We start from the raw sequence: 57,671 nt of genomic DNA, 5'->3' as shown, positions 1-57,671 counted from the left end.
GCGGGCCCCCGCCGGTACACGGACCTCCACGCCGATCTGCCGGGCGTCAGCACGGATGTGCTCGCCTCCCGGCTCAAGGACATGGAGCGCGACGGGCTGGCGGCCCGGCGCCGGCTGCCCGCCCCGGTCTCCGCGTACGTGTACGAACTCACGGAGCGTGGAGCGGCGTTGCTCCCCCTGGTCGGAGCCCTTGCCGAATGGGGCGCGCCCGCCCTCGACGGGCCCCGGCCGACGGACGCGGTCCGGGCCCACTGGTTCGCCGTCCCGCTGCTGCACCGCCTGGAGACGGTGGGTGTGACGGACACGGTCGAAGTCCGCCTTCCGGAGGGCGAGTTCCATCTGCGCCTCGCGCCGGACGGGTCCGGGCCCTCCGGTTACGGAGACGGCCCGGCGCCCGCGGGGAGCCCGGTCACCCGGCTGGAGCTCGACGGCGCAACCTGTCTCGCCGTCAGCCGGGGGGACCTCGGCATCGAGGAGGGCGTACGGGACGGCCGGATCGGTGTCTCCGGCACCGGGGCCCTGGCGGTCGCGTTGGCGAGCCCACGGGCGCCGGGGCCCCGGGGCCCCGGCGCACTCGTCGACGCGTCCTGCGGCCCGTCGCGGGGCGGAGGGGATCCGGGGAACGGCCGGGCGCGATGATGGACCGGTGCGACTGGAACCGATCACCTGGGAACGGCTGACCGAGGCCGTCGCCGACCGGATCACGGAGATCCGGGCCGACGACGGAAGCCCCTGGCTGCGCATCGCCGTCGACGGCGCCCCCGCCGCCGGCACGGCGAGCGCGGCCGGGTCCCTCGCCGAGGCGCTGCGGCTGCGCGGGCGCTCGGTGCAGTTGGTGGGCACGAGCGGGTTCCTGCGGCCGGCGTCGCTGCGGTTCGAGCACGGACGCGAGGACCCCGACAGCTACTACGACGGCTGGTTCGACACCGGGGCGCTCTGGCGCGAGGTGTTCGGGCCACTGGAGCCGGGCGGTTCGGGGCGGGTGCTTCCGGACCTCTGGGACCCGGCCGCCGACCGCGCGACGCGCAGCCCGCACGCCGAACTGCCGCCCGGCGGCGTGCTGGTGGTCCACGGCCCGCTGCTCCTCGGGCACTGGTTCCCCTTCGACCTGACCGTCCATCTGCGCCTCTCGTCCGGCGCACTGCGCCGCCGCACCGACGCCGGCGAGCAGTGGACGCTCCCCGCCTTCGAGCGGTACGAGCGCGAGGTCTCGCCGTCCGAATCCGCCGACGTGGTGGTCCGCGCCGACGATCCGCGCCACCCCGCGTGGAGCGCGCCGTGGGGGCGCCGCGACGAGAACGGTGGGGCCCGGTAGGGCACGTGGCGGCCGGAGGCCTGCGCGTGGCGCGGGGAGGGTTCGGGTGTCGGCGCGGTGCGGCGGGCGCCGCACGTGCCCGGCGCGGCCTTCGCGGTCCGTCCGGGTTCGGCCGTGTCGAAGGCCCGGTGGGTGCGCACAGGTTCTCCCCGAGCTCCCGGGGGTACGGGCCGGGCCGGCCGTCCCACGGGGCGCGAGCAGGTACGCCAGGGGCTCGGCCGTGCTCAGGGGCCCCGCGGAGCACGTGCCGGCCGGCGCCGTCCCGGTGTCCCGGAGCGGACCCGGGACTCCGGGCTTCCCGTAAACCCCAGCGGGCGCACGACGACAGCAACGGCACCTCGCTGCGATGGCGGATCGCCCTATTGCACCCGGTATGAGGGCGGCCCTCCGCCTCGCGCGGCACCGCATCCGACGCCGCGCGCTGATCCACCGGTGATGACGGGACGGCCCTTACGGCCGCGTTCCCCCGCTCCCGGTCGGGCGGCCCCCGCACACGGAGACCGCGCGGGCTCCCGCACGGCATCCCGCCGATGCCGCGGCGGCCGGGGACGCGCCGGCGAGCAGGGCGGCCAGGAACGCGCCCGTGAAGGCGTCGCCCGCGCCCGTGGAGTCGATCGCCGTCGCCGGGACGGGGGCGATCCGGGCCGTCACCGCGCCCGACTCCGCGACCAGCGCGCCGCCCGCGCCGAGCGTGACGACGGCCAGCGGGACATGGCGGCTCAGCTTGGCCGCGGCGTCGGCGGTGTCGGGGAGCCCGGTCAGGAGCCGGGCCTCGTCCGCGTTCGGGAGCAGCACCGCGGCGCCCGCCGTCGCCGCGAGGAAACGGTCCACGCCCAGAGCGGCGATGAACCCGGCCGACGCCGGGTCGACGCTCACCGGAACGCCCCGGTCGAGCGCGTCCGCGAGCGCCAGCCCGGCCAGCTCACGGCTGGGCTCGGAGAAGAGGAGGTACCCGGAGAGATGGAGCCGGGAAACCCCGTCGAGCAGCCCCGGCGACCAGTCGGCGGGGCACAGCCGCAGGGCCGCTCCGCTGTCGGTCAGGAACGTTCGCTCGGCCCCCGCGTCGACCAGTGCGACGACCGTGGCCGTCGGCGCCTCCTCGTCCCGGACCAGCAACGGGCGTACTCCGGCTTCCCGCAGCAGTGCGCCGTGCCAGTCCGCGGTTCCGGCGCCGACCCGGCCGAGCAGGCGTACATCGGCACAACCCGAAAACGCCGCCCAGCAGGCGGCATTGGCTCCCGCTCCGCCCGGCAGCGTCCGTATCTCCGCCGGAGTGTCCGTCCCGTGCGCGAGTGCCTCGGCGTGCCGGGCCACCACGTCCGTGGCCACGTCGCCGACGACCAGCAGCGCCCCGGCCGCATCCGGTCCCGCCGCCTCCTCGCGCCCCGCGGGTGCCCTCACAGCGCCGCCGCGATCCGTGCCGCCAGCCGTACGTTGCCGCGTACCGCCGCCAGATTCGCCTCCAGGGACGCGCCGCCCGTGCGTTTCATCAGGAAGTCCAGCAGGAAGGGAGTGACCGCCTGGCCGCCGATGCCCCGCTCCCGGCACTCGTCCAGGGCCTCCGCGAGCACGCGGTCGTGCAGGTCGGGGTTCAGCTGCTCGTCCTCCGCGACCGGCCGGCCCACGATCAGCGCCGTCTCCGGCCCGCCGAGCGCGTCCTGTGCCCGCATCACGTCCGCCACCTCCTCGGGCGTGCGGACCGTCCAGTCGACCGGCAGTCCGGAGGAGGACAGATAGAACCCGGGGAAGTGGCCGGTGCCGTAACCGAGGACAGCGACCCCGAGGGTCTCCAGCCGCTGAAGCGTCGCCGGGACGTCGAGGATCGACTTGACCCCCGCGCAGACGACGGTGATCCCGGTCCTGGCGAGCAGCCGCAGATCCGCAGACTCGTCCTGGGTGACCGTCCACTCCCGGTGGACCCCGCCGAGCCCGCCGGTCGCGAAGACCCGGATCCCGGCGCGTGCCGCGAGGAACGCCGTGGCGGACACGGTGGTCGCCCCGCTGGCCCCGGCGGCGAGGGCGGGCGCGAGGTCACGATGTCCGAACTTGCGCATCCCGGGGTCCGTCGCGATGCGCTCCAACCCGGCCTTGTCCAGGCCGACATGGGGCCGTCCGTCCAGTACGGCGATGGTCGCCGGCACCGCGCCGGCACCTCTGACCAGCGTCTCCAACTCCTCCGCGACGGCCAGATTGCGCGGTCGCGGCAGTCCGTGGGCGATGATCGTGGACTCCAGGGCGACAACGGGCCGGCGCGCGTCGAGCGCCTCCCGCACCTCTTCGGACAGCATCAGCGTGGTCTCGGGCATGTCCACATCCCTGGCACGGCAGCGTTGTGCCCAAACGTTTCGCCAGTCGATGCTGCGCGGTCCCCGCCGCATCAGGGATCCCGGCCCGCCACACCGACGCCGCTGATCCCTCCTGCCCCACCCCCACCGGAGGCACCGTCGCCCGAGGGGCCCTGGCCGGCCACCGCCACCCGGTCGACGACCCGCCGGCCACCCGCGCGGGCCCCGGAGCCGCGGTGCGGAACACGGGCGCTCGGGTTCCGCGGGCCCGAGCCGTGCTCCGTGCCGCCGGCCGTCAGCCGCAGTTCCGCGGCTTCGGCAGCTGAGGCAGCCGGTCCGCACGCACGACCTGGATCACCGACCGCGCGCCCGGCCCCTTCGTCAGGTCCTTGTTGTACGCGACGGCCAGCGCGCCCGCTCTGGCCTGGGCGTAGCCGTACTGCGGTGTGATCCGGGTGTACGCCGAGGTCCGCAGGTCCAGGGCGTAGGCGGCCTCCGGCGTGCGCCATGTGATCAGTTCCCCGCTGATCCGCAGCTGGTCGAGCCCTTCGGCCGCGGGGGCACCGGAGAGCCGCGCCACCGGTGACGACTGCCCCTGCCGCCAGACCACCAGCCGCGGCTCACCCGCGTCCTGCTCGTCCTCGATCCACGCCCAGGTGGTGCCGTCGGACGCCGGAGACCGCAGATCGCGCAGCGAGGCGAGGGGGCCGGGCAGCCCGGCCGGGCGCAGGGTGGCGAAGGACAGCGCGGACAGCCTCGTCGACCGGCCGTCCGCACTCGCCTCCCGCCAGGCCAGCAGCCCGCCCGCGGCGAACGGGGCGTCGATCACGCCGGAGTGCAGGGCGCGCGGCGCCGGTGCGCGGTCCCCGGAGCCCGGCGGGCGGATCGGGCTGGTGTAGATCGTGGCCCGGCCCTTGCCCGTGCCCTGCGCCCAGAAGACCGAACCGTCCCGCACGACGGGCTGGGGGAGCGGGCCCGGGAGGGTGGACCGTGCCAGCCTGCGCATCCCGCCCTCGGCGTCCTGCACGTACAGCGACCACGGGCTGTCGAGCGTGCGCCCCTCCAGCACCGCGAACGCGGTCCACCGCCCGTCCGCGGACACGTCGGCCGCCAGGAGCTGGTGCTCGACGGGATCGGTGAACGTCAGCAGCGTGCGCGGTGCCTCGGAGTCCTCGACCAGGGCCGCCCGGCGGCTCCGCCCGTCGGAGAGCTGGACCACGGTCCACCGGGCCCGCGGACCGACCTCGGTGAGGACCGCGCGCTGGCCCGTAGGAGCGCGGAACTCCCCGGCCGCGAGCGCGGACCGCCAGCTCTCGGGCAGGGGTGCCTCGCAGGCCGCCCGGACGACCGTGGCGTTCGGCGCTCCCGTCCGAGCGGGGCCGGACGGGAGCGCGTTGGCCGATCCCGACGAGGACGGCGTGGCTCCCGAGGACGCGGATGCGGAGGGGACCGGGGCGGCGGTGGGATCCGTCGGGCCGGACCTGTGGGCCGGTGAACAGCCGAGCCCGGCCAGTACGAGCAGGGCCGAGCCCAGCAGCGCCGGGACGGACGGCGTCCCCGCCCGGGCCCGCCGTCCGTCCTCTCCCGCCGGCCGGTGCGGCGAGGCCCCGCCCGCCGGACGGGGCCCGCCGTTCCGGGGTTCCCGTCCGGAGCTACCAGACGTAGCCACGGCCGCCCATGATCGTCGTGATGGAGTCCGCGGAGATCTTGGCGGACTTGGGGACGCCGCCGGCCCACGAGATCACGCTGGTGCTCACCCCGCCGACCGGGTCCAGATAGCGGACCTGCTGCGCGTCCGTGTCGCTGTTGTAGCCGTCGATGGCGACCCAGTGGAAGATCTCGATGTTCGGGTGGCCGGCCAGGTGCGGACCGCCCGGAACCTCCCAGGCGTTGCCGGCGATCGCGTAGTCGTAGTCGGTGTTGTGGACGATGTGCTCCCGGAAGTCCGCCACGTCGGCCGAGGTCGGGCTGTACGGCAGCGACCTGGGCACGTAGTTGGCGCCGGGGAGGCGGTGGTTGAGGGCGTCGACCATCGGATAGCCGGTCGGCTCCGGTACGTCGATGCCGACTCCGTACCAGGCCGTGCCGCTGGAGTCGGTCTCCAGGAGGTTCGCCGCGCTCTGCTGGGAGCGCCCGCCGACCTCGTCGTGCGCGGACTGCGTGATGACCAGGGCTGCCGGGCCGCACCAGTACGAGGTCTGCTGGGACTGGTGCAGCCCGCCCGAGACGACGTAACCGGCGCGCTTCGCGCGGGCGGCGGGGCGCTGGAACCATGCGGAGGCCTCCGCCTCCTTCCGGGCGGTGACCCGCCGCTGCTCGGCGGTGAGCCGCTGGGGTCCCAGGGTGTCGAGGGCCTGTTTGTAGAAGGCGCCGGGCGCCCGCCGGGACCCGGAACCGGGCAGCGGGCCGGGGAACGGATCGGTGTCGTGCCCCACCGCGGGGCGGGTTCCGGCCGGCCCCGCGGCGGCGGCCGGTCCGGTCGCCGTGAGGGCGGAGAGGAGGCACGCGGCCGTCATGAGGGCGAGACAACGCCCTGTGCGCACTGCTGACATCGGTGGTCGCTCCTGTACGAGGTGGAACTCGGGCAAGCGCTGCCGTGGGTGTCGCACGCCTTTGCGCGTGGGCAGCTGGGGGCGTACCACGACGGTGCCCCCTGCCCCTGTGCCGCCCGGGGCGGCTCGCCGGGTGCCGCGGATCTTTCGCCCGCTAAGGTGAGCCGCCATGACGACCTTTGATCACTCAGTTGCCGGGCCTTCTTCTCCTTCGTTCGTCGTGCACATCCCGGACGCGGAGCTGGTGCCCGAGCCCCTCGACCCGGCGCAGATCGTCTCGGGGGACCCGGTGGTGACGGGCAAGGTGCTGTGGGAGTCCGAGGACGGGAAGCAGGTGCGCGGCCTCTGGCAGATCACCCCCGGCGTGGTCACCGACACGGAGGCCGACGAGCTGTTCGTCGTCGTGAGCGGGCGCGCCACGGTCGAGGTCGAGGGCGGCGCCACGCTGGAGATCGGGCCGGGCGACGCCTGCGTGCTGCGGGAGGGCGACCGTACGACGTGGACGGTGCACGAGACGCTGCGCAAGGCGTACCACATCAGCCGGTGACGCGTCGGCCGTCCGTCGGTCAGTCCTCGGCCGCCGCGCCGCCCCGGGTGAGGGCGCGGCGGACGGCGAGCGCCGCGAGCGGCAGCAGCAGACACGCTCCGACGAGGTTGAGCACGCCGTAGCCTCCCTGCGCCACGATCAGCCCGGCCATCACACCGCCGATGCCCGCCGCCGCGTTCATGGTCAGGTCGGACAGGCCCTGGACCGCGGCCCGGGCGGGTCCCGGCACGGAGTCGGTGAGGAGCGCCGAGCCGGAGACCAGGCCCGCGGACCAGCCGAGGCCGAGCAGGAACAGCCCCGCCGCGGTACGGCCGTGGCTCGCCCCCGCCGTACCGGCGAGCAACGCGGCGCACGACAGCAGCCCCACGGCGAGGCCGATCACCGAGAGCCGGCCGAAGCGGTCGGACAGCACGCCCATCACCGGGGAGAAGGCGTACATGCCGGCGATGTGGCCGCTGATGACCAGGCCGATCAGCTCGATTCCGGCGCCGTGGTGGCTCAGCGCGAGCGGGGTCATCGACATGATCGACACCATCGCGGTGTGCGACGCCGCGACCGTGACGAGCGCCAGCCTGGCCCCGGCCGACTCCCGTACGGCACGGACACCCGCCCGCAGCGACCGCTTCTCCTTGTCCCCCTCCTCCGACGGCGCGAGAGCCCGGGCCGTGAGCAGCGGATCCGGCCGCAGCAGCACGGCGACGACCACCGCGGCGATCAGGAAGACCCCGGCGGCCCAGACGAAGGGCCCCGCGGCCTCGGGTATCCCGGCGCCGGAGACACTCCGGCCCGCCGGTGCCGCGATGTTCGGTCCGACGACCGCGCCGATCGTGGTCGCCCACACCACCATGGAGATGGCCCGGGCACGTCTCGCCGGCTCGGCGAGGTCCGCGGCGGCGAACCGTGCCTGGAGGTTCGCCGAGGAGGCGGCACCGAAGGCGGCCATGCCCAGCAGAAGGAGCGGGAAGTTCCCGATCACCGACGCCAGCACCACCACACCCGCACCCGCGGACCCGATCACATAGGCCAGTACGAGCCCGGGACGCCGCCCGCGAGCGGTCATCAGCGCGGCGAGGGGCACGGAGAGCAGCGCCGTCCCGGCGACTGTGGCGGTGGGGGCGAGACCCGACAGGGCCTCCGACCCGCTCACCTGCTGGGCCAGTACGGCGGCCAGTGCGATGCCGGTCGCGACACCGAGCCCGCCTAGGATCTGGCTCACGATGAGCACGGGAGTGATCCGGCGGCGCAGGGCGGGCAGATCGACGGAGCCGGCGGTCATGGACACATCGTGCGAGGTACTGGCCACTGCCGCAGTGTGCCAGTGACATCCGCTCGACGGCACCCCGGCCGTCGGTGTTCGGCGCCTGCCGCCGCGGGCGGTCCTGCCGCCGGGGCGGTCAGAAGAGCGGCTGCGGCAGCACCCCCTCCAGCGCCAGCAGCTTCCGCTTGGTCTCGAGACCGCCGCCGAACCCGCCCAGGCCGCCGTCGCTCTCCACCACCCGGTGGCACGGCACCACCAGGGGCAGCGGGTTCGACCCCATCGCCGCGCCCACCGCCTGGGCGGCGCCGGGCCGGCCCACCCGGTCGGCGAGGTCCCCGTACCCCACGACCGACCCGTACGGCACCGTCTCCGCGAGCTCGCGGAGCACCTGGCGGTTGAAGCCGGACGTCAGCGACCAGTCCAGCGGCAGCCCGAACTCCGTGCGCCGCCCCGCGAAGTACTCCGCGAGCCGGCGTATCGGCTCCGCCAGCCGGCCCGAGCCTGTCGCGTCCTCGACGGCCCCGCGGCCCAGTCGGGCAGCGAGCTGCTCCGGGGCCCGCTCGCGCACCGCCCCGCGGGCGTGGAAGACGACGCTCACCAGCCCGTCCTCGGTGGCGGCGAGCAGCAGCGGCCCGATGTCCGAGTCCACGACGGTCCACTCGAAGCTCTTCATGCGGACCACCGTACGGCCGGCCACCGACAGCCGCCCCGGCCTGTGGAAAACCCCGCGCCGGAGACTCCGCGGCGCGGCCGGGGCTCGGGGCGAGCCCGGTCCGGCACACGGAGCCCAGCGGGCGGCGCCCGGTCCGGCGCGGTCGTGCGGGCGATCAACGTTCAACGGGCTCGCGAGCCGATCACTTACGGTCGCAGGATGGACACAAGATGAACGGAACCCTCGCGCTGCGGCTGCCGCTCCACGGTTTCCCCGCGGATAAAACTCCCTCCCGATGTTTGCTTGCCGAGGCGCTCGCCATACGCTCGGCGCGGACGGCCTTCTCGACGGGACGCACGAGGACACCTGGCGACACACGGGGCGAAGGGCATAGCGCGATGCAGGGCACAGTGGACGGTTTCAGCCATGGGCTCGTCACGCCCGCGGCCGCCTACCTCATGGCGTGCCTCGGCGGTGTGCTCGGGCTCCGCTGCACGACCAGGGCGCTGCGGAGCGGGGGCTCCGTACGTCCCGGCTGGCTGGCGCTCGGCGCCGTCTCCATCGGTTCCGGGATCTGGACGATGCACTTCGTGGCGATGACGGGCTTCGCCGTCGACGAGGTGCCGATCGGCTACGACCCCGTGATCACCTTCGCCAGTCTCGGGGTCGCCGTCGTGATGACCGCCATCGGGATCTTCGTCGTGGGCCACCGCGGCGCGAACACGATGGCCCTGGTCACCGGAGGCATGATCACGGGCCTCGGCATCGCGACCATGCACTACCTGGGCATGGCCGGCATGCAGCTCAGGGGGCGACTCGAGTACGACACCCCGACCGTGGCCCTGTCGGTGGTGATCGCCGTCGTGGCGGCGACCGCCGCGCTGTGGGCGGCGGTGTCCGTCCACGGCTTCCTGCCGAGCCTCGGAGCCGGCCTGGTGATGGGCGTGGCGGTGAGCGGCATGCACTACACCGGCATGGCGGCCGTCACCGTCCATGTGCACGGCGCCGCTTCGCCGGCCGGAGGCGGTGACGTATCGGGGATGCTCCTCGCCCCGATGCTGGTCGGCCCTGCGGTGTTCCTGGTCCTGGCTGCGGTGATCGTCATGTCCGACCCGGCGCTCCTCACCGGCGTCCCGGAGGTACGGCACACCCCGGCCACGGGGCGCGCGACCGCCGTGGGCGTGCCCGCGCAGCGGCGGTCCTCCTACGGCGAGCCGGCGAACTGGTCGGCGCCCTCCGGCGAAGCCCGCCGCGGCTTCCAGCGCGCCCGCCGGCCCTGACCGGACGGTCCGGAGAGCGCGCCGGCGGCCCGGACCGGTCCGCTCCGGTGCCGCCCGCCGCGCACGGCGGCGCCCACGCCGGCGCTCCGTCCGTACGCGGCCCGGGCCGGTTGTCAGTGGGGGGTCGTACGGTTGATGGCATGCGGCCCGTTACCGAGATCGAACGCACGATGGCGCCCTTCGAGGTCGTCAGCCCCTACAAGCCCAGCGGTGACCAGCCCGCGGCCATCGCCGAGCTCGACCGGCGGGTCCGTGCGGGCGAGAAGGACGTCGTCCTGCTGGGCGCGACCGGCACCGGCAAGTCGGCCACCACGGCCTGGATGATCGAGAAGCTCCAGCGCCCGACCCTCGTGATGGCGCCCAACAAGACGCTGGCCGCCCAGCTGGCGAACGAGTTCCGCGAGCTGCTGCCGAACAACGCGGTCGAGTACTTCGTCTCGTACTACGACTACTACCAGCCCGAGGCGTACGTCCCGCAGTCGGACACCTACATCGAGAAGGACTCCTCCATCAACGAGGAGGTGGAGCGTCTGCGCCACTCCGCGACGAACTCCCTGCTCACGCGCAGGGACGTCGTCGTGGTCGCCTCCGTCTCGTGCATCTACGGCCTCGGCACCCCGCAGGAGTACGTGGACCGCATGGTCCCGCTCCGGGTCGGCGACGAGATGGACCGCGACCAGCTGCTGCGCCGCTTCGTGGACATCCAGTACTCGCGCAACGACCTCGCGTTCACCCGCGGCACCTTCCGGGTCCGCGGCGACACGATCGAGATCTTCCCGGTGTACGAGGAGCTCGCCGTCCGGATCGAGATGTTCGGTGACGAGATCGAGGCCCTCTCCACGCTCCACCCGATCACGGGCGAGGTCATCAGCGACGACGACGAGCTGTACATCTTCCCGGCCACCCACTACGTCGCCGGTCCGGAGCGCATGGAGAAGGCGATCACCGGAATCGAGCGGGAGCTCGAGGAGCGCCTCGCGGAGCTCGAGAAGCAGGGCAAGCTCCTGGAGGCCCAGCGGTTGCGCATGCGCACCACCTACGACATCGAGATGCTGCGCCAGATCGGCACCTGCTCCGGTGTCGAGAACTACTCCATGCACTTCGACGGCCGCCTTCCGGGCAGCGCGCCCAACACGCTCCTCGACTACTTCCCGGAGGACTTCCTCCTGGTCATCGACGAGTCCCACGTCACGGTCCCGCAGATCGGCGCCATGTACGAGGGGGACGCGTCCCGCAAGCGCACCCTCGTGGAGCACGGCTTCCGGCTGCCGTCCGCGCTCGACAACCGGCCGCTGAAGTGGGAGGAGTTCCAGGAGCGGATCGGGCAGACCGTCTATCTGTCGGCGACCCCGGGCACGTACGAGCTCTCCCGCTCCGACGGCGCCGTCGAGCAGATCATCCGCCCCACCGGCCTGGTCGACCCGGAGGTCGTCGTCAAGCCGACCGAGGGCCAGATCGACGACCTGGTGCACGAGATCCGCACGCGCACCGAGAAGGACGAGCGCGTCCTCGTCACCACGCTCACCAAGAAGATGGCCGAGGACCTGACGGACTACTTCCTGGAGCTGGGCGTCCGCGTCCGCTACCTGCACAGCGACGTCGACACGCTGCGCCGGATCGAGCTGCTGCGCGAACTGCGCGCCGGCGAGTACGACGTCCTGGTCGGCATCAACCTCCTCCGCGAGGGCCTCGACCTCCCCGAGGTGTCGCTGGTGGCGATCCTCGACGCCGACAAGGAGGGCTTCCTGCGCTCCGGCACCTCGCTGATCCAGACCATCGGCCGCGCTGCGCGCAATGTCTCCGGTCAGGTCCACATGTACGCCGACAAGATCACTCCGGCGATGGAGAAGGCGATCGAGGAGACCAACCGACGACGCGCCAAGCAGATCGCGTACAACGAGGCGAACGGCATCGACCCCCAGCCGCTGCGCAAGAAGATCAACGACATCGTCGCCACCATCGCCCGCGAGGAGGTCGACACCGAGCAGCTGCTGGGCACCGGCTACCGGCAGGGCAAGGACGGCAAGGGCGCCAAGGCGCCCGTTCCGTCGCTGGCCGCGCATTCCGTCAAGGGCGCCGACGGCAAGGCCGGCAAGGCGGCGAAGGCGGGCAAGGGCGCGATCACCGGCGACCGGCCGGCCGCCGAACTCGCCGGGATCATCGAGGAGATGACGGACCGGATGCGAGCGGCTGCGGCCGAGCTCCAGTTCGAGGTGGCCGCACGGCTGCGCGACGAGGTCGGCGAACTGAAGAAGGAGCTGCGGCAGATGAAGGAAGCCGGTATCGCCTGAGCCGCGGCCAGTGTCTCAACACCGCCACAAAAACACACCAAGCCTGCTGCGCCGTCGGCGTGACTGCGTAGGGTGCTGACCAACCGCACACACGGACGGTTGCGGGGGAACCATGGAGAGGGGACAGCGCGTGGTGGACGTATCCAAGGGCAATGCGCCCGGGGGTCCCGGCGTCAATCTGACCAAGGGACAGGCCATCAGCCTGGAGAAGAAGGGCGGCGGCACCCTCACCGCGGTGCGGATGGGCCTCGGCTGGCAGGCGGCGCCCCGGCGGGGACTGTTCGGCTCGCGCACCCGGGAGATCGACCTGGACGCCTCGGCGGTGCTTTTCGCCGACAAGCAGCCGGTGGACGTGGTCTTCTTCCGCCACCTCGTGAGCGACGACGGCTCGGTCCGCCACACAGGCGACAACCTGGTCGGCGGCGCCGGTCAGGGCGGCGACGACGAGGCGATCCTCGTGGATCTGCAGCGGGTGCCGGTGCACATCGACCAGATCGTCTTCACGGTCAACTCCTTCACGGGCCAGACCTTCCAGGAAGTGCAGAACGCGTTCTGCCGCATCGTCGACGAGACCAACGGCGAGGAACTCGCCCGCTACACGCTCGACGGCGGCGGCCAGTACACCGCCCAGATCATGGCCAAGGTGCACCGCGCCGGCTCCGGCTGGCAGATGACAGCCCTGGGCAACTCGGCCAACGGGCGCACGTTCCAGGATCTGATGCCGTCGATCCTGCCGCACCTGTAGGCACGCGATCCGCACCACGAGGACACGGCGGTCTGCGCCGTGACCGCGCAGCTCCCGGAGGCGGCAGGCCGCCGGGAGCTGCTCAGCACACCACCGAGGGGGACAGAGGCGATGACGGCCGAGCTGGTCAGGGGGCAGAACCACCCCTTGCCCCACACTCGACTCGACATCCGGGTGTCGGCCGGCAAACCGGTCGTGGCCGCCGCGATGCTGGGCGACGAGGCCGGCCGGGTGCAGGGCGCCGAGTGGGTCGCCCACCCCGCCCAGCCGGCCCTGCCCGGCATCGAGGTCTCCCGCCAGGCCACCGCCGACCATCTGCTGGCCGTCGACCTGAACGCCGTCCCTGCCTCGGTGCACCGCGTCACGGTGCTGCTGGCGCTGCCGATGGGGCCGGGTCGCCCCGTCCGCTTCGGGGCCGTCGCCGCGCCCTTCGTCTCGGTCGGTCCGCCGGACGGCGACGAGGTCGTCAGCTACACCGTCACCGGCCTGGACACCGAGTCCGCCGTCGTGGCCCTGGAGTTCTACCGCCGCCAGGGAGCCTGGAAGGTCCGCGCCGTCGGGCAGGGGTACGCGGGCGGCCTCGCCGCCTGCCTCACCGACCAGGGCCTCGACCGCGCCGGCGAAGTCGCCGCGGTCGTCCAGGAAGCCGTCGAGCCCGGCCTCTCGCGCACGCTCGGCACGCCCCCGCCCCGGACCACGGAGGTCCGGCACAACGCGGCAGCGGCCGCCGCCACCGCGGGCGACCCCGGCCCCTCTCCCGACCCCGGACCCGCTTCCGGCACCACCTCGGGCGCGGACCCGCAGCCGTCGGACCCGGCGGCACCGCAGCCGCCGGCCCAGACGCACGGCGGTCCCATCAACTACGCGCACCCGCGCAGGCAGTCCACCGCTCCGCCGCCTCCGCCCCCTGCCGTGCCGCCCGCCGAACCCGGGCGGCCGCCGGTGCCCGTCGCGGGCGACGCCACCGGCTGGTCCATGGAGGAGCGGCTGTACAACCAGGTCTGGGGCATGTTCGAGGACCTGGCCCGGACGACGGCGGCCTACCGCAGTGCGGTGGACTTCGCCGATTCACGGCTCGACCAGGAGCTGGACCGCGCCCTGTCCGACCCGCGCGGCAGGCTCGCCGGCGCCGGGGACCCCGCCCGTGAGGCGGCCCGCGCCAAGCACGAGGAGCTGACGGGACGCGCCCGCGAGGCCCTCGACCGCGACCTCGCCCAGCTGACCGCCGAGTCCGAGGTCGTCGAGCCCGCCCTGCCACCGGCGTTCGCCCGCTGGGACAGCCCGGTCTGGCACGGCTACCGCGTTCCGATGGAGATCCCGATGGCCCTCCGCCTCGGCGATCTCCACCTTCCCGAGCGATCCGACCTCCGTATCCCGATGCTGGTCCGGCTGCCGCTGGAACGCGGCCTGTGGGTGGACAGCGGGCGCAGCACGTCGGAGGCCGCCGTGACGCTGGACGAGGCGCGGCTGCGCGCGCTCGCCATGGACACCGCGGTCGCCCACGCGGCCCGGCTGCTCGCGGTCTATCCGGCCGGCGAGTTCACCGTGCACGTCATCGACCCCGCGGGCTCGGCGGCGCGCTCGCTGGCCCCGCTGATGCGGTCGGGCTTGCTGGACGAGCCGCCCGCGGCCGGCGCCCAGGGGGTCTCCGCGGTGCTCGCGAAGCTCACCCAGCGCGTGGACCTGGTGCAGATGGCCGTGCGCGGGGGCGCGGCGGACGCACTCCCGCCGGATCTGGACACCGCCCAGCAGCTACTGATCGTCAACGACTTCCCGCACGGCTTCGACGACCGGGCCGTCACACAGCTCCGCTACCTCGCCGACGAGGGGCCCGCGGTCGGCGTCCACCTGCTGATGGTCGCCGACCGGGAGGACGCCTCCGCGTACGGGCCGGTGCTCGATCCGCTGTGGCGCTCGCTCCTGCGGATCACCCCGGTCCCGGACGACCACCTGGCCGACCCGTGGGTCCAGCACGCCTGGACGTACGAGCCGCCGGCGGTTCCGGAGGGAAGCGATGTGCTCGGGCAGGTGCTGGCGAAGGTCGCGGAGGCACGGCGGACCTGGCGGCGCTGACGCCGGGCGCAAGCGCCGGCGGGCCCCGCGTGCCACCGGACCGCTCCGAGAGATGGGCGGGGCGCTGCGGTGTGGCCGGATGCCGCCGTGCCGACCTGTCCGGATCTCGGGACGATTCTGGGGTCAAGTCGCTGAGCTGCGACTTTGACCCTTCATTATCCTCGCCTTTACCGTCCTTTGGTCTTTCGGGTAGTGTTCCTCGGGCGGAGGGGAGTACTCCCACCTGCGGCGTGCCCGTCAGTACGGACCGACAGACCCAGAGCGGTCCCGGGGCGCCGGCCCGCGGTTCGGCGACCAGCCACCCGGGTGGAAGAGACCTCCGGCAGCGACGACGCTGGTGAGTAGCCGTACGACGCCGGAGGCGCAATGGACGTTTCATTGACCATGTGGCTGGTGACCATTCTTGGTCTCTCAGCCCTGATCGCGGTCGACTTCTTCATCGGGCGCAAGCCCCATGACGTGTCGATCAAGGAAGCGGGAATCTGGACGATCGTCTGGATCGTCCTCGCAGTGATCTTCGGCGTCGGACTGCTGATGGCGGGCGAGAGCCAGGCCTCGGGCGAGTTCTTCGCGGGCTACATCACCGAGAAGTCGCTCAGCGTCGACAACCTCTTCGTCTTCGTGCTGATCATGGCGAAGTTCGCGGTGCCCTCGCAGCTCCAGCAGCGCGTGCTGATGTTCGGTGTGCTGATCGCGCTGGTCCTGCGGGCGATCTTCATCGCCGCGGGCGCCGCGATCATCGCCAACTTCTCCTGGGTCTTCTACATCTTCGGCGCGTTCCTGATCTACACGGCCTGGAAGCTCATCCAGGAGGCGCGCTCCGACGAGGACGAGGACGAGTTCGAGGAGAACAGGCTCCTCAAGTCCATCGAGAAGAAGTTCGGCGTCGCCGACAGGTACCACGGCACGAAGCTCTTCATCCGCGTCAACGGCAAGCGGGTGCTGACGCCGCTGATGGTCGTCATGCTCGCCATCGGCACCACCGACGTGCTGTTCGCGCTGGACTCGATCCCCGCGATCTTCGGTCTGACCCAGGACCCGTACATCGTCTTCACCGCGAACGCCTTCGCGCTGATGGGCCTGCGGCAGCTGTACTTCCTGATCGGCGGACTCCTCAAGAAGCTGGTCCACCTCAGCTACGGCCTCTCGGTGATCCTCGGCTTCATCGGCGTCAAACTCGTGCTGCACGCACTGCACGAATCGGGCGTCCACGTCCCCGAGATCTCCATCCCGTTCTCGCTGGCGGTCATCTGCGGCGTGCTGATCATCACCACGATCACCAGCCTCATCGCCTCCAGGAGGCAGGAGAAGCGGGAGGCGGAAGCCGCGGCCGCGGCCTCGTCCGAGAAGGACAGCGTCGAGGCCTGAGTCCCGCTGTGCGCCGCGCTCCTGACGCGCGCGGCGCACCGCACTTCGGCACCGGCCGGGTTGTACGCAACCCGGCCGGTGCCGTCGTCGTCCGCGGTCTGCGTCGAGCGGCCGCCGGTGCCTTCGGGCCTCACACGGCGGCCGCGCCCTTCGCAGGCTCGCGCACGCGCCCACGTGCCGGCGCAGTCTCCGGCAGCAGCGCGAAGCAGCCGAGGCTCAGCACGGCGATCCCGCTCAGATACGCCGCCACCCCCCACGGCGGTCCGCTCCCGCCCGCCACCGCCGTGGCGACGATCGGAGTGAGCGCCCCTCCGAGCACTCCCGCCAGGTTGTAGCCGAGAGCCGCCCCCGTGCACCGCACCCTGGCCTCGTACAGCTCGGGCAGATACGCCGCGACCACCGCGAACATCGTGATGAACGCCAGCATCGCGCCCAGGAACCCGGTGAACATCAGCAGCGGTTCGGCGGTCTGCAGCAGCGCCACCATCGGGAACATCCACAGCGCGCTCGCCGCGCATCCGACGAGGCAGAGCGGCCTGCGCCCGTAACGGTCCCCGAGCATCGCCGCGAACGGCGTCACGGCCCCCTTGACGGCGACGGCCGCCATGACGCACACGAGCATCACGGTCCGGCTCACCCCGAGCCGTTCGGTGCCGTAGGCCAGCGACCATGTGGAGACCGCGTAGAAGACCGCGTAACCGACCGACAGCGCGCCCGCGGTGAGCAGCACCAGCCGCCAGTGCCCGCGCAGCACCTCGGCCAGCGGCAGCCGGGCCCGCTCGGTGATCCGCTCGAACTGAGGGGTCTCCGCCAGCGAGCCGCGCAGCAGCAGTCCGCCGGCCGCCAGCAGCCCCGCCGCCCAGAACGGAACCCGCCAGCCCCAGTCCCGGAACTGGGCATCGGTCAGCCCCGCGGCAAGCGCCAGCATCACCCCGTTGGCCAGCAGGAACCCCACCGACGGCCCGATCTGCGGAAAGCTCGTCCAGAGTCCGCGCCGCCCGGGCGGGGCGTGTTCGGCCGTCAGCAGCACGGCCCCGCCCCACTCGCCGCCGAGCCCCAGCCCCTGGAGGAAGCGCAGTACCAGCAGCAGTGCGGGAGCGGCGGCCCCGATGTCGGCGTACGACGGCACACAACCCACGCCGACCGTGGCCAGCCCCGTCAGCAGCAGCGAGGCGAAGAGCACCGGGCGCCGGCCGTGGCGGTCGCCGAGGTGCCCGAAGAGCACCGATCCCAGCGGCCGGGAGACGAAGCCGATCGCGAAGGTGCCGAATGCGGCGAGAGTCCCCGCCAGCGGGGAGAACGTCGGGAAGAACAACGGGCCGAGCACCAGCGCCGCGGCCGTGCCGTAGACGAAGAAGTCGTAGAACTCCACGGCCGTCCCGGCGAGCGAGGCGGCCGCGAGCCGCGGCATGGAAACGGTCGGGGCGGACGGCGATTCCGCGGACGACGGCGATTCCGCGGACGCCGGAGCGTGACGATTGCGCATGTCGCGCCAACCACCGGTGACGGGCAGCGGTTACGGGGCGCACGGGAGCATGATCGCAAGCGGTCGCGCACCGTGTGAACGGCCGTGCGCGCCCCGCCCGGTGGCCGCCGCCCGTCGGTGTCCTCGGGCCGCCGCCGAGGCGCTCAGTACGTGACCACGATGCGGCGGGCCACGCCGTCCACCCGGATCAGCCCTCCGTAGGGGATCACCAGCTGGGGATCGGTGTGCCCCAGGTCGACGTCGAACACCGCCACGGTGTCCGGCGCGTACACCGCCAGCGCCCGCTCCACGGCCTCGCGCTGCTCGCGTGCGTAGCGGGCCTGTCCCTCCTCGTCGAGCGGCCGCTCGAACGACCAGGTCTTGGGCCGCGCCCACAGCAGAGCGGGAAAGCGGCGCAGCAGCCCCCGCTCGCCCATGCTGCGCAGGATCCGGAACACCTCGGTGGCCGTGGGCAGTTCCTCGGAGGTCTCCAGGAACAGCACGCAGCCGTCGTACGCGGCCGGATCGCGCTGGATCTCCAGGTCGGCCATGAGCATCCAGGAAAGGATCTCCAGATTGCCGCCCCAGCCGCGGCCCTCGACGACCCGCTCGGGCCCCGCCCAGCTCCAGCCGGCCGCCGGCAGGGTCTCCGGCTCGGCCGCGAACGTCGCGGGGTCGGCCCAGTCGCGGTCGACCACCCGCACCCGGTCCGCCGGGCGCAGTTCATAGGGCCCCGAGGTGAACAGCGCGGCCCGCAGCGACTCCGCGGTCATAGGTGCCATCGCGCCCGGACGGCCGAGTTCGCACATCACCGACGCCCCGTGGTAGGCGACCACGCCCCTGTTCCAGAGGAACGCGAGCAGATTGGTGTTGTCGCTGTAGCCGAAGAACGGCTTGGGGTGCGCCCGTATCAACTCCCGGTCCAGCAGCGGCAGCACGGTGATCTGGTCGTCCCCGCCGATCGAGGCGATCACCGCGCGGATCTCCGGATCCGCGAAGGCCGCGTGGATGTCGTCGGCGCGTTGGCGGGGTGTGGACCCCATCGTGCGGGTGGCCGGGTACTCGACCGGCACCAGCCCGAACTCCTTCTCCAGCCGGGCGAGTCCCAGCTCGTAGGGCAGGGGCAGCAGGCCCGGCAGGCCCGAGGAGGGGGAGAGGACGGCGATCCTGTCCCCGGGCCGGGGCTTGGGCGGGTACACGGGCACGGACGGGCTGCCGGACGGTGTCATGGGTGCGAGTCAACCAGGACTCCGGGGAACGGGCACCGGGATTTCCAGGCCCCGCCCTCCGCGACACCAGCCCCGCTTCGGGCACCGCCCGCTCTCGGGGTCGTGCCACCGGCCGCTCCCGGCCGCCTGAGGGCGGCCCGTCGGCCGGGTCCGGCCGTCACCAGCCGCGCTCCCGCCACTCGGGGAGGTGCGGCCGCTCGTCGCCGAGCGTCGTGTCGTTGCCGTGGCCGGGGTAGACCCAGGTCTCGTCCGGCAGCACGTCGAAGAGCTTCGTCTCCACGTCGCGGATCAGCGAGGCGAAGGCCTGCGGGTCCTTCCAGGTGTTGCCCACGCCGCCGGGGAAGAGGCAGTCGCCCGTGAACACGTGCGGATGGCCGTGCGGGTCGTCGTAGACGAGCGCGATCGAGCCGGGCGTGTGGCCCACGAGGTGGCGGGCGGTGAGCTCGACGTCGCCCACCTTGATCGTGTCGCCGTCGTCGAGCAGCACGTCGGTCGGCACCGGGATGCCGGCCGCGTCGTGGCGCCCCGCGTACGTGCGTGCTCCGGTCGCGGCCACCACGTCGGCCAGCGCGCCCCAGTGGTCGCCGTGCCGGTGCGTGGTGACGACGGACGTGATGCCGTCGTCGCCGATGAGCCGGAGCAGTGTCTCCGGCTCGTTCGCCGCGTCGATGAGCAGCTGTTCGTCGGTGGTCCGGCAGCGCAGCAGATAGGCGTTGTTGTCCATGGGGCCGACGGCGACCTTGGAGATCATCAGCGCCGCCAGCTCGTGCACGTCCGCCGGACCGCCGACCGTCACCGCTCCGCTGTAAGTCATGGGGCCAGCGTACTCAGCCGACTACAGGGGCGGCAGCGCGGGCAGCGGGCCGCCGGTCACCTGGAGCGCGGCGCCGTCACGGCGGCCCGCGAGCCAGCCGAGCACGTCCGCGGCTGTGCCCCGGACGGTGACCGGGGCGCCCGCGGCCCCGCCTCCCGTGGTCCAGGTCCGTCCGCCGTCGGCGAGGACGGTCGTGGGCGGCACGTCCTTGTGCCCGTCGAACCGCTCCGCGAGGAAGCCGGTCTCGCGCTCGGTGAAGTCGGCGGGCAGGTCCTCCAGCTCGTACCCGATGCCGAGGTCCACGTGGTGGAGCTCGACCTCGATCAGCCGCCGGAAGGGGATGCGGGCGGCGGCGTCCTTCACGCCGTTGCGGAGCTCGACGATCCGCGACCAGTCGGCGTCCGCCGTGGCCGCCGTGCGGAAGCGCCCGTCGGACTCGCGCACGTCGTCGAGCTGGACGGGGAGCGGCCGGGGCGCGTCGCGCTCGATGTCGTGCTCGCGCGCCTCGGCGCTCGCGTACATGGGGCGGCCCTCGAAGACGTTGACGAGGGCGTCGGCGTTCCGGGCGAGGTGGGCGAGGACGTGGCCGCGGCTCCAGCCGGGGAGCCGTGACGGCTCGGCCACCGCCGCGTTGTCCAGGGCGGTGGCCGCGTTCAGCAGTCGCTCGGTCGCTTCGCGTACGGAGTCCAGGTCAGCCACGGGATCGATCATGGGGAAGACGATAGCCCCGCCACACGTTCGAGTGAAGGTGACCGTGGACCGGCATTAATCGAATGCGCGTGCTATAGGCTCGGGGCAGAGCATTCTGGAGGGCCGGGCGTTCGTCCGTCCGGCAGCCGTCGATCTCGTGGTCGCCATAGCCTGGAGAGTCCGGGCCGGGGGCTGTGCCCCCGATGCTTCTCACGACCTGTCTCAAGAAAGGTGCGGACCCGGCGTGGCCGACCGTCTCATCGTCCGTGGCGCTCGCGAGCACAACCTGAAGAACGTCTCGCTCGACCTCCCGCGTGACTCACTCATCGTCTTCACCGGGCTATCGGGGTCGGGCAAGTCGTCGCTCGCGTTCGACACGATCTTCGCCGAGGGACAGCGCCGCTACGTCGAGTCGCTGTCCTCCTACGCCCGGCAGTTCCTGGGCCAGATGGACAAGCCGGACGTGGACTTCATCGAGGGTCTCTCCCCGGCCGTCTCGATCGACCAGAAGTCCACGTCGCGCAACCCGCGCTCGACGGTGGGCACGATCACCGAGGTGTACGACTACCTCCGGCTGCTCTTCGCCCGGATCGGCAAGCCGCACTGTCCCGAATGCGGCCGTCCCATCACGCGCCAGTCCCCGCAGGCCATCGTGGACCGGGTGCTGGAGCTCCCCGAGGGCAGCCGCTTCCAGGTGCTGTCGCCGCTGGTGCGGGAGCGCAAGGGCGAGTTCGTGGACCTCTTCGCGGACCTCCAGTCCAAGGGGTACTCGCGTGCCCGGGTCGACGGGCGGACGATCCAGCTCACCGAGCCGCCGAAGCTCAAGAAGCAGGAGAAGCACACGATCGAGGTGGTCGTCGACCGCCTGACCGTCAAGGAGAGCGCCAAGCGCCGGCTCACGGACTCCGTGGAGACCGCGCTGGGTCTCTCCGGCGGCATGGTCGTGCTGGACTTCGTCGATCTTCCCGAGGACGACCCCGAGCGCGAGCGGATGTACTCGGAGCACCTCTACTGCCCGTACGACGACCTCTCGTTCGAGGAGCTCGAGCCCCGTTCGTTCTCCTTCAACTCGCCGTTCGGCGCCTGCCCCGACTGCACCGGCATCGGCACGCGGATGGAGGTCGACCCCGACCTGATCGTCCCGGACGAGGACCGCTCCCTCGACGACGGCGCGATCCACCCCTGGTCGCACGGCCACACCAAGGAGTACTTCGGGCGCCTGATCGGAGGGCTCTCCGACGCGCTCGGCTTCCGCACGGACATCCCGTGGGCCGGGCTGCCCCAGCGCGCCAGGAAGGCCCTGCTGTACGGCCACAAGACCCAGGTCGAGGTCCGCTACCGCAACCGGTACGGCCGGGAGCGCGCGTACACCACCCCGGCGTTCGAGGGCGCGGTGTCCTTCGTCAAGCGGCGCCACAGCGAGGCGGAGAGCGACTCCAGCCGGGAGCGCTTCGAGGGCTACATGCGCGAGGTGCCCTGCCCCACCTGTGACGGCACCCGGCTGAAGCCGATCGTCCTGGCAGTGACGATCATGGACAGGTCGATCGCCGAGGTATCGGCCATGTCGATCAGCGAGTGCGCCGACTTCCTCGGCAGGCTGACGCTCAACGCCCGCGACAAGAAGATCGCCGAGCGGGTGCTCAAGGAGGTCAACGAACGGCTGCGGTTCCTGGTCGACGTCGGCCTGGACTACCTGTCCCTCAACCGTGCCGCGGGCACGCTGTCCGGCGGTGAGGCGCAGCGCATCCGGCTGGCCACCCAGATCGGCTCCGGGCTCGTGGGCGTGCTGTACGTGCTGGACGAGCCGTCCATCGGACTGCACCAGCGCGACAACCACCGGCTCATCGAGACCCTGGTCCGGCTCCGGGACATGGGCAACACCCTGATCGTCGTCGAGCACGACGAGGACACGATCAAGGTCGCCGACTGGGTCGTGGACATCGGCCCGGGAGCCGGAGAGCACGGCGGCAAGGTCGTCCACTCGGGGCCGCTGAAGCAGCTGCTGACCAACAAGGACTCGATGACCGGGCTGTATCTGTCCGGGAAGAAGTCCATCGCGACGCCGGAGATCCGGCGGCCGGTGGACCCGGCGCGGCAGCTCACCGTGCACGGCGCCCGGGAGAACAACCTCCGGGACATCGACGTCTCGTTCCCGCTCGGTGTGCTCACGGCCGTCACCGGCGTCTCCGGCTCAGGCAAGTCGACGCTGGTCAACGACATCCTGTACACACATCTGGCGCGCGAGCTGAACGGCGCCAAGTCGGTGCCAGGCCGGCACACGCGCGTGGACGGCGACGACCTCGTGGACAAGGTCGTCCATGTCGACCAGTCGCCCATCGGCCGTACGCCCCGGTCCAACCCGGCGACGTACACCGGCGTCTTCGACCACGTCCGCAAGCTCTTCGCGGAGACGATGGAGGCGAAGGTGCGTGGCTATCTGCCGGGCCGCTTCTCCTTCAACGTGAAGGGCGGGCGCTGCGAGAACTGCTCCGGCGACGGCACGATCAAGATCGAGATGAACTTCCTGCCGGACGTGTACGTCCCGTGCGAGGTCTGCCACGGTGCGCGCTACAACCGGGAGACCCTGGAGGTCCACTACAAGGGCAAGTCCATCGCCGAGGTGCTGGACATGCCAATCGAGGAGGCGCTGCACTTCTTCGAGGCCGTGCCGACGATCTCCCGTCACCTCAAGACGCTGACCGAGGTGGGTCTCGGGTACGTCAGGCTGGGCCAGCCGGCGCCGACGCTCTCCGGTGGTGAGGCGCAGCGGGTGAAGCTGGCGAGCGAGCTGCAGAAGCGGTCGACCGGCCGCACGGTCTACGTCCTGGACGAGCCGACCACGGGCCTGCACTTCGAGGACATCGCGAAGCTGATCAACGTGCTGTCCGGACTGGTCGACAAGGGCAACACCGTGATCGTGATCGAGCACAACCTCGATGTGATCAAGACGGCCGACTGGGTCGTCGACATGGGTCCGGAGGGCGGCAGCGGCGGTGGCCTGGTCATCGCCGAGGGCACGCCCGAGCAGGTCGCCGCGGAGCCGGCGAGCCACACCGGCAAGTTCCTGCGGGACATCCTGGGACCGGACCGCATCAGCGACTCGGTGCCGCCGCAGTCCCGCAAGACGGTGGCGAAGAAGGCCGCGTCCCGGAAGCCCGTCTCGGCCAACTCCACGGCGGTGAAGAAGAAGACGGTGACGGCCAACGCGACGCCCGTGAAGAAGAAGGCGGCCGCGCCGCGGGGCGGCGCCCGCAAGGCCTGACCCGGCTCCGGGCCGCCGGCCGTTCGTGAGCACCCGTCGCCCCGGGTCCTGCCACCAGGACCCGGGGCGACGGCCGTCGTGACCCCGTCCCGGGACCGCGGCGGTCCGGCCCTCGGGGCGTGGTGCGCCGGCCCCGGCCACCGGGGCCGTTTGCGGGCGGCCGGGTCAGCGCAGTTCGGAGGCGTACGGGGGCTCCGCTCCCGTGCGGGAGCACGTGACGGCGGCGGCGCGGGCGGCGAAGGCGAGCACCTCCGCCCAGGCGGCGGCGTCGAGGGAGAGCAGACCACGGCCGGAGAGGGCGTCCCGCCGTGCCAGGTCGTGCAGCAGCGCCGCGTTCACGGTGTCACCCGCGCCGATCGTGTCCACCACCGCCACGGCCGCCGCGGGGACGGCGGCCTCCACGCCCTCCCGGGTGCGCACCGAGAGACCCCGGTCGCCGTGCGTCAGCACGACGGCGTCAGGTCCTTCGGCCGTCCACCGTTCCGGGGAGCCGCCGAGCCATGCGGCGTCGTCCTCCGAGAGCTTCAGCAGCGACACGGACGGCAGCCAGCCCGCGAACCGCGCCCGGTAGGCACCGGCGTCGGGGATCAGCCCCGGACGGATGTTGGGGTCGAGGAGCGTGAACATCCCGCGCTCCGCCTCGCGCCGCAGCAGCGCCTCGTACGCGCTCGCCCCCGGTTCCAGCACCAGCGAGCACGTCCCGAGCGCCAGGGCCCGGGCCTCGTCCGGCAGTTCCGGCGGCAGCTCGAACAGCCGGTCGGCGGTGCCGGTCATGTAGAAGCCGTAGCCGGCGGTACCGTCCGCGCCGACCTCGGCGACCGCGAGACTCGTCGGCTCCGGGCCCCGCTGCACCAGCGACGTCCGTACCCCCGCCGCGTGCAGCCCGCCCAGCAGCGCCTCGCCGAAGCCGTCCGCCGAGACGCGGGAACAGAAGGTGACGGGGGAGCCCAGACGGCCCAGGGCGACCGCCGTGTTGTACGGGCCGCCGCCGGGCCTCGGCAGCAGGGGCGGCAGTGGCGCGTCCCCGCGGGCCGTCCGCTGCGGGACCAGGTCGATCAGGGATTCACCGGCGACGACGATCACGGCTGAAACGTAGCCCATCGTTCCGGGGCGCGACAGTCCTGTTCCGGCCCGCACCGACCCGCCCGGAAGGGCCGCGATCTGCGCCGGTATCGTCGGGTTGGTCACCCACCCCGCTCCTCACCCGTGGAGATCTTCATGTCCGGCCGATCCGCCGCCCGCCGTACCGTGCTGAAAGGCGCCGCCCTCGCCGGGGCCGCCGGGCTGGGGGTCGCCGCCTGCTCCACCGAGTCCAAGGTGGGCCACGCACAGGTCCCGACCCCGACCGCACCGGTCGACCTCGGCGCCGCCGGGGAGGTCCCCGTGGGCGGCGCCCGGCTCTACCGCGAGCAGCGGCTCGTCGTCCACTGCCCGGCCGAGGGCCACTACAAGGCGTTCAGCGCCCAGTGCACCCACGCCGGCTGCGTCCTGGACAAGGTGGAGGGCACGGAGGGCAACTGCCCCTGCCACGGCAGCCGGTTCGACGTCACGACCGGTACGGCACTCCGGGGTCCGGCGACCGTGCCGCTCCCGGAGGTGCCGGTGCGGGTACGGGACGGGAAGCTGGTGGCGGGCCCGGAGGCGTGAACGGGCTCACGCCGCCCGGGCCCGGAGGCGTGAGCGGGCTCCCGCCCAGCGGCACAAGCTGCCCGCATCAGCGTTCCCACTCCCAGTCGATCCCCTGGATTCCCGGCCGGACGCCCTGCTCGACCAGGTGCACCGCCGGGTGCCGGCCGTTCGGCGTCAGCTCCGCACGGCAGATCCGCGCCGCGCCGGGGGAGTTCTGGGCGAAGTGCCGGCACCGCGCCGGCAGCGCGTCCTCGTGGAAGCGGACCTGCAGCAGGTACTGCCCGCCGGCCGCGCGGAAGCCGCGTACGTACTCACCGCTCGGGCCGGCCGTGCCGTCCTCGAAGCCGTAGCCGAGGAGGTACGTCTCGCCGGACCGCAGCCGGGTGTCGAGGAGGAGCTCCGCGACGAGCACCCCCGCCTCCCGGTCGTACCGGACGCGCCCCGGGCGGCAGTTCTCCGTCGTCCGCACCGTCACCCGGGCCGGATCCCACCCGGGATCCCCGCGATGGACGGCCAGGAGGCGGTCGACGCCGTCGCGGTGGGCGCGCACGATCTTCTGGGAGTCCCGGCCCAGCAGTTCGCGGCCGGGCCCGATCCGTACGCGCTCGTGGTGCCCGACCGTGTGCAGTCCGCCGTCAGCGGGCCGTCCGAGCCCGCTCAGCAGCCGCTCCACCGCCCCGGACACCTCGGCCGGCGCGCGCGGTGATCGGGCCGCGGGGCGCTGGGGGCCGGGCCCGGCGTCCTCGGGGAGCAGCCGCAGCAGCGAGTTCTCCGGCAGCCGGAGCACGTCCTCGAGCGCCCGCACGGCCCGCAGCGACTCGGGGCGCTGGGGCCGGCGGGCGCCCTGCTGCCAGTAACTCAGACTGGTCACCCCGACCTTGATCCCCCGGTGGGCGAGATGGTGCTGAACCCGTTGAAGCGGCAGCCCCCGCACGGCGAGCGCGGCACGCAGGGCGAGGTGGAACGGGCCCGTGCGCAGCACCCGGTCCAGTTCGGCCTGGGTGTGCGCGGGGTGCGCGGCGTGCCCCATGGGTCTCCTCGATGGACGTTCGCGGCCGCCCGGTGCGTCCCCGCGCCGATGGCGGGGCGTGCGGACGGGGCCGACGGCGGCGTCACGGGCCCCGGGGCCACCGGCACAGCCGCGTGTCACCCCGCATTGAAGCGTGTGGATCCCCTCCGGACAACGGTTGTCCGGGTGCCGGGCCGAACGGCGCGAGGGCCTGGCCGAAGCGCCCGGTATGCGCCCGGCGGGCGGTGAGGGACCGGGCACCCGCCGTAGCGGCGGCTCCCCTTCCGGACGCCTCCGGCACCCTCCGGCGCGGGCCGGGCGCGGAGTCCGGCGCACGGGCGCGGAGGCAGGTCCGCGCGCCCCTCGGGCCGCCCCGCCTGTCCGTGCCCGCCAGTAGGGTGGGCGGCATGGCAGACCCCTCCAGCTACCGCCCCAAGCCGGGACAGATCCCCGACTCGCCAGGGGTCTACAAGTTCCGCGACGCGCACCGCCGCGTGATCTACGTCGGCAAGGCGAAGAGTCTGCGGCAGCGGCTGGCGAACTACTTCCAGGACCTGGCGGGTCTGCATCCGCGCACCCGCACGATGGTCACCACCGCCGCCTCCGTCGAGTGGACCGTCGTCTCCACCGAGGTCGAGGCGCTCCAGCTGGAGTACTCGTGGATCAAGGAGTTCGACCCCCGGTTCAACGTCAAGTACCGCGACGACAAGAGCTACCCGTACCTCGCGGTGACCATGAACGAGGAGTTCCCGCGGGTCCAGGTGATGCGCGGCGCCAAGAAGAAGGGCGTGCGCTACTTCGGTCCGTACGGGCACGCGTGGGCGATCCGCGAGACGGTCGACCTGATGCTCCGGGTCTTCCCCGTGCGCACCTGCTCCGCCGGGGTCTTCAAGAACGCCGAGCGGACCGGCAGGCCGTGCCTGCTGGGCTACATCGGCAAGTGCTCCGCTCCCTGCGTCGGCAGGATCGGCGCCGGGGAGCACCGCGAACTGGCCGAGGAGTTCTGCGACTTCATGGCCGGCCGCACCGGCACGTACATCCGCCGCCTGGAGAAGGAGATGATGGCGGCCGCCGAGGACATGGAGTACGAGCGGGCGGGCCGGCTGCGCGACGACATAGAGGCACTGAAGCGCGCCATGGAGAAGAACGCGGTCGTGCTGGCCGACGCCACCGACGCGGATCTGATCGCGGTCGCCGAGGACGAGCTGGAGGCCGCCGTCCAGATCTTCCACGTCCGCGGCGGGCGGGTGCGCGGACAGCGCGGCTGGGTCACGGACAAGGTCGAGGCCGTCGACACGGCCGGCCTCGTGGAGCACGCACTGCAGCAGCTGTACGGGGAGGAGAGCGGCGACACCGTCCCCAAGGAGGTGCTCGTCCCCGCCCTGCCCGAGGACCTCGCCGCGGTCACCCAGTGGCTCGGCGACCGCCGGGGCTCGGCCGTGTCGCTGCGCATCCCGCAGCGCGGCGACAAGAAGGACCTGATGGCGACGGTCGAGCGCAATGCCCAGCAGGCCCTCGTCCTGCACAAGACCAAGCGCGCGAGCGATCTGACCACCCGCTCCCGGGCGCTGGAGGAGATCGCCGCGGCGCTGGACCTGGACTCGGCCCCGCTGCGGATCGAGTGCTTCGACGTCTCGCACCTGCAGGGCGAGGACGTGGTCGCGTCCATGGTCGTGTTCGAGGACGGGCTGCCCCGCAAGAGCGAGTACCGGCGCTTCCAGATCAAGGGTCGTGTCGGAGACACGCAGATCTGGCACGGCGAGGGTCAGGACGACGTCCGCTCGATGCACGAGGTGATCAGCCGGCGCTTCCGGCGGTATCTCGCCGAGAAGGAGAGGACCGGCGAGTGGGCGGTCCCCGAGGACGGCGAGCAGGCGGTGGGCGGCGAGGTCCCGCAGACCCAGGTGGACGAAGGCAGGCCGAAGCGGTTCGCGTACCCGCCGCAGCTGGTGCTCGTCGACGGCGGGCAGCCGCAGGTCGCTGCCGCGCAGCGGGCCCTGGACGAGCTCGGCATCGACGACGTCGCCGTCGCGGGCATCGCCAAGCGCATGGAGGAGGTGTGGCTGCCGGGGGAGGACGACCCGGTCGTGCTGCCCCGCTCCAGCGAGGGGCTGTACCTCATCCAGCGGGTGCGTGACACCGCCCACGACTTCGCGATCCGCTACCAGCGCTCCAAACGCACCAAGCGGCTGAGGACCAGCCCGCTGGACTCCGTGCCTGGCCTCGGCGAGGCCCGCAAGCAGGCGCTGATCAAGCACTTCGGCTCGGTCAAGCGACTGCGGCAGGCGACGATCGAGCAGATCTGCGAGGTCCCGGGCTTCGGCAGGAAGACCGCGGAGTCCGTGGCCGTCGCCCTGGCACAGGCCGCACCGGCCGCCCCGGCGGTGAACATGGCGACAGGCGAGATCATTGAAGAAGACGACGGGGCAGCAGTGACGGAAGGAAACGGGGGCACCACGAAATGACCGAGCGCAACAGACGAGAACACGGAGCAGGAGACGTGAGTACGGGCACGACCGAGGCCGGGCAGGCCGCAGAGGCGGCCATCCCCGAGCTGGTGATCATCTCCGGAATGTCGGGCGCGGGCCGCAGCACCGCGGCGAAGTGCCTGGAGGACCTCGGCTGGTTCGTCGTGGACAACCTGCCGCCCGCGCTGATCCCCACGATGGTGGAGCTCGGCGCACGCTCCCAGGGCAACGTGGCCCGGATCGCCGTCGTCGTGGACGTCCGCGGCCGGCGGTTCTTCGACAACCTCCGCGAGTCCCTCGCGGACCTCGACTCCAAGCAGGTCACCCGCCGGATCGTCTTCCTGGAGTCGTCCGACGAGGCTCTGGTGCGCCGTTTCGAGTCCGTGCGCCGCCCGCACCCGCTGCAGGGCGACGGCCGGATCGTCGACGGCATCGCGGCCGAGCGGGACCTCCTGCGGGAGCTGCGCGGGGACGCGGACCTCGTGATCGACACCTCCAGCCTCAACGTCCACGAGCTGCGCGCCAAGATGGACGCCCAGTTCGCCGGCGACGAGGAGCCGGAGCTGCGGGCCACCGTGATGTCGTTCGGGTACAAGTACGGCCTGCCCGTCGACGCCGACCTCGTGGTGGACTGCCGCTTCCTGCCGAACCCGCACTGGGTCCCCGAGCTGCGACCCTTCACCGGCCTGAACGACGAGGTGTCGGGCTATGTGTTCAACCAGCCCGGGGCCAAGGAGTTCCTCAACCAGTACACCGAGCTGCTCCAGCTGATCGCGGCGGGCTACCGCCGCGAGGGCAAGCGGTACGTGACGATCGCCGTGGGCTGCACGGGCGGCAAGCACCGCTCCGTCGCGATGTCCGAGAAGCTCGCCGCCCGCCTCGGCTCCGAGGGGATCGAGACCGTCGTCGTCCACCGGGACATGGGGCGCGAGTGACCGCACGCAATCTCCGGCTGCGCCGGCTGCGGGGCAGTGACGCGCTCCGCACCGGCCGCAGACGGGGCGCCCAGCCCAAGGTCGTCGCGCTCGGCGGCGGCATGGGCCTCTCGGCGTCCCTCGCGGCGCTGCGCCGCATCACGGGCGACCTCACGGCCGTCGTCACCGTCGCAGACGACGGCGGCTCCAGCGGAAGGCTCCGCAAGGAGCTGGGGGTGCTGCCGCCCGGCGATCTCCGCAAGGCGCTCGCGGCGCTGTGCGGGGACGACGACTGGGGCCAGACCTGGTCCCGGGTCATCCAGCACCGGTTCCAGTCCCAGGGCGAGCTGCATGAGCACGCGGTCGGCAATCTGCTGATCGTCGCGCTGTGGGAGCAGCTCGGCGACCATGTGCAGGCCCTGGACCTGGTCGGCAGGCTGCTCGGCGCCCACGGCCGGGTGCTGCCGATGTCCGCCGTGCCGCTGGAGCTCCAGGCGCTGGTCAAGGGGCACGATCCGGCCCGCCCGGACGAGGTGGGCACGGTCCGCGGCCAGGCGACCGTCGCGCTGACGCGCGGCGAGGTGCAGTCCGTGCACCTGGTGCCTAACGACCCGCCGGCCGTCCCGGAAGCCGTCGAGGCGGTGCTGGACGCGGACTGGGTGGTCCTCGGCCCCGGCTCGTGGTTCTCCTCGGTGATCCCGCACCTCCTGGTGCCCGACCTGCTGGACGCACTCGTCGAGACCAAGGCCCGGCGGGTCCTCTCGCTCAACCTGGCCCCCCAGCCCGGGGAAACGGAGGGCTTCTCTCCGCAGCGTCATTTGGAGGTTTTGGGGCGACACGCCCCTAAACTCGCCCTGGACGTGGTGCTCGCCGACGAGGCCGCCGTGCCCGACCGCGAGTCCCTCGCCGACGCGGCGAAGAGGCTCGGTGCCGCGGTCGAGCTGGCGCCCGTGGCGAGACCCGACGGGGCTCCGAAGCACGATCCGGAGCTGTTGGCCGCCGCGTACGACCGTATTTTTCGGATGCATGGAAGGATCGGCCCATGGCGATGACGGCAGCGGTGAAGGACGAAATCTCCCGGCTCCCCGTCACCCGGACCTGCTGCAGAAAAGCGGAGGTCTCGGCGATCCTGCGGTTCGCGGGCGGGCTGCACCTGGTCAGCGGCCGCATCGTGATCGAGGCGGAGCTGGACACGGGCATCGCGGCACGCAGGCTCCGCAAGGACATCCTGGAGATCTTCGGGCACTCCTCGGATCTCGTGGTGATGGCTCCCGGCGGGCTGCGGCGCGGCTCGCGCTACGTGGTGCGCGTCGTGGCGGGCGGTGACCAGCTGGCCCGCCAGACCGGGCTGGTCGACGGCCGGGGCCGGCCCATCCGGGGGCTGCCGCCCCAGGTCGTCTCGGGCGCCACGTGCGACGCGGAGGCCGCCTGGCGCGGTGCCTTCCTCGCACACGGCTCGCTGACCGAGCCCGGCCGCTCCTCCTCCCTGGAGGTGACCTGCCCCGGTCCGGAGGCCGCGCTGGCCCTGGTCGGAGCCGCCCGCCGGCTCTCCATCGCCGCGAAGGCCCGCGAGGTGCGCGGGGTGGACCGGGTCGTGGTGCGCGACGGCGACGCGATCGGTGCGCTGCTGACCCGGCTCGGCGCGCACGAGTCGGTCCTGGCCTGGGAGGAGCGGCGGATGCGCCGTGAGGTCCGGGCCACCGCCAACCGGCTGGCCAACTTCGACGACGCCAACCTGCGCCGCTCGGCCAGGGCCGCGGTGGCCGCGGGTGCGCGGGTGCAGCGGGCGCTGGAGATCCTGGGCGAGGAGGTCCCCGAGCACCTCGCGGCGGCGGGCCGCCTGCGCATGGAGCACAAGCAGGCGTCCCTCGAGGAGTTGGGCGCGCTCGCGGACCCGCCGCTGACGAAGGACGCGGTCGCGGGCCGTATCCGCCGGCTGCTGGCAATGGCCGACAAGCGGGCCCAGGACCTCGGGATTCCCGGTACGGAGTCCAACCTGACGGAGGAGATGGCGGACGGCCTGGTGGGCTGACGCCGCTCCGGGCGCCCTCCCGAGGACCGCTTCCCGGGACCGGCCCCGAGACGTAGCCTCGGCGCGGGACCGGCCCCCGGACGTAGCCTTCGCCGGGACCTCGTCCCGTGGGCGCCCCGCCGCGTCCCCCTGCCGCGAGGGCCCGCCCCGTCGGCGCTCGCTCCACGGAGCCGCTCCACGGAGCCGCTCCACGGAGTCGTTGCACGGCGTCGCCGTACGGAGCTGCTGCTCCCGGAGCAGCTCCACGAGGGTCGACCCGCCCCCGCCGGAAGGGTCTTCGGCACCCGGCGCGTACGGCCCGGTCCGCCCTCCCCCGGCGGACCGGGCCGTACGCCGTTCCCCCGGCGGGCCGCCGGAGCCCTTCCCACCGGCCCTTCCGCGTTCCCGCTCCCCTTCCGGGCCGGACGCGCCTCGCCACAACATCCCCTGCCCAGGCCCCACTTGAACGCCGAGGGCATCTTGACATGATCATGAACTGTCATGAGCCTGGCATCTGTTTTCTTTCGCGACAGACGAAAGCAAGGGGGGCCAATGAGACGAAGAGCGAGATCGATCCTCGCAGCGACCTCACTCCTGGTGGCCGGCCTGGCCGCCGCGCCGCTCGCCCAGGCGGACGAGGGCGCGGACGACGCCGGACTCTCCGTATGGCAGGCCGAAGTCACCAAGGAGCAGGTGCCACTGCTCCTCCAGGCCGGCGCCGACGGTCACGAACTGACCGAGCAGGTACCGGCGAAGGGCACCGCCACGGTCGAGGTGTTCCTCACCGACGACCAGGCGGGCGCGCTCCGCGACAAGGGCGTGAGCCTCACCGAGCACACCGTGTCCGGCGCCGCGAAGAAGCGCGTCGCCGCCGCCGGGGACGGCGTCTTCCGGCCGTACAGCGGGGAGGGCGGCCTCCAGGAGGAGATCCTCGCCGTCGCCGCCGCCAACCCGTCGATCACCAAGGTCGTCAGCATCGGCAAGACCGTGCAGGGCAAGGACATCCTCGCCCTCAAGCTGACCAAGGGCGCCAGGAAGTACCGGGACGGCGCCAAGCCGTCCACGCTCTACATGTCCAACCAGCACGCCCGCGAGTGGATCACCCCCGAGATGACGAGGCGGCTGCTCCACCACTACGTGGACGGATACGGCAAGGACCGGCGCATCACCCGGATCGTGGACGGCACCGAACTGTGGTTCCTGCTGTCCGCCAACCCGGACGGCTACGACTTCACCCACGCCGCCGACAGCAACCGTCTCTGGCGCAAGAACCTGCGCGACAACAACGGCGACGGCAGGATCACCACGGGCGACGGCGTCGACCTGAACCGCAACTTCGCCTACAAGTGGGGCTACGACAACGAGGGCTCGTCGCCCAACCCCGCCAGCGAGACCTACCGCGGCTCCGGCCCCTCGTCAGAGCCCGAGACCGTCGCCGTGGACCGCTTCCAGAAGCGCATCGGCTTCGAGTACGGCATCAACTACCACTCCGCCGCCGAACTGCTGCTGTACGGCGTGGGCTGGCAGGTCGCCACCCCCACGCCGGACGACGTGCTCTACAAGGCGCTGGCGGGCACCCCGGACAACCCGGCCGTCCCCGGCTACTACCCCCAGGTCTCCTCCGAGCTCTACACGACCAACGGAGAGGCCGACGGCCACGCGGCCAACGTCAACGGGACGATGATGTTCACCCCGGAGATGACGACCTGCCAGACCGCCTCGGCCGTCGACCCGAACGACCAGTGGCGGCCCGAGGACTGCCGCTCCGGCTTCAATTTCCCCGACGACGAGAAGCTGATCCAGGCGGAGTTCGCCAAGAACGTCGAATTCGCCCTCTCCGTCGCCGAGACCGCCGTCCACCCCGACCAGCCGTCGTCGCCGGTCGGCCTGGAGGCCCCCGACTTCACCGTCGACCCGTTCACCACCTCGTATGCGCGCGGCGGCGACCAGGAGGTCTCCGTCATCGCCCGCAAGTCCCTGCGGGACAAGGAGCTCAAGTACCGCGTCAACGGCGGCCGTACCCATGACATGGCCCTCCGGCCGTGGAAGGGCGGCGAGACCTACGGCGGCGAGGACAACATCCGCTTCGACCAGTACCGCGCCGAGGTCAAGGACGGGGACGTCGGCGACCGGGTCGAGGTCTGGTTCACCGGCGAGACCAGGAGCGGGAAGCGCACCTCCAGCGAGCGCTTCACCTACACGGTCGCGCCCCGGCCCAAGGCCGACACCGTGGTGGTCGCGGAGGAGGGCGCTCCCGCCCAGCACGCGCAGGCGTACGTCGACGCGCTCCGGGCCAACGGCCGCAAGGCCGTCGTCTGGGACGTCGCCGCGCAGGGCGCCCCGCATCCGCTCGGCGTCCTCGGCCACTTCACCACCGCCGTCCACTACACCGGTGCGCAGGCACCCGGCGGCGCCACCCAGCTCGCCCTGCGCGACTTCCTCAACGAGGGCGGCAAGCTGATCGAGGCCGGTGAGCTGGCCGGCGGCAACGCCCAGGTGGGCAGGGCCGCGACCAACGACTTCAGCCAGTACTGGCTGGGCGCGTACGGCCGTGCCTCCGCGCCCGGTGCCACCGGGTTCGCCGGAGCGGGAAGACTCACCGGATCCGGCGGGCCCCTGTCCGGCGCCACCGGCAACCCGCTGAACGCGCCCGGGGCGTACACGGTCACCTCCGACACGCTGCCGGCCGCGCAGTTCCCGCAGTTCGCGAGCGCCCAGGCGGGCCGCTACGACGGGGTGACCAACCCCTACGCCCCGTACGCGGGCTCGTCGATGGCCTCCGCGACCCACGAGGACAACGACTGGAAGCGGCTGAGCCGAACCGTCGACCTCACCGGGGTCACCGCGGCCGACAAGCCGCAGCTGAAGCTCGCGCTCAACTGGAACACCGAGCCGGGCTACGACCACGCCGTCATGGAGGCCCGCACGGCCGGCGGCGAGGACTGGACGACGCTCCCCGACGAGGGTGGGCTCAGCGGCACCGCGGTCCCGGAGGAGTGCGAGGCGGGGTACTTCCTCAATGGGCACCCCTTCCTGCGCCACTACCTCACCCTGGGCTCCGGCGGCTGCACCGCGACCGGCTCCAGCGGCTCCTGGAACAGCTTCACCGGCTCCTCCGCCGGCTGGAAGGAGGTCTCCTTCGATCTGAGCGCCTACGCCGGCAAGCGGGTCGAGCTCTCGCTCTCCTACGTCACCGACCCGGGCAGCGGTGGACGCGGTGTGTTCGCCGACAACGCCGCCCTGGTCGTCGGCGGATCGGAGAGGGAGAGCGAGGGCTTCGAGAGCTCGCTCGGTCCGTGGACCACACCGGGAGCACCGGAGGGCAGTCCCGCGCTCGGTGGTGACTGGGCGCGCACAGGTGAGCTGTTCGTCTCGTACGCGGCCGTCACCACCCGGGACACCGTCCTGCTGGGCTTCGGCCTGGAGCACGTCACCGCGCCCGCGGACCGCAACGCCCTGGTCGGGAAGGCGCTCGCCGCGCTCCGGCGCTGACACTGCGTAGTCGCCGAAAAGCGCCGGTGGCCCGTACTTGTCGGTAGGTACGGGCCACCGGTTTTCGGCTCGATCCGGGGGCGTGCTCGATGCCACTCCGACTGCCCCGGGGAGGTAGGGTCGTAAGCGGTCGGGGACATCCCATATCAGCTCGCCGGTGTCGAAACCGGCGTACCACTGAGGAGATCGGTTCGTGACGATCCGCGTAGGCATCAACGGCTTTGGCCGCATCGGTCGTAACTACTTCCGCGCGCTGCTGGAGCAGGGTGCAGACATCGAGATCGTGGCTGTCAACGACCTGGGTGACACCGCGACCACCGCTCACCTGCTGAAGTACGACACCATCCTCGGCCGTCTCAAGGCCGAGGTCAGCCACACCGAAGACACCATCACCGTCGACGGTCACACCATCAAGGTGCTCTCCGAGCGCAACCCGGCCGACATCCCCTGGGGCGAGCTCGGCGTCGACATCGTCATCGAGTCCACCGGCATCTTCACGAAGAAGGCGGACGCCGAGAAGCACATCGCCGGCGGCGCCAAGAAGGTCCTCATCTCGGCTCCGGCCACCGATGAGGACATCACCATCGTGATGGGTGTGAACCAGGACAAGTACGACCCTGCGAAGCACAACGTCATCTCCAACGCCTCCTGCACCACCAACTGCGTGGCCCCGATGGCCAAGGTCCTCGACGAGAACTTCGGCATCGTCAAGGGCATGATGACGACGGTCCACGCCTACACCAACGACCAGCGCATCCTCGACTTCCCGCACAAGGACCTGCGTCGCGCCCGCGCCGCCGCGGAGAACATCATCCCGACCTCGACGGGTGCCGCGAAGGCCACCGCCCTGGTCCTCCCGCAGCTCAAGGGCAAGCTGGACGGCATCGCGATGCGCGTCCCGGTCCCGACCGGCTCCGTCACCGACCTCGTCCTCGAGCTCGACCGCGAGGTCACCAGGGACGAGATCAACTCCGCCTTCCAGAAGGCCTCCGAGGGCCAGCTGAAGGGCATCCTGGAGTACACCGAGGACCCGATCGTCTCCTCGGACATCGTGAACTGGCCGGCTTCCTGCACCTTCGACTCGAAGCTGACCATGGTCCAGGGCAAGCAGGTCAAGGTCGTCGGCTGGTACGACAACGAGTGGGGCTACTCCAACCGCCTCGTCGACCTCACGGTCTTCGTCGGCGACCAGCTCTGATCGCCTCCCGGCGACAATAAGCACCTCGATGTGAGCGGAGCAGGGCTCGGGCAGCGCAACGGCGCGCTGCGCGGGCCCTGTGGTGTGTCCCCGACCTCCCCTAGGAGCCAACAAAGCATGAAGACGATCGACGAACTCCTCGCCGAAGGCGTCTCCGGCAAGCGGGTCTTCGTCCGCGCCGACCTGAACGTGCCCCTCGACGGCACCGCGATCACCGACGACGGCCGCATCCGCGCCGTGCTGCCGACCGTGAAGGCCCTGGCCGGCGCCGGCGCCCGGGTCGTCGTCGCCTCGCACCTCGGCCGCCCGAAGGGTGCCCCGGACCCGGCCTTCTCGCTCGCCCCGGCCGCTGCCCGGCTCGGTGAACTGCTCGGTGCGGAGGTGGCGTTCGCGACCGACACGGTCGGCGAGTCCGCCCGCGCCGCCGTCGCCGGACTCGGCGACGGCGGGGTCGCCGTCCTGGAGAACCTGCGTTTCAACCCCGGGGAGACGTCCAAGGACGACGCCGAGCGCGGCGCCTTCGCCGACGAGCTGGCCTCCCTCGCCGATCTGTACGTCGGCGACGGCTTCGGGGCGGTCCACCGCAAGCACGCCTCGGTGTACGACCTCCCGGCCCGGCTCCCGCACGCCGCCGGCTACCTCATCGCCGCCGAGGTCGCGGTGCTGAAGAAGCTCACCGAGGACGTCAGACGTCCGTACGTGGTCGTCCTCGGCGGCGCCAAGGTCTCCGACAAGCTCGCCGTCATCGACTCGCTGCTGGGCAAGGCGGACCGTCTGCTCATCGGCGGCGGGATGGCCTACACCTTCCTCAAGGCCAAGGGCCACGAGGTCGGCATCTCCCTCCTCCAGGAGGACCAGATCCCGGCGGTGAAGGAGTACATGGAGCGCGCCGAGAAGAACGGCGTCGAGCTGGTGCTGCCGGTCGACGTCCTCGCCTCCGGCGAGTTCCCGGACCTCAAGACCAAGGCGCCCGCCGAGTACATCACGGTGGACGCCGACGGGATCCCCGCCGACAAGGAGGGGCTGGACATCGGCCCGAGGACGCGCGAGCTGTACGCGTCCAAGATCGCCGACGCCGCCACGGTGTTCTGGAACGGCCCCCTGGGCGTCTTCGAGCACCCCGACTACGCGGGCGGCACCCGCGCCACCGCCCAGGCGCTCGTGGACAGCAAGGCCTTCACCGTCGTCGGCGGTGGTGACTCGGCAGCCGCGGTCCGCACACTGGGCTTCGACGAAAACGCATTCGGCCACATCTCGACCGGTGGCGGCGCGAGCCTCGAGTATCTCGAGGGCAAGACGCTTCCCGGCCTCGCCGCACTGGAGGACTGAACCCCATATGAGCACCCGCACCCCGCTGATGGCGGGCAACTGGAAGATGAACCTCAACCACCTCGAGGCCATCGCCCACGTCCAGAAGCTCGCCTTCGCGCTGACCGACAAGGACTACGACGCCGTGGACGTCGCGGTCCTGCCGCCCTTCACCGATCTGCGCTCGGTGCAGACCCTGGTGGACGGCGACAAGCTGAAGATCACCTATGGCGCCCAGGACCTGTCGGCGCACGACTCGGGCGCGTACACCGGTGAGATCTCCGGCGTTATGCTCGCCAAGCTGAAGTGCACCTACGCGGTCGTCGGTCACTCCGAGCGACGCCAGTACCACGCCGAGTCGGACGAGCTGTGCAACGCCAAGGTGAAGGCCGCGTTCCGGCACGGTCTGACCCCGATCCTCTGCGTCGGCGAGGGCCTGGACGTCCGCAAGGCCGGCCAGCAGGTCCAGTACACGCTGACCCAGATCGACGGCGGCCTCAAGGACATCACGGCCGAGCAGGCCGAGACCCTGGTGATCGCCTACGAGCCGGTCTGGGCCATCGGCACCGGCGAGGTCGCCACCCCCGAGGACGCCCAGGAGGTCTGCGGGGCGATCCGCGGCCGGCTGGCGGAGCTGTACGGCCAGGAGGTGGCCGACAAGGTCCGGATCCAGTACGGCGGCTCGGTGAAGGCGAACAACGTCGCGGCGATCATGGCGCAGCCCGACGTGGACGGCGCCCTGGTCGGCGGCGCGTCCCTCGACGTGGACGAGTTCGTCAAGATCGTGCGCTTCCGCGACCAGTGAGCGGACGGTAGCGCTGTCCGTCCTCCTCCTCACCTTCGGTGAGGAAGGTCCCGTCCACGGCGAGGCTCGTGGAAATGGGTAACCTCGTCGTACGCTTGCGGGGGCCGAGGCTTGCGTGCTCGGCCCCCGTCTTTCTTGATCAGTTGTTCAGTCTGAATTCTTTCGTCCGAGGAAGTTGGTCCAGCCGTGGTTATGGGGTTCTCGATCGCCCTGATCGTCTTCAGCCTGCTGCTGATGCTGCTGGTGCTGATGCACAAGGGGAAGGGCGGCGGCCTCTCCGACATGTTCGGTGGCGGCATGCAGTCGTCCGTCGGCGGCTCCTCGGTCGCCGAGCGCAACCTGGACCGCATCACGATCGTGGTCGGCCTGATGTGGTTCGCGTGCATTGTCGTACTTGCTCTGCTGATGAAGCTGGGCGGCTGACCCATCGAGAGCGTCCCGGGGGCGGGGGTGTAACTCCAATCACTGGACGAGCGTTGGGCCTTACGTAGACTGGGGCATCTTCGAGCACCATCACGCAGGGAGTTACGACCGTGGCAAGTGGCAACGCGATCCGGGGAAGCCGGGTTGGGGCGGGGCCGATGGGGGAGGCGGAGCGGGGCGAGTCCGCACCGCGTCTCCGCATCTCCTTCTGGTGCTCGAACGGGCACGAGACGCAGCCGAGCTTCGCCAGCGACGCACAGGTACCGGACAGCTGGGACTGCCCGCGGTGCGGGTTCCCGGCCGGACAGGACCGGGACAACCCCCCGGACCCGCCGCGTACGGAGCCGTACAAGACGCATCTGGCGTATGTGCGCGAGCGGCGCAGCGATGCGGACGGCGAGGCGATCCTCGCCGAGGCGCTCGCCAAGCTCCGGGGCGAGATCTGAGCAGCTGATGCCGGGCCCGGCCGGCGGTGGGATTCCCAGGATTCCGCCGCCGGCCGGGCCTGACGCGTTCCGGGCCCGCACGCCGTTGCGTCGCTCCGGCCGCCCTTGCGATCAACTAGGTTGGTGGGGCAGCGGGGCACGCAGTCAGGTACGAGAAGAAGTGGGCTGAAGATGAACGCAATCCGGCTCAACCGGAGGCCCGAGTGGGCTGCTCTGACCAAGCACCGGGAGCAGATGGCGGACACGCATCTGCGGGAACTGTTCGCCGCGGATCCCGAGCGCGGCAGCCGGTACACCCTGGAGGCCGGCGATCTGCACCTCGACTACTCCAAGCACCGGGTGACCGACGAGACGTTGGCCCTGCTGCGCGACCTCGCCGCGGCCACCGGTGTCGCGGAGTTGCGGGACGCCATGTTCCGCGGCGAGAAGATCAACATCACGGAGGACCGGGCGGTGCTGCACATCGCCCTCCGCGCGCCCCGTGACGCGGTCATCGAGGTCGACGGCGAGAACGTGGTGCCCGCCGTGCACGCGGTGCTCGACAGGATGAGCGCATTCTCCGAGCAGATCCGCTCGGGCCGCTGGACCGGTCACACCGGCAGGCCCATCAAGAACGTGGTCAACATCGGCATCGGCGGCTCCGACCTCGGCCCGGCGATGGCCTACGAGGCACTGCGCGCCTACACCGCACGGAACCTGACGTTCCGTTTCGTCTCGAACGTGGACGGGGCGGATCTGTACGAGGCGGTCCACGACCTCGACCCCGCCGAGACGCTGTTCGTCATCGCCTCCAAGACGTTCACGACCGTCGAGACCATCACCAATGCCACCACCGCCCGCGAATGGCTCCTGACCGGGCTCGGAGCGGGTCAGGAGGCCGTGGCCAAGCACTTCGTCGCGCTCTCCACCAACGCGGAGAAGGTCGCCGACTTCGGCATCGACACGGCGAACATGTTCGAGTTCTGGGACTGGGTCGGCGGACGCTACTCGTACGACTCGGCGATCGGGCTCTCGCTGATGATCGCCATCGGCCCGGAGCGCTTCCGCGAGATGCTCGACGGATTCCACCTCGTCGACGAGCACTTCCGGACGGCGCCGCCGGAGGAGAACGCGCCGATGCTGATGGGCCTTCTCGGCATCTGGTACGACGATTTCTTCGACGCCCAGTCGCACGCGGTCCTGCCGTACTCGCACTATCTGAGCAAGTTCACGGCATATCTGCAGCAGTTGGACATGGAGTCGAACGGCAAGTCCGTCGACCGTGAGGGCGAGCCCGTCGAATGGCAGACGGGACCCGTCGTCTGGGGCACACCGGGCACCAACGGGCAGCACGCCTACTACCAGTTGATCCACCAGGGCACCAAGCTCGTCCCGGCCGACTTCATCGGCTTCGCCGACCCCGTCGACGAGCTGCCGGCCGGACCCGCGGCCCACCACGATCTGCTGATGGCCAACTTCTTCGCCCAGACCCAGGCGCTGGCCTTCGGCAAGACCCCCGACGAGGTGCGGGCGGAAGGCGTGCCCGAGGAGCTGGTTGCGCACAAGACGTTCCGCGGCAACCACCCGACCACCACGATCCTCGCCGGCAAGCTGACGCCCTCGGTTCTCGGCCAGCTCGTCGCGCTCTACGAGCACAAGGTCTTCGTCCAGGGCGCCGTCTGGAACATCGACTCCTTCGACCAGTGGGGCGTCGAACTCGGCAAGGTCCTGGCCAAGCGCCTCGAGCCGGTCCTCACCGAGGGCCGCGGGGGCGAGGACCTCGACAGCTCCACCGCGGCGCTGGTGTCCACGTACCGCACGCTGCGCGGCCGCAGCCCGCTGGGCGACGGGGCGTAGGGGGCGGCGAGCCGATGACGGGGGAGGGGACCGTGCGGCTGAGGCCGCCGAACAACACGCTGAACGAACGGGCCGTCGCCTGGTGGCGGTCGCAGTGCCTGCTGACGACGGCGGTGCCGGTGGCGGTGCTCGCCGTCCTCGGCGCGTTCATCGGGCCGGCCAGGACCTGGCTGTGGTTCGCGGCCGGGGCCCTGGCGGTCCTCGGCCTGGCCGGCACGGCCTTCTTCCCCTCCTGGTGGTACCGGGTCCACCGCTGGGAGGTCACGGAGGAGGCCGTGTACGTCCGCACGGGCGCCCTCTGGCAGGAGTGGCGGATCGCCCCGATGTCCCGGATCCAGACCGTCGACACCGTACGCGGCCCGCTGGAGCAGCTCTTCCGGCTGGCCACGGTCACCGTCACCACCGCCTCCGCCAAGGGCGCGATCCGGATCGAGGGCCTGGACCACGAGGTCGCGGCCGCACTGGCCGAGCAGCTCACGCGGATCACCCATGCCACCCCCGGGGACGCCACATGAGCACCGCGGGCGGGCCCGACGACTGGCGCCGGCTCGACCGGGGCACGGTGCTCGTCACGGCCGCCGTAATGGCCGGTTTGGCCTGCGGTGCCGGAGTGCCCGCGCTGCTGGCTCTCGCCGGGAGCATGCCGTGGTGGCAGGCGTTCGGCTGGGTGGCCGCCGGCGCCCTGGTGCTCATCGCCGGGGGCGCGGGCGCGGACTGGCTCCGCTGGCGGCGCACGCGGTACCGCATCGGTCCCGAGCGCGCCGAGCTCCACACCGGACTGCTGCTGGTGAAGCGGCGCTCACTGGCACGCGAACGCATCCGCACAGTCGATCTGACGGCCCATCCGCTGCTGCGGATACTCGGCCTGGTGAAGGTGCGGATCGGAACCGGCGAGCACACCGGCGGCGGGGAGTCCACGCTGGAACTCGACCCGGTCTCCAGGGCCGAGGGCGAGCGGCTGCGCCAGGAGCTGCTGGCCCGGCGGACCGTCGGGGTACCGGAGGCGGAACGGGAGGGGACACTGGCGACCCTCGACCCCCGCTGGATCCGCTACGCGCCGGTGTCGTTCGTCGCGCCCCTGCTCGGCGGTGCCGCGGTCGGCGCGGTGATGCAGGTGAGCCAGTGGTTCGGGGTGCAGACCCAGCTGATCGACTGGGTCGGTGAGCGGGTCCGGGACACCCCGCTGCTCTGGACGGTCGCGGTGCTGGCCGCACTCGCCCTGGTCGCCGGGGTCGTCGGAGCGCTCGGCCTCTGGGTGGAGATGTGGTTCGGCTACCGGCTGGAACGCGAGCCGGCCGGCACGCTGCGGGTCCGCCGGGGGCTCTTCACCTCGCGTTCGCTGTCGATCGAGGAGCGCCGGCTGCGCGGCGTGGAGCTCGTCGAACCCCTCGGAGTTCGGCTCTGTGGCGCCGCACGGGTGGATGCCGTGGCGACCGGCCTGGTCAAGGACGGAGAGGACAAGAACGCCGACCACAGGACGCTGCTGCCGCCCGCGCCGTCCCCGGTGGCCGACGACGTCGTGGCCCTGGTGCTGCGGGAGCCGGTTCCGCCGACGAGCGCGCCGCTCACGGCGCATCCGCGCGCGGCCCGCTCCCGCAGACTTCGCTGGGCCCTCGCGGCGTCCCTCGCGCCGGTCCTGGTCCTCGTTGTCCTGGGGCTGTGCCTCACGGACGTCCTGGTGTACGCCGCCGCCGCGTGCGCGGCCGTGGCCGTACCGGCGGCGGTGCTGCTGGCGCTGGACGCCTACCGGAGCCTGGGCCATGCGCTCGACGGCGACTATCTGGTCGCCCGCTCGGGGACCGTCCGGCGGGGCACGGTGGCGCTGCGGCGGGACGGTGTCATCGGCTGGACGCTGAAGCAGTCGTGGTTCCAGCGCCGTGCCGGTGTGCTCACCCTGACCGCGACGACGGCAGCGGGCGACGGCGCGTATCCGGTGTACGACGCCGGCGAGCACGAGATCCTGGACTTCGCCGCCCGGGCGGTCCCGGGACTGCTGGAGTCCTTCCTGGAGCGGCCGGGCGAACCGGGCGGGCACCGGGCGTGAACGGCCCGGGCGGGCTCGGGCGGCCCGCCTCCGGAACGGCGTACGGCCCGGCCCGCCGGGGAAGGGCGGACCGGGCCGTACGCGCCGGGTGCTGAGGTTTCGTCAGGCGGAGGCGGGCGGATAGAGATCGCGCGGCAGCTGGGACGCGGCCGCCGCGTCCAGCAGCCACAGCGTCCTCGACCTGCCGTACGCACCGGCCGCGGGCGCCTGGATCTCGCCCGCGCCCGACAGGGCGATGCGCGCGGCGTTCGCCTTGTCCTCGCCGGCCGCGAGCAGCCACACCTCGCGCGCCGCCCGGATCGCCGGGAGCGTCAGGGAGATGCGCGTCGGCGGGGGCTTCGGCGCGCCGTGGACACCGACGACCGTGCGCTCGGTCTCCCGTACCGCCGGTAGCTCCGGGAACAGGGAGGCGACGTGCGTGTCCGGGCCCACGCCCAGCATCAGGACGTCGAACGCCGGCACGTCGCCGCCTGCGGCCGTCGCCGCCGATCGGTAGTGCTCGGGGCCCGCGGCGGCGGCCAGCTCCTCCGCGTACGCCGCGGCGGCGGCGTCCGCGTCGCCGCCGTACCGTCCGCCCGACGCGGGCATCGGATGCACCCGGGCCGGGTCCAGCGGGACCGAGTCCAGCAGGGCCTCGCGGGCCTGGGTCACATTGCGCTCCGGGTCCCCTTCGGGGAGGAAGCGCTCGTCGCCCCACCACAGGTCGAGCCTCGACCAGTCGACGGCGTCCCGTGCGGGCGCCGCGGCGAGCGCGGCCAGCAGACCGTTGCCGTTGCGCCCGCCGGTGAGCACCACCGACGCCGATCCCCGGGCGGCCTGGGCGTCCACGATCTTCGTGATCAGCCGGGCCGCCGCCGCCTGGGCCATCAGCTCCTTGTCGCGGTGGACGACGAGTTGGGGGGCGCTCACTTCGACGCCGCCTTCCTCGCCGGCGCCTTCGCGGGAGCCTTCTCCCCGCTCTTCTCCCCGGAGTTCTCCGCGGCCGTGTCCGGACGCTTCGCGGCGGTCTTCCGCGCGGCGGAGCCGTTGCCGGCCGCGGCACCCTGCTCATTGAGCCGGTCGACGCCGAACCGCAGCGTCGCGGCGTAGATGTCGTCCGGGTCCAGCCGGCGCAGCTCCTCGGCCATCAGTTCGGCGGTGTCACGCCGCTTCAGCGCCACCGCACGGTCCGGCTGGCCCTCGATGGACAGCGTGGCCAGGGAGCCGTCGGCCCGGTCCAGGACGATGGTGCCGCTGTCGGTCAGCAGCCGTACGGCCGTGAGGCCGGGACCGCCGGAGACCGTGCGCGTGACCGGAACGTCCAGCCGGCCGCCGAGCCACATCCCGAGCAGTTCGCAGCTCGGGTTGAACTCCTCGCCCTCGACCTCGGCCCCGGTGACCCGCCAGTCCACCTGGTCGAGCGCGGCCGCGAGCATCGAGCGCCACGGGGTGATGCGGGTCCAGGACAGATCCGTGTCGCCCGGGGTGTAGGCGTCGGCGCGGGCGGTCAGCTCGGCGATGGGCTGCTCGCAGGCGTAGGTGTCGGTGACCCGGCGCTGGGCGAGCGCGCCCAGGGGGTCGGACGCCGGGTTCACCGGCGCGTTCACCGGCCACCACACCACGACCGGCGCGTCCGGCAGCAGCAGCGGCAGCACCACGGACTGGGCGTGGTCGGCGACCTCGCCGTACAGCCGCAGGACGACGGTCTCGCCGGTGCCCGCGTCGGCGCCGACCCGCACCTCGGCGTCCAGGCGCGCCTTGGCCCGGTCGCGCGGCGAGCGGGAGACGCGCTTGATCACGACGAGCTTGCGCGAGGGGTGCTCGCGGGCCGCCTCGTTGGCCGCCTTCAGGGCGTCGTAGGCGTTCTCCTCGTCGGTGACGATGACGAGGGTGAGGACCATGCCGACGGCCGGGGTGCCGATCGCCCGCCGACCCTGCACCAGCGCCTTGTTGATCTTGCCGGAGGTGGTGTCCGTAAGGTCGATCTTCATGGCCGGCGCCAGCTCCGTCCGTCTCGTGCGAGCATTTCGTCCGCCTCGACCGGACCCCACGTCCCGGCTGGGTACTGCGCGGGCCTGCCGTGCTTCTCCCAGAACTCCTCGATCGGGTCGAGTATCTTCCAGGACAGCTCGACCTCCCCGACCCTCGGGAAGAGGTTGGAGTCGCCGAGCAGCACGTCGAGGATCAGCCGCTCGTACGCCTCCGGGCTGGACTCCGTGAAGGACTCGCCGTAGGCGAAGTCCATGGAGACGTCCCTGACCTCCATGGAGGTGCCGGGCACCTTCGAGCCGAAGCGCAGGGTCACGCCCTCGTCCGGCTGGACCCGGATGACCAGGGCGTTCTGCCCGAGCTCCTGGGTGGCCGTGCGGTCGAAGGGGGAGTGCGGCGCGCGCTGGAAGACGACGGCGATCTCGGTGACACGGCGGCCGAGCCGCTTGCCGGTGCGCAGGTAGAACGGCACGCCCGCCCAGCGCCGGTTGTCGATCTCCAGCTTTATCGCCGCGTAGGTGTCGGTCTTGGAGTTGGGGTTGATGCCCTCCTCCTCGAGGTAGCCGACCACCTTCTCGCCGCCCTGCCAGCCCGCCGCGTACTGCGCGCGCACGGTCCCGGCGGCCAGGTCCCTGGGCAGCTTCACCGCGCCCAGCACCTTGGTCTTCTCCGCCGCCAGCGAGTCCGCCTCGAAGGAGGCGGGCTCTTCCATCGCGGTCAGCGCGAGCAGTTGGAGCAGGTGGTTCTGGATGACGTCGCGCGCCGCGCCGATGCCGTCGTAGTAGCCGGCTCGGCCGCCGATGCCGATGTCCTCGGCCATGGTGATCTGTACGTGGTCGACGAACGACCGGTTCCAGATCGGCTCGAAGAGGGTGTTGGCGAAGCGGAGCGCCAGGATGTTCTGGACGGTCTCCTTGCCCAGGTAGTGGTCGATGCGGAAGACCTGGTCCGGCTCGAACACGTCGTGGACGAGCGAGTTGAGCTCCATCGCGGACGCCAGGTCGTGGCCGAAGGGCTTCTCGATGACGGCACGCCGCCACGATCCGTCCTTCTGCTCCGCGAGACCGTGCTTCTTCAGCTGCTTGACGACCTTGGGGAAGAACTTGGGCGGCACCGAGAGGTAGAAGGCGAAGTTGCCGCCCGTTCCCTGCACCTGGTCGAGTTCCGTGATCGTCTTCTTCAGGGTCTCGAACGCGTCGTCGTCGTCGAACTCGCCGGGGACGAAGCGCATGCCCTGGATGAGCTGCTGCCAGACCTCCTCCCGGAAGGGAGTGCGGGAGTGCTCCTTCACCGCCTCGTGGACCTCGTGCGCGAAGTCCTGGTCGTCCCACTCGCGGCGGGCGAAGCCGACGAGGGAGAAGCCCGGCGGCAGGAGCCCGCGGTTCGCGAGGTCGTACACAGCGGGCATCAGCTTTTTCCGTGACAAATCGCCCGTAACGCCGAAGATCACCAGGCCCGACGGCCCCGCGATGCGCGGGAGCCGCCGGTCCGCGGCGTCACGAAGCGGATTCGCTCCGTGTGCGGAAGTCAAGGTGCTCAGCCTTCCGAAGGAGCGAGGCGCTGCAGCTCCGCCTCGGTCGACTTGAGCAGGTCGTTCCAGGAAGCCTCGAACTTCTCGACGCCCTCGTCCTCGAGGACCTGGACGACGTCGTCGTACGAGATCCCGAGCTTCTCGACGGCGTCGAGTTCGGCACGGGCCTGATCGTACGTCCCGCGCACCGTGTCGCCCGTGATCCGCCCGTGGTCGGCGGTCGCCTCCAGCGTGGCCTCCGGCATGGTGTTGACCGTGCCCGGCGCGACCAGCTGGTCCACGTACATCGTGTCCGAGTAGGCCGGGTCCTTCACGCCGGTCGAGGCCCACAGCGGACGCTGTGCGTTGGCCTGCGCCTTGTCGAGCGCGGCCCAGCGCTCCGACGGCGGCGTCGACTTGTCGGCCGAGCCGAACACCTCCTCGTAGGCCTGGTAGGCGAGCCGCGCGTTGGCGAGGGCCGCCTTGCCGCGCAGCTGCTTCGCCTCGTCGGTGCCCAGGGCGTCCAGCCGCTTGTCGATCTCGGTGTCGACGCGGGACACGAAGAAGGACGCCACGGAACGGATCTTCGACAGGTCCAGGCCCGCGGCCTTCGCCTTCTCCAGGCCGGCCAGGTAGGCGGCCATGACCTCGCGGTAGCGCTCCAGCGAGAAGATCAGCGTGACGTTGACGCTGATGCCGAGGCCGATGACCTCGGTGATCGCCGGCAGGCCCGCCCGCGTGGCCGGGATCTTGATGAACGTGTTCGGCCGGTCCACCAGCCAGGCCAGCTGCTTGGCCTCGGCGACGGTCGCCGCCGTGTTGTGCGCCAGGCGCGGGTCGACCTCGATGGACACCCGGCCGTCCTGGCCGCCCGTCGCGTCGAAGACGGGCCGCAGCACGTCCGCGGCGTCGCGCACGTCCGCGGTGGTGATCATGCGGAGGGCTTCCTCGACGGTCACCCGGCGTGTGGCGAGGTCGGAGACCTGCGGCTCGTAGCCGTCACCGGACGAGATGGCCTTCTGGAAGATGGACGGGTTGGTCGTGACGCCCACGACGTGCTGCTGGTCGATGAGCTCGGCCAGGTTGCCGGACGTGATGCGCTTGCGCGACAGGTCGTCGAGCCAGATCGCGACGCCTTCGTCGGAGAGGCGCTTGAGTGCGTCTGTCATGAGAGTTGCATCTCCTACTAGTCGTATACCGGCGTCAGCGCGCGGCGGCGGCGATCGATTCCCGCGCGGCGGCGGCCACCGCCTCGGGGGTGAAACCGAACTCGCGGAACAGCACCTTGCCGTCGGCCGAGGCACCGAAGTGCTCCAGCGACACGATCCGGCCGGCGTCACCGACGAAGCGGTGCCAGGTCAGGCCGATACCGGCCTCGACGGCCACCCGGGCCCTCACCGAGGGCGGCAGCACCGAGTCCCGGTACGCCTGGTCCTGCTGCTCGAACCATTCGACGGACGGCATCGAGACGACCCGCGTCGCGGTGCCCTCGGCCTGGAGCTGCTCGCGGGCCTCGACGGCCAGGTGCACCTCGGAGCCGGTGGCGATCAGCACGACCTGCGGCTCGGCGTCCTCCCCGCCGGGACCCTCGGCCTCGAACATCACGTAACCGCCCTTGGCGGCGTCCTCGTTGGGCTCGTACGTCGGCACGCCCTGGCGGGTCAGCGCCAGGCCGTGCGGCGTGCCCACACGGAACTCCTTCGTCCAGCGACGGAGGATCTCGCGCCACGCGATCGCCGTCTCGTTGGCGTCCGCCGGGCGCACGATGCTCAGACCCGGAATGGCGCGCAGGGAGGCCAGGTGCTCCACCGGCTGGTGGGTCGGGCCGTCCTCGCCGAGACCGATCGAGTCGTGGGTCCAGACGTACGTCACCGGCAGGTGCATCAGCGCGGACAGCCGGACCGCGTTGCGCATGTAGTCGGAGAAGACGAGGAACGTACCGCCGTAGACACGGGTGTTGCCGTGCAGCGTGATGCCGTTCATGATCGCGGCCATCGCGTGCTCGCGGATGCCGAAGTGGATCGTGCGTCCGTACTGGTCGGCCTCCGGCAGCGGGTTGCCCCTGGGCAGGAACGACGAGGTCTTGTCGATCGTCGTGTTGTTCGAGCCCGCGAGGTCGGCGGAACCGCCCCACAGTTCCGGGATGACCGCGCCCAGCGCCTGCAGCACCTTGCCGGACGCGGCACGGGTCGCGACCGCCTTGCCGGTCTCGAAGACCGGGAGCTTCTCCTCCCAGCCGGCGGGCAGTTCGCCCGCGCGGACCCGGTCGAACTCGGCGGCGCGCTCCGGGTTCGCGGTCCGCCACTCGGCGAACGCCTTCTCCCACTCCTCGCGATCGGTGCGCCCGCGGTCGAGGGCCTGGCGGGTGTGCCGGATGACCTCGTCGGACACCTCGAAGGACTTCTCCGGGTCGAAGCCGAGGACCCGCTTGGTGGCCGCCACCTCGTCGTCGCCCAGCGCCGCGCCGTGCGCGGCCTCGGTGTTCTGGGCGTTCGGGGCCGGCCACGCGATGATCGAGCGGACGGCGATGAAGGACGGACGCTCGGTCTCCGCCTTGGCCGCCTTCAGCGCCTCGTACAGCCCGATCGGGTCCAGGTCGCCACTCGGCAGCTGGGCAACGCGCTGGACGTGCCAGCCGTAGGCCTCGTACCGCTTCAGGGTGTCCTCGGAGACCGCGGTCTCGGTGTCGCCCTCGATGGAGATGTGGTTGTCGTCCCAGAGCAGCACGAGGTTGCCCAGCTTCTGGTGACCGGCCAGCGAGGACGCTTCGTGGGAGATGCCTTCCTGGAGGCAGCCGTCACCGGCGACGACCCAGACGGTGTGGTCGAAGGGGGAGGTGCCGGGAGCGGCGTCCGGGTCGAACAGGCCGCGCTCGTAGCGGGCGGCCATGGCCATGCCGACGGCGTTGGCGACACCCTGGCCCAACGGGCCGGTCGTCGTCTCCACGCCCACCGTGTGGCCGTACTCGGGGTGGCCCGGGGTCCTGGAGTCCCACGTGCGGAAGGACTTGAGGTCGTCGAGCTCCAGGCCGTACCCGGCGAGGTAGAGCTGGATGTAGAGCGTCAGGCTGGAGTGACCCGCGGAGAGCACGAACCGGTCGCGGCCGGTCCAGTCCGCGTCGGCGGGGTCGTGCCGCATCAGCTTCTGGAAGAGGACGTACGCCGCGGGGGCCAGGCTCATCGCCGTACCGGGATGGCCGTTGCCGACCTTCTGTACGGCGTCAGCGGCGAGGACACGGACGGTGTCCACTGCCCGCTGGTCCAATGCGGTCCACTCGAGGTCTGTGGTGGTCGGCTTGGTGCTCACCCTGGGTCAGGGCTCCTCTCCACAAGTTCGGGTCCCGGTGACTGAGGGGTTTACCGGGCGCTGTCGAGCCTACCCTCGCAGCAACGTGCATCCTTTCGGGTGCACGTCTCTCCAATCGGACACATCAACCAGCCTGCGGGCACCGGCCCGACTTCGCCTGTTGTCGGTGGCCGACTCCGTTGATTACGGACGGGACCGCGGCAGCGCTCAACACGACCCACCCCCGCGAAGATCGGCATGGGGCCAACGTCTAGAGTGGCGTGGTACGCGCAAGCCTTCACCGGGCATTCACGCCTCCATGACCCTCCGGGTACGAGGAATGCCCCCGCGAAGCTTGCTGGGAATTTCTCTGTCAGGGGTGTGCGTGACGGCCGTCGAGTCCCGACCCGCCGGGGTCGTCTTGACTCCCAGCCCGGGGGGCCATCGGCCGTTCGGGGCCCGCGTCAAGGCATTCGTGGCGCTGACCAAGCCGCGGATCATCGAGTTGCTTCTCATCACCACCGTACCGGTGATGTTCCTGGCCGCGCAGGGCGTGCCGGACCTCGGGCTCGTGATCGCCACATGCGTCGGCGGATACCTGTCGGCGGGTGGCGCCAACGCGCTCAACATGTACATCGACCGCGACATCGACGCGCTCATGGACCGCACCTCGCAGCGCCCGCTTGTCACCGGCATGGTGTCGCCCCGCGAGGGCCTGGTCTTCGGCCTCGTCCTGGCGGTCGTCTCCACGCTCTGGTTCGGACTGCTCGTCAACTGGCTGTCCGCGGCCCTGGCGCTGGGGGCGCTCCTCTTCTACGTCGTCGTCTACACGATGCTGCTGAAGCGGCGCACCGCGCAGAACATCGTCTGGGGCGGCATCGCCGGCTGCATGCCGGTGCTGATCGGCTGGTCCGCCGTCACCAACTCCATGTCCTGGGCCGCCGTCATCCTCTTCCTCGTCATTTTCTTCTGGACGCCGCCGCACTACTGGCCGCTGTCGATGAAGGTGAAGGAGGACTACGCGCGCGTGGGCGTGCCCATGCTGCCGGTGGTGGCCTCGAACAAGGTCGTCGCACGCCAGATCGTCATCTACAGCTGGGTGATGGTGGCGGTCTCGCTGCTCCTCACCCCGCTCGGCTACACCGGCTGGTTCTACACGGCGGTGGCGCTGGCGACCGGCGGCTGGTGGCTCTGGGAGGCGCACGCGCTGCAGAGCCGCGCCAAGGCCGGGGTGACGGGCGGAAAGCTCAAGGAGATGCGGCTCTTCCACTGGTCCATCACCTATGTCTCGCTGCTGTTCGTCGCCGTCGCCGTGGACCCCTTCCTGCGCTGACCGCCGGACCGCTCCCTGACGGGAGCACGGGCGTGGCCGAGGCCACGTGGCCCGGCGGTCGCCAGTCGATCTACCCGCGAGTAGCATCCTGGTCATGGCAGACACCCAGGTTGACGAGAAGCAGTCCGCGAAGACCGAGCGGAAGGCGGCGAAGCTCGCCAAGCAGATCGGCGCCTTCGCCAAGGCGCACGGCGGCGCCGAGGGCCAGCTCGCGTACATCGGCCAGGCGGGCACCCGCATCGTGCTCGTCGGCGAGGACGGCGGCTGGGGCGACCTGGTCGCGCCGACCCACGAGATCGCCCTCAGGGCCGCGGAGAAGTCCGGCATCACCCTGCACGAGTCCTTCGACGGCGACTACGCGCTGAAGGTCCGCACCGGACCGTACGAGTGGACCCGGATGGCCGGCATCCAGATCGGCGGCCCGTCGAACGGCTGACCGCTCCGTGCCCTGCAAGGGCACGGGAAAGCGGCCGTTGCGGCCCGGGGCAACACCTCGCGCGGGGCTCACCCGTTAGGACGGGTGGAACGCCGTCCACCGCTGGGAGCCCCGGATGATCGACACGCCGTCCTTGGTGGATCAGTACTGCCACGGCGTCCTCCGCACGGAGCTGGGCCTCGGCACCTTCGAGGCCCACCTCGGCAGCACCGCCGGGCCGCCCGCGCCCGGCACCACCTTCTTCGACACCCAGACCGGCTTCGCGGTGCGCCGCTGGTGCCCGCCGCTGCTCGGCCTGGAACCGCACTGCCCGCCCGCGGGCTACCTCGCGCGCCGCCGGGAGCTGGGGGTCCTCGAATCCGGCAGGCGGCTGCTGCGGGCCAGCGGGATCTCCACCTACCTCGTGGACACCGGACTTCCCGGCGACCTCACCGGAGTGCCCGAGATCGCCGCCGCCGGCATGGCGGACGCCCATGAGATCGTGCGCCTGGAGCTGCTCGCCGAACAGGTCGCCGACACCTCGGGCACCGTCGACTCGTTCCTCGCCAACCTCGCCGAGGCCGTGCACGGCGCGGCCGTCTCGGCCGTCGCCTTCACCTCCGTCGCCGGAGTGCGGCGCGGCGTCTCCCTGGAACCCGAGCCGCCCGGACCCGGCGAGGTGCGCGGCGCCACCGGGCGCTGGCTGGACGGAAGGACCGTCGGCGGCCGGCTCACCGACCCCGTACTGCTGCGGCATCTGCTCTGGATCGCCGTCGCCTCCGGGCGGCCGCTGCAGATGCACGTCGGGGTGGGCGATCCGATGCCGCTGGCGGGCTTCGCGGCGGCCACCGCGGGCCTCGGCACCGATCTGGTGCTGCTCCACGGCTACCCCTACCACCGCCACGCCGCGCATCTGGCGAGCGTCTTCCCGCATGTGTACGCCGACGTCGGGCCCGCCCTGGCCCACACGGGAGCCGGGGCCGCGACGGTCCTCGCCGAGACCCTGGAGCACGCCCCGTTCGGGAAACTGCTGTTCTCCAGCGGGGCCCGGGGGCTGCCCGAGCTCCATGTCGTCGGGGCGCGGATCTTCCGGGAGGCGCTGGACCGGGTGCTCGGCGGCTGGGTGGCCGACGGGGCCTGGTGCCGGGCGGACGCCCAGCGGGTCGCCGGGATGATCGCGGCGGACAACGCCCGCCGCGTCTACGGCCTCGCCGGCTGAGCCGCCGGCCCGGGCCCCGTCAGGCCGCCGCCGGCGGATCGGGCCGGGTCAGGCCGCCGTGAGCGCCGCGTCCGGCGCGGCCGGGGTGCCCGGGGCGGCGAGCGGCCGCTCCCGCAGGCTCAGGGCGAGGCGCAGCACGGCGATCCACATCAGCGAGGAGCCGAGCATGTGCGCGCCGACCAGCAGCTCCGGGACGTCGGTGAAGAACTGCACATAGCCGATGGCGCCCTGTGCGACCAGCACGTAGATCAGCTCCCGGGCGCGCGCCCGGGTGTCGTCCGGCGCGTCCACGATGCGCAGCGCCAGCCACATCCCCACGGCGAGCACGCACACCAGCCACGCCAGCGCCGCGTGCACATGGGCCGCGTCCACCCAGTCGAACGGCATCCTCGGCACGTCGCTGCTGTCGCCCGCGTGCTTGCCGGAGCCGGTCACGATCGTGCCCGCCGCGATCAGCAGCCCCGCCGCCCCGGTCAGCGCCCAGGACAGCCGCCGCACGGGGAGCGGGACCCGGGGCCGCGGCGCGGTGTCGCCCTCGCCCGCCCGGATCCAGGTGACCGTGGCGACCGTCAGCAGCGCGTTCGCCGCGAGGAAGTGCCCGGCCACCGTCCACGGGTTGAGGCCCGCCCAGACGGTGATGCCGCCGAGGACCGCGTTGCTCATCACGACCCAGAACTGCGCCCAGCCCAGCCGGGTGAGCCCCCGGCGCCAGGGCTTGGTCGAGCGGGCCGCGACGATGGCCCAGCCGACCGCCGCCGACAGGACGTACGTCAGCATCCGGTTGCCGAACTCGATGGCGCCGTGGATGCCCTGCTCGGGCGTCGCGAACAGACTGTCGTCCGTGCACTTGGGCCAGGTGTCGCAGCCCAGACCGGAACCGGTCAGCCGGACCGCGCCACCGGTGACGATGATGACCACGCTCATCACGACGGGTGCGAGCGCGGCTCGCCGGAGCACCTTGGGGGACGGCGTCCAGCGCTTGGCGATGTAGGCGAGGGGGGTTTGCACGGCGACTATCGTAAGGGGGCGCTTGTGCGTGTTTTCACGAGGGGCCCTCGGGGAGTCGTCCCGGGGCCGTACGAGCGGCCCGGGGCGGTTCACTCCCAGCGGAAGAACCGCGCCGCCGCGGCGAGGCCCAGCACCGACCAGCCCGTCAGGATCCCCAGCTCGCCCCAGGGCATCGCCGCGCCGTCCCGGAGCACGTCGCGCAGCCCGTCGGAGAGCGCGGAGATCGGCAGCAGCGAGAGGACCGCCTGCGCACTCTCCGGGAACCTGTCCAGCGGCACGATCACCCCGCCGCCGACCAGCAGCAGCAGGAAGACCAGATTGGCCGCGGCGAGCGTCGCCTCGGCCCGGAGCGTGCCGGCCATCAGCAGGCCGAGCCCCGAGAAGGCCGCGGTGCCCGCGACCAGCAGCACCGCCACGGCGACCGGACCGCCCCGCGGCGACCAGCCGAGCCCGAAGGCGATCAGCGTCAGCAGCGCGATCTGCAGGACCTCGGTGACGAGGACCGAGAGCGTCTTGGCCGCCATCAGCGCCCAGCGGGGGAGCGGAGAGGCACCGAGCCGCTTCAGCACGCCGTAGCGGCGCTCGAAGCCGGTGGCGATCGCCTGTCCCGTGAAGGCGGTGGACATCACGGCCAGCGCCAGGACGCCGGGGGCGAGGAAGTCCACGGCCCGGTCCTCGCCCGTGTCGACGATGTCGACCGTCGAGAAGAGCACCAGCAGCAGCGACGGGATGATCACCGTCAGCAGCAGCTGCTCCCCGTTGCGGAGCAGCATCCGGGTCTCCAGAGCCGCCTGCGCCGCGATCATGCGGGCGACCGGGGCGCCGCCCGGCCGCGGGGCGTACGTGCCGCGGCCTCCGGGCGAGTCCGGTCCGCCGGACGTCCTGTCCGTGGTCACCTCAGCGGTCACGACCGCAGCTCCTTCCCCGTGAGCTCCAGGAAGACGTCCTCGAGGGTGTGGCGCTCCACCGAGATGCCGTCCGGCATCACCCCGTGCTGAGCGCACCAGGAGGTGACGGTGGCGAGCAGCTGCGGGTCGACGGTCCCGCTGATCCGGTACGCGCCCGGCGTCAGCTCCGCCGCAGCGGTGCCGTCCGGCAGCGCCTTCAGCAGGGAGCCGAGGTCGAGGCCCGGGCGGCCGGTGAAACGGAGGGTGTTCTCCGCGCCGCCCCGGCACAGCTGCTCGGGGCTGCCCTGGGCGGCGACCCGCCCCGCGTCGATGATCGCGACGTCGTCGGCGAGAGCTTCCGCCTCGTCCATGAAGTGCGTGGTCAGCACCACCGTCACCCCGTCGGTGCGCAGCTCGCGCACCAGGTTCCAGGTGGCGCGGCGGGCCTGGGGGTCGAGTCCGGCGGTCGGCTCGTCCAGGAAGACCAGTTCGGGACGGCCGACGACGGCCATGGCGAGTGCCAGCCGCTGCTGCTGCCCGCCCGAGAGCCGCCGGTAGGTCGTCCGCCCGCACGAACCGAGGCCGAGCCGTTCGATCAGGGCGTCCACGTCGAGGGGGTGGGCGTGCAGCTTCGCCATGTGACGCAGCATCTCGTCGGCGCGGGCGCCCGAGTAGACACCGCCGGACTGGAGCATCACGCCGATCCGCGGCCGCAGCCGCGAGGCGTCGGCGACCGGGTCGAGGCCGAGGACGCGGACCGTGCCGGAGTCGGCGCGGCGGTAGCCCTCGCAGGTCTCGACGGTGGTGGTCTTCCCGGCCCCGTTCGGGCCGAGGACGGCGGTGACCGTGCCGGTGCGGACGTCGAGGTCGAGCCCGTCCACCGCGGTTCTGGCTCCGTACCGCTTGACCAGGCCCCGTACCCGGACGGCGGACTCGTTGTTCATGCCGGGCAGTCTAAGGAGGGGCGACGGCCGTCCGGGGCGCCGGGGCGGGATCCCGGCGGCCCGGAGGGCATGGATCCGGCCACCCGCGGGGCGCCCCGGAGGAGGGCGGCGGCTGCCTCCGGCGGCCGGGTGGAGCGGGCGCCCCGGGAGGGACGAATCGCCGGTCAGCGGGGGTCGGGGCGCTCGCCGGGGGCCTTCGGCGGAGGGCGCGGAGCCTCCCGGGATTGATCCCACGAATGATCGTTTCCGCAGGTCAGGTTAGGTTTCCCTAAGTGATGCACGGCACCGTCCACCCGGCGGACGCGGCTTGTCAGTCTCTCTGGAATTACGCAACAATGGCGTTGTGAAAAACGGCGGAGCTGTGGGGGAGTCCCCCCAGGAGGAGCTCGCGACCGGGGAGCGGTCAACCCGCAACCGGGTCGCGCGGTCGATCCTGGACCACGGGCCGTCCACCGTCGCCGACCTCGCCGGCCGTCTCGGGCTCACCCAGGCAGCCGTACGCCGTCATCTGGACGCGCTCGTCTCCGACGACGTCGTCGTCGCGCGCGAGCAGCGCGTGTACGGCGCGCGCACCCGGGGCAGGCCCGCCAAGGTCTTCGCACTCACCGACTGCGGCCGGGACGCCTTCGACCAGTCCTACGACGCGCTCGCCGTCGACGCCCTCCGCTGGATCGAGGAGAACGCGGGAGGCGAGGCCGCCGTCGCCGCCTTCGCCCGCGACCGGATGGAGGCCCAGGCCGAGGCGTACCGCCGGGCCGTGGAGGCCGCCGATCCCGAGGCGCGCACCGAGGCTCTGGCCAAGGCGTTGACCGCAGACGGGTACGCTGCTACGGCGCGTAACGCACCGGTCGGCGAGCAGCTGTGTCAGCACCACTGCCCCGTCGCCCATGTGGCCGAGCGGTACCCGCAGCTGTGCGAGGCGGAGACCGAGGTCTTCTCCCGTCTGCTCGGCACGCACGTACAGCGTCTGGCCACCATCGCCCACGGCGACGGCGTGTGCACGACCTTCATCCCGAAGGCCGGCCACCGGTCCGACGACCGGCCGGCCGACGGGTCCGGCAGGACCAGCACGACCAGCAACACCGAAAAGACCACTTCGCAAGCATCTGCAAGCACGGCCGGGAGGAACCCCGCATGACTCTCCCCACGGAGACTGCCCACCCTGAGCTCGAGGGCCTGGGCAAGTACGAATACGGCTGGGCCGACTCCGACGTCGCAGGCGCCGCGGCAAAGCGCGGCCTCTCGGAGGACGTGGTCCGGGACATCTCCGCGAAGAAGTCCGAGCCCGAGTGGATGCTGAAGATGCGTCTGAAGGGCCTGAAGCTCTTCGAGAAGAAGCCCATGCCGAACTGGGGCTCCGACCTCTCCGGCATCGACTTCGACAACATCAAGTACTTCGTGCGGTCCACGGAGAAGCAGGCGGAGTCCTGGGAGGACCTGCCCGAGGACATCAAGAACACGTACGACAAGCTCGGCATCCCCGAGGCCGAGAAGCAGCGCCTCGTGGCCGGTGTCGCCGCGCAGTACGAGTCCGAGGTCGTCTACCACCAGATCCGCGAGGACCTGGAGGAGCAGGGCGTCATCTTCCTGGACACCGACACCGCGCTGAAGGAGCACCCGGAGCTCTTCAAGGAGTACTTCGGCACGGTCATCCCGGCCGGCGACAACAAGTTCGCCTCGCTGAACACCGCGG

48 protein-coding genes (2 of these 48 running past the window's edge) are annotated in these 57,671 nt (G+C 72.0%); 28 read left to right on the top strand and 20 right to left on the bottom strand.

The annotated features are described in order from the left end of the window. Together BLT82_RS08015 and BLT82_RS08010 are read left to right on the top strand one after the other, a co-directional pair. Window positions 1-639 carry the 3' portion of a winged helix-turn-helix transcriptional regulator gene (locus BLT82_RS08015; RefSeq protein WP_093653162.1) on the top strand. 108 nt of this gene lie to the left of the window's left edge, so only the last 639 of its 747 coding nucleotides appear in the window; its start codon lies off the left edge, out of view; the stop codon is at window positions 637-639. Between the two features lie 7 nt (window positions 640-646). Continuing rightward, on the top strand, window positions 647-1,315 hold the full coding sequence (locus BLT82_RS08010) for a nucleoside/nucleotide kinase family protein (protein WP_093653161.1): 669 nt from the start codon (window positions 647-649) through the stop codon (window positions 1,313-1,315). Window positions 1,316-1,765: 450 nt separating this feature from the next. Here BLT82_RS08010 and BLT82_RS08005 read toward each other — a convergent pair whose 3' ends face one another. The 4 genes from BLT82_RS08005 to BLT82_RS07990 all read right to left on the bottom strand — a co-directional run bounded on the left by BLT82_RS08005 (window position 1,766) and on the right by BLT82_RS07990 (window position 6,152). Further along, window positions 1,766-2,716 carry a carbohydrate kinase family protein gene (locus tag BLT82_RS08005; protein WP_093653160.1) on the bottom strand — a complete coding sequence of 317 codons (951 nt, stop codon included), beginning with the start codon at window positions 2,714-2,716 and terminating at the stop codon, window positions 1,766-1,768. Continuing rightward, complete coding sequence (locus BLT82_RS08000; RefSeq protein ID WP_093653159.1) at window positions 2,713-3,621, bottom strand: pseudouridine-5'-phosphate glycosidase; 909 nt, start codon at window positions 3,619-3,621, stop codon at window positions 2,713-2,715. Before BLT82_RS08000 ends, BLT82_RS08005 begins: the two co-directional genes overlap by 4 nt. A 274-nt stretch (window positions 3,622-3,895) precedes the next feature. Continuing rightward, entirely contained in the window at window positions 3,896-5,269 is a 1,374-nt protein-coding gene (locus BLT82_RS07995) for a hypothetical protein (protein ID WP_244291880.1), read from the bottom strand. Beyond that, the gene (locus BLT82_RS07990) at window positions 5,253-6,152 is read right to left on the bottom strand and encodes a C39 family peptidase (protein WP_244291879.1); all 900 of its coding nucleotides are present in this window, start codon (window positions 6,150-6,152) and stop codon (window positions 5,253-5,255) included. The genes BLT82_RS07995 and BLT82_RS07990 overlap by 17 nt, the downstream gene beginning before the upstream one ends. A 169-nt stretch (window positions 6,153-6,321) precedes the next feature. On the opposite strand from BLT82_RS07990, the gene BLT82_RS07985 reads away from it, so the two are divergent. Beyond that, the gene (locus BLT82_RS07985) at window positions 6,322-6,699 is read left to right on the top strand and encodes a cupin domain-containing protein (protein ID WP_093653157.1); all 378 of its coding nucleotides are present in this window, start codon (window positions 6,322-6,324) and stop codon (window positions 6,697-6,699) included. 19 nt (window positions 6,700-6,718) lie between these two features. On the opposite strand, the gene BLT82_RS07980 is transcribed toward BLT82_RS07985, so the two are convergent. Both BLT82_RS07980 and BLT82_RS07975 read right to left on the bottom strand, forming a co-directional pair. Beyond that, window positions 6,719-7,975, bottom strand: a complete 1,257-nt coding sequence (locus tag BLT82_RS07980) for an MFS transporter (RefSeq protein WP_208867768.1) — start codon at window positions 7,973-7,975, stop codon at window positions 6,719-6,721. Between the two features lie 118 nt (window positions 7,976-8,093). Then, window positions 8,094-8,630, bottom strand: coding sequence for a methylated-DNA--[protein]-cysteine S-methyltransferase (locus tag BLT82_RS07975; protein WP_093653155.1), 537 nt, complete (start codon window positions 8,628-8,630; stop codon window positions 8,094-8,096). Between the two features lie 377 nt (window positions 8,631-9,007). Here BLT82_RS07975 and BLT82_RS07970 point away from each other — a divergent pair, with 377 nt between their 5' ends. The 5 genes from BLT82_RS07970 to BLT82_RS07950 all read left to right on the top strand — a co-directional run bounded on the left by BLT82_RS07970 (window position 9,008) and on the right by BLT82_RS07950 (window position 16,366). Beyond that, the gene (locus BLT82_RS07970; RefSeq protein WP_093653154.1) at window positions 9,008-9,889 is read left to right on the top strand and encodes an MHYT domain-containing protein; all 882 of its coding nucleotides are present in this window, start codon (window positions 9,008-9,010) and stop codon (window positions 9,887-9,889) included. 140 nt (window positions 9,890-10,029) lie between these two features. Then, entirely contained in the window at window positions 10,030-12,180 is a 2,151-nt protein-coding gene (uvrB, locus tag BLT82_RS07965) for an excinuclease ABC subunit UvrB (RefSeq protein WP_093653153.1), read from the top strand. Window positions 12,181-12,358: 178 nt separating this feature from the next. Further along, window positions 12,359-12,925, top strand: coding sequence for a TerD family protein (locus tag BLT82_RS07960; protein WP_244291890.1), 567 nt, complete (start codon window positions 12,359-12,361; stop codon window positions 12,923-12,925). A gap of 111 nt (window positions 12,926-13,036) precedes the next feature. Further along, complete coding sequence (locus tag BLT82_RS07955) at window positions 13,037-14,998, top strand: TerD family protein (RefSeq protein WP_093653151.1); 1,962 nt, start codon at window positions 13,037-13,039, stop codon at window positions 14,996-14,998. 366 nt (window positions 14,999-15,364) lie between these two features. Further along, window positions 15,365-16,366: a TerC family protein gene (locus tag BLT82_RS07950; RefSeq protein WP_167745983.1), complete on the top strand. Its 1,002-nt coding sequence runs from the start codon at window positions 15,365-15,367 to the stop codon at window positions 16,364-16,366. A 130-nt stretch (window positions 16,367-16,496) separates the two neighbouring features. Here the strand turns inward: BLT82_RS07950 and BLT82_RS07945 are convergent, their stop codons facing one another. The 4 genes from BLT82_RS07945 to BLT82_RS07930 all read right to left on the bottom strand — a co-directional run bounded on the left by BLT82_RS07945 (window position 16,497) and on the right by BLT82_RS07930 (window position 20,585). Further along, window positions 16,497-17,777: an MFS transporter gene (locus BLT82_RS07945; RefSeq protein ID WP_093653149.1), complete on the bottom strand. Its 1,281-nt coding sequence runs from the start codon at window positions 17,775-17,777 to the stop codon at window positions 16,497-16,499. Between the two features lie 218 nt (window positions 17,778-17,995). Next, on the bottom strand, window positions 17,996-19,060 hold the full coding sequence (locus BLT82_RS07940; protein WP_093653148.1) for a S66 family peptidase: 1,065 nt from the start codon (window positions 19,058-19,060) through the stop codon (window positions 17,996-17,998). A gap of 157 nt (window positions 19,061-19,217) precedes the next feature. Beyond that, complete coding sequence (locus BLT82_RS07935; protein ID WP_093653147.1) at window positions 19,218-19,874, bottom strand: MBL fold metallo-hydrolase; 657 nt, start codon at window positions 19,872-19,874, stop codon at window positions 19,218-19,220. 21 nt (window positions 19,875-19,895) lie between these two features. Next, window positions 19,896-20,585: a maleylpyruvate isomerase family mycothiol-dependent enzyme gene (locus BLT82_RS07930; protein WP_093653146.1), complete on the bottom strand. Its 690-nt coding sequence runs from the start codon at window positions 20,583-20,585 to the stop codon at window positions 19,896-19,898. A 223-nt stretch (window positions 20,586-20,808) separates the two neighbouring features. Here BLT82_RS07930 and uvrA point away from each other — a divergent pair, with 223 nt between their 5' ends. Then, window positions 20,809-23,826, top strand: coding sequence for an excinuclease ABC subunit UvrA (uvrA, locus tag BLT82_RS07925; protein WP_093653145.1), 3,018 nt, complete (start codon window positions 20,809-20,811; stop codon window positions 23,824-23,826). A 165-nt stretch (window positions 23,827-23,991) separates the two neighbouring features. On the opposite strand, the gene BLT82_RS07920 is transcribed toward uvrA, so the two are convergent. Continuing rightward, a complete protein-coding gene (locus BLT82_RS07920) occupies window positions 23,992-24,909 on the bottom strand; it encodes a carbohydrate kinase family protein (RefSeq protein ID WP_093653346.1) in 918 nt (305 codons plus the stop codon). Between the two features lie 135 nt (window positions 24,910-25,044). On the opposite strand from BLT82_RS07920, the gene BLT82_RS07915 reads away from it, so the two are divergent. After that, window positions 25,045-25,473, top strand: a complete 429-nt coding sequence (locus BLT82_RS07915) for a Rieske (2Fe-2S) protein (RefSeq protein ID WP_093653345.1) — start codon at window positions 25,045-25,047, stop codon at window positions 25,471-25,473. A gap of 67 nt (window positions 25,474-25,540) precedes the next feature. On the opposite strand, the gene BLT82_RS07910 is transcribed toward BLT82_RS07915, so the two are convergent. Beyond that, window positions 25,541-26,485: a hypothetical protein gene (locus BLT82_RS07910; RefSeq protein ID WP_093653144.1), complete on the bottom strand. Its 945-nt coding sequence runs from the start codon at window positions 26,483-26,485 to the stop codon at window positions 25,541-25,543. A 386-nt stretch (window positions 26,486-26,871) separates the two neighbouring features. Here BLT82_RS07910 and uvrC point away from each other — a divergent pair, with 386 nt between their 5' ends. The 13 genes from uvrC (at window position 26,872) to BLT82_RS07845 (ending at window position 43,409) form a co-directional block, all read left to right on the top strand. Then, window positions 26,872-28,929 (top strand): excinuclease ABC subunit UvrC, encoded by a 2,058-nt coding sequence (gene uvrC / locus BLT82_RS07905; protein ID WP_093653143.1) that lies wholly within the window; start codon window positions 26,872-26,874, stop codon window positions 28,927-28,929. Beyond that, window positions 28,926-29,867 (top strand): RNase adapter RapZ, encoded by a 942-nt coding sequence (rapZ, locus tag BLT82_RS07900; RefSeq protein WP_208867767.1) that lies wholly within the window; start codon window positions 28,926-28,928, stop codon window positions 29,865-29,867. The genes uvrC and rapZ overlap by 4 nt, the downstream gene beginning before the upstream one ends. Next, a complete protein-coding gene (locus BLT82_RS07895; RefSeq protein ID WP_093653141.1) occupies window positions 29,864-30,898 on the top strand; it encodes a gluconeogenesis factor YvcK family protein in 1,035 nt (344 codons plus the stop codon). Before rapZ ends, BLT82_RS07895 begins: the two co-directional genes overlap by 4 nt. Further along, the gene (whiA, locus tag BLT82_RS07890; RefSeq protein ID WP_093653140.1) at window positions 30,889-31,878 is read left to right on the top strand and encodes a DNA-binding protein WhiA; all 990 of its coding nucleotides are present in this window, start codon (window positions 30,889-30,891) and stop codon (window positions 31,876-31,878) included. Before BLT82_RS07895 ends, whiA begins: the two co-directional genes overlap by 10 nt. A gap of 531 nt (window positions 31,879-32,409) precedes the next feature. Then, entirely contained in the window at window positions 32,410-35,349 is a 2,940-nt protein-coding gene (locus tag BLT82_RS07885; protein ID WP_093653139.1) for a M14 family metallopeptidase, read from the top strand. Window positions 35,350-35,542: 193 nt separating this feature from the next. Next, window positions 35,543-36,547 (top strand): type I glyceraldehyde-3-phosphate dehydrogenase, encoded by a 1,005-nt coding sequence (gap, locus tag BLT82_RS07880; RefSeq protein WP_093653138.1) that lies wholly within the window; start codon window positions 35,543-35,545, stop codon window positions 36,545-36,547. A gap of 117 nt (window positions 36,548-36,664) precedes the next feature. Further along, window positions 36,665-37,876: a phosphoglycerate kinase gene (locus BLT82_RS07875; RefSeq protein WP_093653137.1), complete on the top strand. Its 1,212-nt coding sequence runs from the start codon at window positions 36,665-36,667 to the stop codon at window positions 37,874-37,876. Window positions 37,877-37,883: 7 nt separating this feature from the next. Next, on the top strand, window positions 37,884-38,660 hold the full coding sequence (gene tpiA / locus BLT82_RS07870; protein WP_093653136.1) for a triose-phosphate isomerase: 777 nt from the start codon (window positions 37,884-37,886) through the stop codon (window positions 38,658-38,660). A 186-nt stretch (window positions 38,661-38,846) separates the two neighbouring features. Beyond that, complete coding sequence (secG, locus tag BLT82_RS07865) at window positions 38,847-39,083, top strand: preprotein translocase subunit SecG (protein WP_170813917.1); 237 nt, start codon at window positions 38,847-38,849, stop codon at window positions 39,081-39,083. Window positions 39,084-39,193: 110 nt separating this feature from the next. Further along, a complete protein-coding gene (locus tag BLT82_RS07860; RefSeq protein ID WP_078503510.1) occupies window positions 39,194-39,529 on the top strand; it encodes an RNA polymerase-binding protein RbpA in 336 nt (111 codons plus the stop codon). A 171-nt stretch (window positions 39,530-39,700) separates the two neighbouring features. Continuing rightward, entirely contained in the window at window positions 39,701-41,365 is a 1,665-nt protein-coding gene (gene pgi / locus BLT82_RS07855; RefSeq protein ID WP_093653135.1) for a glucose-6-phosphate isomerase, read from the top strand. A 14-nt stretch (window positions 41,366-41,379) separates the two neighbouring features. Beyond that, complete coding sequence (locus BLT82_RS07850) at window positions 41,380-41,880, top strand: PH domain-containing protein (protein ID WP_093653134.1); 501 nt, start codon at window positions 41,380-41,382, stop codon at window positions 41,878-41,880. After that, window positions 41,877-43,409, top strand: coding sequence for a PH domain-containing protein (locus BLT82_RS07845; protein ID WP_093653133.1), 1,533 nt, complete (start codon window positions 41,877-41,879; stop codon window positions 43,407-43,409). The genes BLT82_RS07850 and BLT82_RS07845 overlap by 4 nt, the downstream gene beginning before the upstream one ends. A gap of 102 nt (window positions 43,410-43,511) precedes the next feature. Here the strand turns inward: BLT82_RS07845 and pgl are convergent, their stop codons facing one another. From pgl to tkt, 5 genes are read right to left on the bottom strand one after another with little or no spacing between them, the layout of a single operon-like run. Then, window positions 43,512-44,318, bottom strand: coding sequence for a 6-phosphogluconolactonase (gene pgl / locus BLT82_RS07840; protein ID WP_093653132.1), 807 nt, complete (start codon window positions 44,316-44,318; stop codon window positions 43,512-43,514). Next, entirely contained in the window at window positions 44,315-45,379 is a 1,065-nt protein-coding gene (opcA, locus tag BLT82_RS07835; protein WP_093653131.1) for a glucose-6-phosphate dehydrogenase assembly protein OpcA, read from the bottom strand. The genes pgl and opcA overlap by 4 nt, the downstream gene beginning before the upstream one ends. Further along, window positions 45,376-46,908, bottom strand: coding sequence for a glucose-6-phosphate dehydrogenase (zwf, locus tag BLT82_RS07830; protein WP_093653130.1), 1,533 nt, complete (start codon window positions 46,906-46,908; stop codon window positions 45,376-45,378). Before zwf ends, opcA begins: the two co-directional genes overlap by 4 nt. A 5-nt stretch (window positions 46,909-46,913) precedes the next feature. After that, entirely contained in the window at window positions 46,914-48,056 is a 1,143-nt protein-coding gene (gene tal / locus BLT82_RS07825; protein WP_093653129.1) for a transaldolase, read from the bottom strand. Between the two features lie 34 nt (window positions 48,057-48,090). Beyond that, the gene (gene tkt, locus BLT82_RS07820; protein ID WP_093653128.1) at window positions 48,091-50,193 is read right to left on the bottom strand and encodes a transketolase; all 2,103 of its coding nucleotides are present in this window, start codon (window positions 50,191-50,193) and stop codon (window positions 48,091-48,093) included. Window positions 50,194-50,557: 364 nt separating this feature from the next. On the opposite strand from tkt, the gene BLT82_RS07815 reads away from it, so the two are divergent. The 3 genes from BLT82_RS07815 to BLT82_RS07805 all read left to right on the top strand — a co-directional run bounded on the left by BLT82_RS07815 (window position 50,558) and on the right by BLT82_RS07805 (window position 53,139). Next, window positions 50,558-51,505 carry a heme o synthase gene (locus BLT82_RS07815; RefSeq protein ID WP_093653127.1) on the top strand — a complete coding sequence of 316 codons (948 nt, stop codon included), beginning with the start codon at window positions 50,558-50,560 and terminating at the stop codon, window positions 51,503-51,505. Window positions 51,506-51,599: 94 nt separating this feature from the next. Next, a complete protein-coding gene (locus tag BLT82_RS07810) occupies window positions 51,600-51,941 on the top strand; it encodes a hypothetical protein (RefSeq protein ID WP_093653126.1) in 342 nt (113 codons plus the stop codon). A 115-nt stretch (window positions 51,942-52,056) separates the two neighbouring features. Then, on the top strand, window positions 52,057-53,139 hold the full coding sequence (locus BLT82_RS07805) for an amidohydrolase family protein (RefSeq protein ID WP_093653125.1): 1,083 nt from the start codon (window positions 52,057-52,059) through the stop codon (window positions 53,137-53,139). Window positions 53,140-53,187: 48 nt separating this feature from the next. On the opposite strand, the gene BLT82_RS07800 is transcribed toward BLT82_RS07805, so the two are convergent. From BLT82_RS07800 to BLT82_RS07790, 3 genes are all read right to left on the bottom strand, one after another. Next, window positions 53,188-54,156 (bottom strand): COX15/CtaA family protein, encoded by a 969-nt coding sequence (locus BLT82_RS07800; RefSeq protein WP_093653344.1) that lies wholly within the window; start codon window positions 54,154-54,156, stop codon window positions 53,188-53,190. An 80-nt stretch (window positions 54,157-54,236) separates the two neighbouring features. Continuing rightward, window positions 54,237-54,953: an ABC transporter permease gene (locus tag BLT82_RS07795; RefSeq protein ID WP_167745988.1), complete on the bottom strand. Its 717-nt coding sequence runs from the start codon at window positions 54,951-54,953 to the stop codon at window positions 54,237-54,239. 98 nt (window positions 54,954-55,051) lie between these two features. Further along, complete coding sequence (locus tag BLT82_RS07790; RefSeq protein WP_093653123.1) at window positions 55,052-55,978, bottom strand: ABC transporter ATP-binding protein; 927 nt, start codon at window positions 55,976-55,978, stop codon at window positions 55,052-55,054. A 343-nt stretch (window positions 55,979-56,321) separates the two neighbouring features. Between BLT82_RS07790 and BLT82_RS07785 the strand changes: the two genes are divergently transcribed. Both BLT82_RS07785 and sufB read left to right on the top strand, forming a co-directional pair. Next, complete coding sequence (locus BLT82_RS07785) at window positions 56,322-57,116, top strand: helix-turn-helix transcriptional regulator (protein ID WP_093653122.1); 795 nt, start codon at window positions 56,322-56,324, stop codon at window positions 57,114-57,116. Next, a protein-coding gene (sufB, locus tag BLT82_RS07780; protein ID WP_093653121.1) for a Fe-S cluster assembly protein SufB crosses the window boundary here: on the top strand, window positions 57,113-57,671 show its beginning. Its footprint extends 863 nt past the window's final position; only the first 559 of its 1,422 coding nucleotides appear in the window; its start codon is at window positions 57,113-57,115; its stop codon lies off the right edge, out of view. Before BLT82_RS07785 ends, sufB begins: the two co-directional genes overlap by 4 nt.

The organism is Streptomyces wuyuanensis (assembly GCF_900103455.1).
Taxonomy (GTDB): domain Bacteria; phylum Actinomycetota; class Actinomycetes; order Streptomycetales; family Streptomycetaceae; genus Streptomyces; species Streptomyces wuyuanensis.
This window is presented reverse-complemented; position numbering and strand designations above follow the sequence as displayed.

Coding starts and splice junctions, on each gene's coding strand:
- BLT82_RS07975 (WP_093653155.1), bottom strand. CDS start 8,630: ATGAAGAGCTTCGAGTGGACCGTCGTGGACTCGGACATCGGGCCGCTG.
- BLT82_RS07845 (WP_093653133.1), top strand. CDS start 41,877: ATGAGCACCGCGGGCGGGCCCGACGACTGGCGCCGGCTCGACCGGGGC.
- rapZ (WP_208867767.1), top strand. CDS start 28,926: ATGACCGAGCGCAACAGACGAGAACACGGAGCAGGAGACGTGAGTACG.
- BLT82_RS07790 (WP_093653123.1), bottom strand. CDS start 55,978: ATGAACAACGAGTCCGCCGTCCGGGTACGGGGCCTGGTCAAGCGGTAC.
- BLT82_RS07970 (WP_093653154.1), top strand. CDS start 9,008: ATGCAGGGCACAGTGGACGGTTTCAGCCATGGGCTCGTCACGCCCGCG.
- BLT82_RS07985 (WP_093653157.1), top strand. CDS start 6,322: ATGACGACCTTTGATCACTCAGTTGCCGGGCCTTCTTCTCCTTCGTTC.
- BLT82_RS07950 (WP_167745983.1), top strand. CDS start 15,365: ATGGACGTTTCATTGACCATGTGGCTGGTGACCATTCTTGGTCTCTCA.
- BLT82_RS07935 (WP_093653147.1), bottom strand. CDS start 19,874: ATGACTTACAGCGGAGCGGTGACGGTCGGCGGTCCGGCGGACGTGCAC.
- uvrB (WP_093653153.1), top strand. CDS start 10,030: ATGCGGCCCGTTACCGAGATCGAACGCACGATGGCGCCCTTCGAGGTC.
- BLT82_RS07945 (WP_093653149.1), bottom strand. CDS start 17,777: ATGCCGCGGCTCGCGGCCGCCTCGCTCGCCGGGACGGCCGTGGAGTTC.
- BLT82_RS07980 (WP_208867768.1), bottom strand. CDS start 7,975: ATGACCGCCGGCTCCGTCGATCTGCCCGCCCTGCGCCGCCGGATCACT.
- BLT82_RS07930 (WP_093653146.1), bottom strand. CDS start 20,585: ATGATCGATCCCGTGGCTGACCTGGACTCCGTACGCGAAGCGACCGAG.
- whiA (WP_093653140.1), top strand. CDS start 30,889: ATGGCGATGACGGCAGCGGTGAAGGACGAAATCTCCCGGCTCCCCGTC.
- BLT82_RS07805 (WP_093653125.1), top strand. CDS start 52,057: ATGATCGACACGCCGTCCTTGGTGGATCAGTACTGCCACGGCGTCCTC.
- BLT82_RS07850 (WP_093653134.1), top strand. CDS start 41,380: ATGACGGGGGAGGGGACCGTGCGGCTGAGGCCGCCGAACAACACGCTG.
- BLT82_RS07915 (WP_093653345.1), top strand. CDS start 25,045: ATGTCCGGCCGATCCGCCGCCCGCCGTACCGTGCTGAAAGGCGCCGCC.
- tpiA (WP_093653136.1), top strand. CDS start 37,884: ATGAGCACCCGCACCCCGCTGATGGCGGGCAACTGGAAGATGAACCTC.
- tal (WP_093653129.1), bottom strand. CDS start 48,056: ATGACAGACGCACTCAAGCGCCTCTCCGACGAAGGCGTCGCGATCTGG.
- BLT82_RS07885 (WP_093653139.1), top strand. CDS start 32,410: ATGAGACGAAGAGCGAGATCGATCCTCGCAGCGACCTCACTCCTGGTG.
- BLT82_RS07990 (WP_244291879.1), bottom strand. CDS start 6,152: ATGTCAGCAGTGCGCACAGGGCGTTGTCTCGCCCTCATGACGGCCGCG.
- BLT82_RS07910 (WP_093653144.1), bottom strand. CDS start 26,485: ATGGGGCACGCCGCGCACCCCGCGCACACCCAGGCCGAACTGGACCGG.
- BLT82_RS07940 (WP_093653148.1), bottom strand. CDS start 19,060: ATGACACCGTCCGGCAGCCCGTCCGTGCCCGTGTACCCGCCCAAGCCC.
- BLT82_RS08000 (WP_093653159.1), bottom strand. CDS start 3,621: ATGCCCGAGACCACGCTGATGCTGTCCGAAGAGGTGCGGGAGGCGCTC.
- BLT82_RS07810 (WP_093653126.1), top strand. CDS start 51,600: ATGGCAGACACCCAGGTTGACGAGAAGCAGTCCGCGAAGACCGAGCGG.
- BLT82_RS07955 (WP_093653151.1), top strand. CDS start 13,037: ATGACGGCCGAGCTGGTCAGGGGGCAGAACCACCCCTTGCCCCACACT.
- pgi (WP_093653135.1), top strand. CDS start 39,701: ATGAACGCAATCCGGCTCAACCGGAGGCCCGAGTGGGCTGCTCTGACC.
- uvrC (WP_093653143.1), top strand. CDS start 26,872: ATGGCAGACCCCTCCAGCTACCGCCCCAAGCCGGGACAGATCCCCGAC.
- BLT82_RS07875 (WP_093653137.1), top strand. CDS start 36,665: ATGAAGACGATCGACGAACTCCTCGCCGAAGGCGTCTCCGGCAAGCGG.
- opcA (WP_093653131.1), bottom strand. CDS start 45,379: ATGAAGATCGACCTTACGGACACCACCTCCGGCAAGATCAACAAGGCG.
- BLT82_RS07795 (WP_167745988.1), bottom strand. CDS start 54,953: ATGATCGCGGCGCAGGCGGCTCTGGAGACCCGGATGCTGCTCCGCAAC.